Genomic DNA, 55,771 nt, shown 5'->3' on the forward strand with positions numbered 1-55,771 from the left:
TGCCCGGTGCCGGTGACGTCTCCCTCCCGCCCGGCGGCGTGCAGAAGCTTCTGAACAACAACGTCGTCGTGGCGATCGACGGCGACGGCCGCGAGCGCGTGCTCATGGGTCGAGGCATCGGCTTCCAGCTCAAGCACGAGGGCCGCGTCGATCCCGCGAAGGTCGAGAAGACGTTCGTCCTCGAGCAGGGCAGCGACACCGCTCACGCCCAGAAGCTCCTCACCGACGCGCCGTACGCGCTCGTCGAGGCGGTCCTGCACGCCGTCGACCAGGCCGAGCGCGACCTGGGTCGCGACCTGGGGCGCCGGCTACCGCTCGCGGTCATCGACCACATCACCTACGTGATCGAGCGCCTCGACCAGGGCATCCGCATCCCCGGCACCTCCATGCCCGAGCTACGGATCCTCCACCCCGACGAATCACGCGCCGCGGAGCGCATGGCGACTTCGATCGCGGCATCCCTCGACCGTGAGCTCCCGCCCGAAGAGGGCGTGTTCCTGACGATGCACCTGCTCAACGCCACGCGCGACGAGCCCAACGGCACCGCGGCCCTGCTGTTCCGTCGGGTGCAGCACGTCGTGCGCACCGTCGAAACCGGCCTCGGCGTCGCCCTCGACACCGAGAGCCCCGACTACGCGCGGTTCATCCTGCACGTGCGCTTCCTGCTGCAGCGGCTCGTGAACCGCGCGATGCTCGCGAGCGGCGACTCGTCGTTCTTCGAGTTCGCCAAGCACCGTTATCCCCGGGCCTTCGGCATCGCCGAGGCCGTGAAGGCCTACGTGCTCGCGGCGACCGGGTCGACCCTCACCGACGAAGAGGTGCTCTACCTCACGGTGCATGTCGAGCGCCTCGCGACGAGCCTGGGTCGCGCCGACGACAGTGGCGGCCCCGACGCCCCGGTGCTATAGTCACCGTCGCAGGTGTCACACCCTGCCGACGTTTTCCGGATTGTTACCGCGCGAGCGGGCAAGACCTGAATCCACATCGCTGACGAGCGATGAACGGATTCGGGTCTTTTTTATTGCCCGAAACACCCGGCAGCGTCGCCACAGAACATTCGAACAGGCCGCATCGATGCGGCGAAAGGCAGGCGGTTCCGATGGCGGATCACGCGAAGACGGCGGCGGGGGTCCTCGCCGGTGTCGGTGGAGAGAGCAACGTCCAATCCCTCGTGCACTGTGCGACGAGGCTCCGGTTCGTGTTGAAAGACGAGGGCAAGGCGGATGCCGCGGCGATCCGCGCCACGCCCGGCGTCATCACCACGGCCCAGGCGGGCGGTCAGTACCAGGTCGTGATCGGCAACGACGTGCCCGACGTGTACGCCGCGATCCAGTCGCAGACCACGCTCGGCGCCGACACCGAGGGAGGCGAGAGCGGGGCGAAGGGCAACCTCTTCAACCGCTTCATCACGATGATCTCGTCGATCTTTACGCCGATCCTCTGGGCCCTCGCGGGCACGGGTCTGCTGAAGGCGTTCGTCGCCGCGGCCGTCACCTTCGGATGGCTGGATGCCACGGGCACGACCTACACGATCCTCAACGCGTTGTCCGATGCGCTGATCAACTTCCTGCCGCTGGCGCTGGCCATCACCGCAGCCCGCTACTTCAAGGCTTCGGAGTTCACCTCCTTCGCCATCACCGGCGCCTTGGTGTACCCGACGATCACGGCGCTCAACGGTCAGCCCGACATCACCTTCTTCGGCATCCCGGTCACGATGGTCAGCTACGTCTCGAGCGTCATCCCCGTGATCATCATCGTGTGGCTGCAGAGCTACGCCGAGCGCTTCCTGCTCAAGGTCCTGCCCGGCGCCGTGCGTCGCTTCCTGACGCCGATGATCGTCGTGCTCGTCGCCGTGCCGCTCGTCTTCCTCGTGATCGGCCCGATCTCGAGCCTCGTCGGCGGTGGCCTCGCGGCCGGCATCGGCTGGGTCTTCCAGACCCTCCCGTGGCTGGGTGGCGCGATCATGGGCGGTCTGTGGCAGGTCTTCGTGATCTTCGGCCTGCACTGGGGTCTCGTGCCGCTGTTCCAGCTCGAGTACCAGACCACCGGTCAGATCCTGCTCCTCGGCCCCGTGTTCGCCGCCGTGCTCGCCCAGGCGGCCGCCGTCGCCGGCGTGCTGGTGCGCACCCGCAACAAGAACCTGCGCTCGCTCGCCGCTCCGGCCACGCTGTCGGGCTTCCTCGCCGGCATCACCGAGCCCGCGATCTACGGCATCAACCTCCCCCTCAAGCGCCCCTTCGCCTTCGGCGTCGTCGGCGGCGCGCTCGGTGGCGCGCTCATCGCGATGGGCGGCGTGTTCTCGAAGGCGTTCGTCGTGCCCTCCGGTCTGGCTCTTCCTGCCCTGCTCGGCAACGGCAACATGCTCATGCTCGGCATCGGTCTGCTCGTGGCCATCGCCGTCCCGTTCGTGCTGGTCGTGGTGTTCGGTTTCACGGACCCGGTCGACGCCGCCGCCCCCGCCACCCCGGCGGTCGCCACCGACACGGTGGTTCTCAGCCCGGTCGACGGCACCGTCGTGCCCCTCACAGAGGTTCCGGATGCCGCCTTCGCCGACGGCTCGCTCGGCAAGGGCGTCGCGATCCGTCCGACCTCGGGCGCGGTCTACGCGCCCTTCGACGGAACAGTCGTCGCGGCCTTCCCGACCGGTCACGCCGTGGGCCTGCGCGGAGTGGACGGCGTCGAACTGCTCATCCACGTCGGTCTCGACACCGTCAAGCTCGGCGGCGAGCACTTCACGCTCAAGGTGCAGTCCGGCACCGAGGTGAAGGCGGGCGACCTGCTCGTCGAGTTCGACGGCGACGCGATCGAGAAGGCCGGCTACGACCTGATCACCCCGGTCATCGTCACCAACGGCGACCTGTACCCCGACGTCTCCGACGTGGCATCCGGGCCCCTCTCGCACGGCGAGACGCTGTTCCGCGCCATCTCGGTCGACTCCCTCTCCACCGCCCGCTGACTCCCTGGAGGCACAGAACATGACGAACACTCCCTTCCCCGACGGCTTCCTGTGGGGCGGCGCCACCGCCGCCAACCAGATCGAGGGCGCTTACGACGAGGACGGTAAGGGGTACTCGGTGCAGGACGTGATGCCGAAGGGTATCTCGGGTCCGCGCAGCGAGCAGCCGACGCCCGACAACCTCAAGCTCATCGGCATCGACCATTACCACCGCTACGCGGAGGACATCGCGCTCTTCGCCGAGATGGGGTTCGGCGTCTACCGCTTCTCGATCGCGTGGAGCCGCATCTTCCCGAAGGGCGACGAGACCGAGCCCAACGAAGCGGGCCTGGCGTTCTACGACCGGATCCTCGACGAACTCGACAAGCACGGCATCGAGCCGCTCGTGACGATCTCGCACTACGAGACGCCGCTGCACCTGGCCGAGCAGTACGGCGGCTGGACCAACCGTGAGCTCATCGGGTTCTACGAGCGTTACGCGCGCACGCTGTTCGAGCGGTTCGGCGCCCGCGTGAAGTATTGGTTGACCTTCAACGAGATCAACTCCCTGCTGCACGCGCCTTTCATGAGCGGCGGAATCCCGATCCCCGAGGGCGGCGTTCCCGAGCAGCAGCTCTACCAGGCGATGCACCACGAGCTCGTGGCATCCGCCCGTGCCACCCGCATCGCCCGTGAGGTCGCCCCGGACGCGAAGGTCGGCTGCATGGTGCTGTCGATGCCGATCTACCCGCTGACGCCGTCGCCCGACGACGCCGTCGCCGTGATGGCGGCCGACCACGGCAACCTCGTCTACGGCGACGTGCACACCCGCGGCGCCTACCCGGGCTACTTCCTGCGGACGCTCCGCGAGAAGGGTATCGAGCTCGACATCACCGATGAGGACCGCGACGATCTGACCAACACCGTCGACTTCGTCTCGTTCAGCTACTACATGTCGATCGCCGAGACCGCCGACCCCGAGAAGAAGGTCGCCGGCCGCGGAAACCTCATGGGCGGCGTGCCGAACCCCACGCTCCCGGCGAGCGAGTGGGGCTGGCAGATCGACCCCGTGGGCCTGCGCCTGGTGCTGAACCAGTTCTGGGACCGGTGGCAGAAGCCGCTGTTCATCGTCGAGAACGGTCTGGGAGCGCGCGACCAGCTCGTCGAGGTCGACGGCGAGAAGACGGTCGTCGACGACTACCGCATCGCGTACCTCAACGACCACCTGGTGCAGGTCGGCGAGGCGATCGAAGACGGCGTCGAGGTGCTCGGCTACACCTCGTGGGGCTGCATCGACATCGTCAGCGCCAGCACCGCCCAGTTGAGCAAGCGATACGGTTTCATCTACGTCGACCGCAACGACGACGGCACCGGTTCGCTCGATCGCTACCGGAAGAAGTCGTTCGGCTGGTACGCCGACGTCATCCGATCCAACGGCGCGTCCCTCACGCGCTGATCCCCCTCATCGGATCGGCCCCGGGTCCCAGGACCCGGGGCCGATCCCCTTCTGGAGTGCACATGACCCGCATCGCCTTCCTCGACGTCGACGGAACGATCCTCGAGCACGGCTCGGTGATCGCGCCCTCGACGGTGACCGCCGTGCGCACGGCGCGCGAGAACGGACATCTCGTGTGGCTCTGCACCGGTCGCTCCGCCGGAGACATCCACCCCGAGGTGCTGGCCATCGGCTTCGACGGCGCGATCACGAACGGGGGCGCGTACGCGACCCGCGGCGGCGATCCCGGCGAAGACGCCCCCGTCGTCGAACACCCCATGCCCCACGGGGCCGTCGAGGAGCTCGAGCGGTACTTCGAAGCCCACGGCATCCACTACTTCCTCCAGACGCACGGCGGGGTGTACGCGAGCCCCGGGATGGGCCCCGTGATGACGGAGTACCGGCGCGAACGCCACGAGCGTCGCGCGGCAGAGCTCGAGGCGCAGGGCCTTCCGCCCGAACAACCGCTGTGGCGCGAGCCCCGCCCGGTGTCCGAGGTCGACCGCGACGCCGTCGCGAAGGCCGTGTTCGTCAGCCCCTCGATCGACACCGTCGCCCACGCGGCGGCGGAGTTGGGCGAAGACTTCCACGTCATCCCGGGTTCGATCCCCCTTCCCGGCGGCTCGAACGGCGAGATCGGTCAGGCCGGCGTCACCAAGGGCTCCGCGATCACCGCGGTGCTCTCCCAGCTGGGCCTGTCGGCGGCGGATGCCATCGGCATCGGCGACAGCTGGAACGACGTCGAGATGTTCGAGGTCGTCGGCACCCCCGTCGCGATGGGCAACGCCCCCGCGGAGTTGCAGCGCCTCGCCGGTCGGGTGACGACGGCGGTGCTCGACGACGGCGTGCACAACGCGTTCGCGGACCTGGGCCTGATCTGAGTCCGGCTCACCTCCCCGAGATCGCCCCGCCTCCTCCGCCCGCAAGGCTGACTCGCTCCCCCGGCCGCCCTCACGCGCGCAGAAACGCGATCAGCTCACGCAAACACGAGCACAGCGCGTTTCTGCGCGCGAACGGCGTTTATGCGGGGGACGACCCCGCGATCAATCGAGGAAGATGTCCGGGTACAGCGCCGTGTCCGGGGTCCCCGGCACGGCGGCGTACTTGCCGAAGTCGGTGACTCCGGCGCGCTCGAGCACGTCCTCGACGATCAGCGTCTGCCCGGTCACCTCGCGCGACGGAGCGCACAGCACCTCGTACGCGGCGTCCGCGTAGATATCGGGCGTGCGCGAGACGGCCATGAGGCGGTCGCCGCCGATGACGTTCTGCACCGCCGCGGTCGCGATCGTCGTGCGCGGCCACAGCGTGTTCGCGGCGATCCCGTCGCTCGCGAACTCCGACGCCAGGCCGAGGGTCGCCATCGTCATGCCGAACTTCGCGAGGCTGTAGCCCGTGTGCGCGCCGAGCCACTTGGGCGTGACGTTCAGCGGCGGCGACAGCGAGAGGATGTGCGGGTTCTCGGCACCCTTCAGCTGGGGCACCGCGGCCCGGGACAGCAGGAACGTCCCGCGCACGTTGACGTCCTGCATGAGGTCGTACTTCTTGGTCGCGAGGTCCAACGAGCCCGACAGATCGATCACGCTGGCGTTGTTGACGACGATGTCGATCCCGCCGAACTCGCCCACGGTGCGAAGAACCGCCTCGGTGATCGAGGCTTCGTCGCGGACGTCGCCCACGATCGGCAGCGCCTGCCCGCCGGCCGCGCGGATCTCCTCCGCGGCGGTGTGCACGGTGCCGGGGAGCTTCGGGTGCGGGGTGTCGGTCTTGGCAAGCATCGCGATGTTCGCGCCGTCGCGGGCGGCGCGCAGCGCGATGGCGAGGCCGATCCCGCGGCTCCCGCCCGACATGAGGATGGTCTTTCCCGAGAGCGTCACGAGCGTCCTTTCGTGGAGGCGGCGGCGAACGCGGCAACCCGCGCCTGCGCCTCGGGGGTATCGAAGGCGGCGCCGATGGTGGCGGCCTCGTCGTCGAGGTTCTCACCGAACGACCGTCCGGCGCCCACGCGCACCAACCGCGTCGCCTGTCCGAACGCCGCGGTCGCGCCGTCGAGCCAGAAGCGCGCGATCTCCTCGACGCGCGTGCTCAGGGCTCCGGATGCCACGACCTCGGCCACCAGACCCCACTCCCGCGCGTCCGCGGCATCGAGCATGCGGTCCTGCAGCAGCAGCTGCAGCGCGCGACGCTGGCCGATCGCGGCGGGGAGCAGGGTGGACACACCCAGGTCGGGGGTCAGCCCGATGTTGGCGTAGCGGCTGACGAAGCGGGCGTTCTCGCTCGCGACGACGTAGTCGGCGGTCAGCATGAGCCCGAGTCCGCCGCCGGCGACCGCGCCCTGGACGGCGGCGACCATCGGCAGCGGCGCTTCGGCGAAGGTGCGGATGCCGTCGTGGATCGCCCGAGCGGTCTCGGTCACCTCGGCGCCCGACGAACCGGTGGTCGCCATGGCCACCACGTCGCCTCCCGCGCAGAACGCGGGGCCCGTGGCATCCAGGATCACCGCTCCGACGGAGGGGTCGGAGGTGACCTCGTGCGCGACCTCTCGCCAGCGCGCGGCCATGGGGAAGTCCATCGCGTTGAGCGAGGCGGGGCGGTCGAAGGTGACGCGGGCGAGCCCGTCCTCGATGTGGAGCAGGATGCCGTCGGTCATTTCGGTGCCATTCTGATCGCGCCGTCGAGTCGGATGGTCTCGCCGTTGAGGTAGCCGTTGTCGACGATCGCGAGCACGAGGCGCGCGTACTCGTCGGGGGCGCCGAGGCGCGACGGGTAGGGCACCTGCTGCCCGAGGGAGTCCTGCGCCGCCTGCGGCAGGCCCTTGAGCATCGGCGTCTCCATGATGCCGGGGGCGATGGTCACGACCCGGATGCCGTGGCGCGCGAGCTCACGGGCGATGGGGAGCGTCATGGCGTGCACGCCGCCCTTGCTCGCCGAGTACGCGGGCTGACCGATCTGTCCGTCGAAGGCCGCGACGCTCGCGGTGTTCACGATGACGCCGCGGTCGCCGCCCCCGGTCGGTTGGGTCTTCGCCATGACGGCGGACGCCTGCGCGATGACGTTGTAGGTGCCGATGAGGTTGACGCGGATGACGCGCTCGAAGTCCTGCAGAGAAGAAGGGGCACCGTCGCGATCGAGCACCTTGGCCGGTGGGGCGATCCCCGCGCAGTTCACGACGACGCGCAGGGGCCCGGCCTCGGCCGCGAGAACTGCCGCGGCGGCGATCTGCTCGGCGTCGGTCACATCGGCGGCGGCGAAGGACCCGCCCAGCTCCTCGGCGATCGCGGCGCCGTTCGACGACGGCAGGTCGACGACGGTGACACGGGCTCCGGCCTCCGCGAGCCGGCGCGCGGTAGCGAGACCGAGTCCCGAGGCGCCGCCGGTGACGAGGGCGGATGCTCCTGCGATATCCATGCGTTCTCCTTCGAAGCTGAAACCGAGTATCACTTTAGTCGAGACTCAGGACCGCGACGAGCCTCTCTTCCTCCTCGCGGAGCGCCCCTGCTGCGTGCGGATCACCCCGGTGGCGGTGCCGTCCACGAGCAGGATGGTCTGCTCGGGCTCCCACCCGTAGACGTTCCGCAGGCGTGCGCCGAGCGCCGAGACCGCATCGGGCACCATGGTCTCGGTCCCGCGGGGCACGTCGGCGGCGCCGGGATCGAGATCGCGTGCGGCGGAGCGCAGGTCGGCGACGAGCCCCCGCATGCGATCGGGACCATAGGCGGCGGATGCCAGGTTCCAATCGCCCACGACGACCGTCGCCCCCGCCGGACAGTGCGCGGGCTCCGTCTCGACGCGCGGACCGAAACGTACGCGCACCACCGCCGCACCGATCGCGACGACGGCGAGAGCGCCGAGGATCGTCGCGGGGGCGAAAGAGAACGCGTAGCGATACAGCGGCGAGTCCCAGCCGATGACGACGCCCACCATCGCACGCGACAGCGAATAGACGGCGAACAGAGCGGTCGCCAGCGCGATCACGCGAAGGGAGCCGAAGGGCTCGACGCGAGAGTGGGCGGCGACCCAGGCGCACGCGCCGCAGGCGGTGGCGAGGGCGACGGCCTTCACCGCGAGAGAGTTCGGGAGCGGCACCGTGGCGGTCACCACGGCGACGACGAGCACGAGGGCGAGGATCACCGCCGAGATCCTCCGCGCGCGCCGCCCCTCGAGGGCGCTCAGCGCGATGATGAGCAGGGCGGGCGCGAGTATCATCCCCACGTCCCCGAGAACGAGGGTCAGGATGCCACCGCCCGCGCCGTAGATGAAGTACATCGCGCTGGAACCGGCCGCCGTCACCCCCGCGACGGCCGCGAACCGCAAGAAGAGCGTCGTGGGGCCCGGGGTTCCGCAGCGCGGCATGGCGACGAACATCACGGCGCCCGCCACGGCCACACTCACCGCGAGTATCCCGAACGACAATCCCATGGCATCCCCCGTGCTCATTCTGTCGATGTCGGAACCGTTCGTCTCCGGCGCGCATTCCTTTTCGCCAGGATCCGAACGTCCTGCTCCACGCCGTACCGTCCCTCCGCACCGCGTGGTTCCCGCGCACGCCTAGGCTCGACGGGTGAATCTCCCCGGTTTCCGCATCGACAGGGTGGATGTCGACGACCCCCGCGCCGTGGCGCTCCGAGGCGTCTTGGACGCCGACCTCGACGAGCGGTATCGCGACGCCGATGCCGAGGACTCCCCCGAGGTCGCCGCGAAGCGCGCCGAGGCGCTCGCCGTCCACGCCGAGCAGGTCGTCGCCACCCTCTTGGCGATCGACGCGGACGACACCCCGCTCGGGCACGTCATCCTGCGCCGCCTGGGCGACGAATGGGAGCTCAAACGCCTTGTCGTCGTGTCCGCGGGCCGTCGACGCGGCATCGGCTCGGCGCTCACCGCCGAGGTCGTCGACCTGGCCCGACGCGCTGGCGCACGACGCGTCATCCTGCAGAGCGGGCGCATGCAGCCCGAGTCGCTGCGCGTGTACGCCGCCGCGGGGTTCACGCCGATCCCCGTATACGAGCCATATCTCGAGACCATGCCGCGCTCGCTCTGCTTCGAGTACGTCTTCTGAGCCGCCGGCTCCGCGTCGAGAGCCCACGACGCACCGCGTCGTCGCCCACCCTCGCGACGTCATCGGCACCCCGGCGGGGACCTACGTCCCCACCACCCGGAACGCCCCCGACAGCACCGCCGCCGCGAGGGCGACGACGATGAGCGCGACCGAGGCGCCCAGGGCCGCGGCATCCCGAGACGAGAGTGTCGACGGACGCGCCCAGGTCCGTTCGATGTCGGACCCGAACCCGCGGGCTTCCATCGCGGTGGCCAGTTTCGTCCCGCGACGCACGGCGAAGACGAGCAGCACGAACGCCATCGAGAAGAAACGCCGGATCGCCCCGCGGTCGCCCAGGCCCCGGGCGCGGCGGGCGAGGCTCATCGTGCGCCAGTCGTCGACGAACAGCCCGACCGTGCGGGCACCCGCGAGCACCCCCAGCACGAAACGGCTGGGCAACTTCGCCACCTGCGCGAGGGCGTCGGCGAGCTCGGTGGGGTCGGTGCGGGCGAAGAGCAGGATGATCGGCATGGCCAGGGCCACGACGCGCACCAGTACGGCCAGTGACAGGGCGATGGAGTCGTCGCTGACCGTGGCGAAGAGGAAGGTGCCGTAGACGGTTCCGCCCGGCCGGGCGTAGAGCAACATGCTCACCGCGGCGACGGGGGCGAAGACGATCACCGGCACCAGACGTCTCAGGACGGTTCCGTAGGCCACCCCCGTCAGCGGTACGCACAGCAGCTCGAGGATCAGGGCCGTCCCCGCGCTCACCGCGTCGATCGAGACCAGCAGGGGAACCGCGAGCACGAGCACCATCGCGACCTTGGTGACGGGATTCACCCCGTCGAGCCAGGCCGTCCGCGGGCGTTCGACGGCGAGGGCGGTCACGCGGCGTCCCCCAGCCGGATGCGGTGCTGCCCGAGGTGACGAACCACGTCCGCATCGTGCGTGACGGCGACGACCGTGCGCCCGCGCTCGATCTCCCGCTGGAGCAGCGCGACGAGCTCGATCCAACCGCGACGGTCCTGGCCGAAGGTCGGCTCATCGAGAACGAGGACGGCGGGAGAGGCGGCGAGCACCGTGGCCACCGACAGTCGTCTCTTCTGGCCTCCCGACAGCGTGAACGGGTTCGCAAGCGCGAGCGATGCCAGATCGAGACGCTCCAGCAGTTCGTCGACGATGCGGTCGACCTCGGCCGGCGCCTTGCGCAGAGCGCGGGGTCCGACGGCGAGCTCGTCGCGCAGGGTCGAGGCGAGGAACTGGTGCTCGGGCTCCTGGAAGACCGTGCCGATGCGGGTCAGCAGCTCCGTGGACCTCCAGCGAGAGGGGCGGCGACCCCCGCGCGCCGAGAGCTCCTCGGCGGCGACGACCTCGCCCGCGAGTTCGGGGAGGAGCCCCGCGAGGGTCAGGGCGAGGGTGGACTTTCCCCCGCCGTTCGGTCCCGTGATCACGGTTCCGGCACCGCGGGGAAGGGCGAGGTCGAGCCCGGACGCGACGACCGTGTGCCTCTCACGCCCGGTCGACAGCGCGGACGCCCGCAGCACGACATCCGGTGTCGAGGCGGGCTCGAGTACGGGAAGGTCGACCGGGCGCTGCGGCACCCACACCCCCGCCGCGGCGAGCGCGTCGCCGTGCTCGGCGAAGACGCGGTCGGGAGGGCCGTCGGCGAGAACGCCACCACCCGGAGCGAGGACGACGACGCGGGTCATCAGGTCGGCCCAGACGGCCGTGCGGTGCTCGATGAGCACGAGGGTGGTGCCCTCGCGCGCGACGACCCGTTCTATGGCGCGGCGGACTTCGGCGACGCCCTCGGGGTCGAGATTGGCGGTGGGTTCGTCGAGGAGCAGCAGTCCCGGTCGCATCGCCAGCACCCCCGCCAGGGCCAGACGCTGCTTCTGCCCGCCCGACAGCGCCTTCGTGGGGCGGTCGAGGGGGACGGCGAGCCCCACGGATGCCAGGGCCTCCGCCACCCGCGCCGGGATCTCGGTCGCCGGGACGCCAAGGTTCTCGCAGCCGAAAGCGACGTCGTCGCCCACCTTCGACAGCACGATGCCCGCCTCGGGGTCCTGCAGCACGAGGCCGATGCGCCCGCGCTGAGCCTCGGGCGCGCCCCCGTCGACGAGGATCCGGCCGCTGACCTCACCCTCGTCGGCGCCGCCGAGCAGACCCGCCAGCCCCGCGAGCAGGGTCGACTTACCGGCTCCCGAGGCCCCGAGCAGCAGCACACGCTCTCCGGGCTCGATGACGAGATCGACCTCGCGCGTGGCGGGCAGCCTCCGACCGGCGTAGCGCCAGCCCCAGCCCTCGACGTCGACGCGTGCGGGGTCCCGCATCAGACGTCGCGACGCGCTTCCCGGCCCGCGGCGAAGCGGCTGAGCGCCCCGGTGGCGGCGAGGGCGCGAACGAGCAGCCAGCCGACGAGGCCGGCCAGCAGGGCACCCGAGACGGCGAGGGTACCGAGGTAGATGAGGTTGAACTCGAGCGACTTCACGATGTTGGGCGTGAGGAACAGCTCCAGCACCCAGGCCCCGACACCGGCGCCGACACCCGCGAGCATCGCGACGGGCAGCGTGAAACGCACGTAGAGGAAGGCGAGGAAGATCAGCTCGGCACCGAGGCCCTGGGCCAGGCCCGAGAAGATCGTGGTCACGCCCCACACGTTGCCGATGAGCGCCGACACGATCGCCGCGATCAGCTCGACGAGCAGCGCCGCCCCGGGCTTGCGGATGACGAGGCCGCCGATGACGCCGCCGATCAGCCAGATGCCGACGGCGATCCCGCCGAGACCCGGGGTGAGGCCGTCCATCGCGGTGAACCAGAGGCCGCCGACGGTGTTCCAACCCCAGAAGAGCAGGCCGATCGCAACGCCCAGGACGGCGGCGACGACGATGTCGACGACGCGCCACGAGAAGCGGTTCGTCGCGGCGACCGATGAGCGGTTCGCGGGGGCAGACGTGGACGTGTGCATTTCTCTCCTCCCTGCGCCGGCATGATCCGGATCAGGTTCGACGGTCGAAGCGTGGATTCGCTTCCTCTCAGCCCGGCTCACCGGACTCCCGTGGTTGTCGTGATGAGTATAGAGGGGTGTCGCGGGGTAGCGTGGGCGGGTGCACGAGCAGACCCCGGCCTCACGGCGTGCGCTGCGTGCCCAGGACTCCTCGCCTCGCGCGGCGATCTCCGGCGACTTCGGCCCCGCCCTGTCGACGACGGGGGAGCTCGGCCCCGCCCTTGCGCTTCCGGATGCCACGTCCCCGGCCCTGCGGTCGGGGGAGGCGGAGCAGGGTGGCGCGGTGGCGGATGCCGCGGTGAGCGAGCCCCCGGCATCCGAGGTCTCCTCCGGTGAGACTCGCGCCACACCTTTGCCGGTCGCGCTCGGGGCGTTGCTCTGGGTCGATCCCGACGAAGCGGGAGCCCCGCGACCGACCCCGACGTTCGTCGTCTCGGGGGCCACCTCGCGCTCGGTCGACCTGCTCGCGGGTGCGCGTCGGCCGGTGCTGCGCCCCGGAACGATCATCCCCACGCTGCTCTTCGTGCTGATCATCGCCGCCTACGCCGCGACGACGCTGCTCTGGCCGCTGAACGCCGTCATGCCGACGACCCGGGCGGTCGCCGTGCAGCCGATCGCTGCTCCGGCGGCGGTTCCGGCGTGGCCCGCCGAGGGCGAAGCGGCGATCGCGCTCGACGGAATCCCCGACACGCTGTCGTCGTCGGCCAGCGCTCCCGAATCGATCGCGAGCATCACCAAGGTCGTCACGGCACTCGTCGTTCTCGATCGACTGCCGCTCGCCCCGGGAGAACAGGGCAAGAGCTACACCTTCACGCAGGCCGACAGCGCGGACTACTGGCAGTACCGGGCCCGCGGGGAGTCCTCGCTCGACGTTCCCGTCGACGGCAGCCTCACCCAGCTGCAGATGCTGCAGGGCATGCTCATCGCCTCCGCCAACAACTACGCGCAGCGCCTGTCGACAGACCTCTTCGGGACGGATGCCGAGTTCGCGGCCGCCGCGACCCAGTACCTCGCGGAGCGGGGCATCGAGGGCATCACGATCGTGAACCCCACCGGGATCGAGGCCGGCAACACCGCCACCCCGGCCGCGCTCATCGCACTGGCCGAGCGGGCGCTCGCCAATCCCGTGATCGCCGAGATCGTGCGCACCCCGGAGCTGACCCTGCCCGGAGCCGGCACGTTCAAGAACGGCAACGCGCTGCTGGCCGACCCCGGAGTGATCGGGGTGAAGACGGGCACGCTCGATGCGTGGAACCTGCTGGTGGCGAAGGACATCACCGTGGGCACCGCCACCGTGCGCGCGTACGCCGCGGTGCTCGGTCAGCCCGGCCCCGACAGCCGTAATCAGGCGGCACGCGATCTCTTCGCCCGCATCGAGCAGGAGCTGCAGCCGAAGCCCTCGGTGCCGGCCGGCACACTGGTGGGCAAGGCCCAGACGCTGTGGGGTCCCGACATCGATCTCGTGACGGAGTCCGACGCCACGGTCGTGCTGTGGAACGGCGGTGCGGCGCAGACCTCGACGACGTTCACCCTCGGCGACACCACCGAAGCGGGCTCGACCGTCGGAACGCTCACCGCGACCGGACCGGTCGACGCCGACACGGTCGATGTGAAGCTCACCGGCGAGATCGAGCCGCCGAGCCCCTGGTGGCGCCTCACACACCCGCTCGACCTCTTCGGTCTGAACGACTGAGCCATGAGACTCTCCGTGGATGCCACCTCCTCGACGCCGCCGTTCGAGCAGGTGCGGGCGCAGGTCATCGCGCAGATCGAGGCCGGCGAGCTCGTGGCCGGGACGCGGCTGCCGCCGGTGCGAGCGCTCGCGACCGAGCTCGGCCTCGCCGCCAACACGGTGGCGCGCACGTACCGGGAGCTCGAGGAGGCGGGGTACGTCGAAACCCGCGGTCGCGCCGGCACGTTCGTGAAGGGTGCCGATGCGGCATCCGCTCGGGCCGCCGCCGCGGCACGCACGTACGTCGAGGCGGTGCGGCGCCTCGGGGTGTCGGCGGACGACGCGGTCGAGCTCGTACGGGCGGCGCTGCGGGATCGCTGAACGCGACCGATGCGCTGCGGTGCGCCGCCTCGGGGTGACGTCCGAGCGCGCGATCGAGCTCGTGCGGGCGGTGCTGCGCGATCGGCGGGAGCGGCAGACGCGTTGCGGTGCGGCACGTCGGGGTGACGTCCGAGAGGCGATCGACCTCGTGCGGGCAGTGCTGCGTGATCGGTGGGGGCGACAGACGCGCTGCGCTACGGCATCCCGGGGTGACGTCCGAGAAGGCGCTTGAGCTCGTGCGGGCGGTGCTGCGCAATCGGTGGGGGCCACGCGCCGTGGTGCGGCGCTGGCTACGCGGAGCCGACGGTCGCTTTCGTACCCGGTGGCTGAATCCGTCGGAACGGCCAGTCACGCCCCGGTTTCACCCGGGGCGGCTGAGGTCCGCTAGGCCACCGGTCGAGGCGCTCCCGCGAGGTTGATGAGCCTGTCGTGAACACCCGTCGAGGCGGTCGACACCGCGCGCTTCCTCGACCGCCCGGTCCGCTTCGCCGGACCACGCTCCTCCCCAGGCGCGCGCCCCAAGAAGTTATCCCCATCTGGGGTTTTCCACGCACCCGAATGTCGGAGGTCCCCGTTAGCATGCACACATGCGCGATGACACCTCTCCGACGAACCCCGGCAGGCCACGCCTCCTGTCGACCCTCGTCGACGAGGTCCGGCGCGCCAGCGCCGCAGTCGCCCACGCCGAAGCAGCCCGCACCCGCGCCCTCGCCGAAGCCGGTCACCTCGCCCTCGACGTGATGGCAGGCCTCTGCGCGTCTTCCCGCGCCGCAGAGCTCGCCCTGCGCGAGGTGGCATCCGAGATCGCCGCGGCGGAGAACATCTCCGACCGCACCGTGCAGACCCAGATCGGTCGCGCCATGGCCCTCGTCGACGACTACCCCGAAACGTTCTCCGCCTGGGAAGGCGGGGTCCTCACCCGCGCCCACGTGGGGGTGATCCTCGACATCGGCTCCCCTCTCCCGGTCGACGTACGGGCTGAGTTCGATGCGCTCGCGGTCACCACTGCCGAGGGTCTCAGCCCGGGCCGGCTGCGGTCGCGCCTCGCCGTCCTCGCCGAACGACTGCATCCCACCACCCTCACCGAACGCCACCGCCGCGGCCGCGACACCCGTTGCGTGCGCATCACCACCGGGCACGACGGGATGTCGGACCTCGTCGCGACCCTTCCCACGGTCCTGGCGGTCGGTATCTACGACCGACTCACCCACCAGGCCCGCGCCCTGATCGACCACCGCCTCGACGGCCCCGACGCGTCAGCCGATGAGCGCACGACCGCGCAGCTACGGGCCGACATCCTCGCCGACCTGCTCCTCACCGGCTCCCCCGGAGCCGACCCCACCCGCACCGACGACGGCCCCGGCACCCTCGGCGCCATCCGCGCCCGCGTGCAAGTCATCGTGCCCGCGCTGACGATGTTGACGCCCGACCGCGAGAACCACGACCCCGCCGAGCTCATCGGACATGGCCCCATCGACGCCGAAACAGCCCGAACCCTGGCTGATGCCACGAGCGTCCCCTGGGACCGGGTCGTCACTCATCCGATCACCGGGGCGGTCCTGCACACCGATACCTACCAGCGCACCACCGCCCTAGACCGTCACGTCCGGGCCCGCGACCGCCACTGCCGCTGGCCCGGCTGCACCGTCCCCGCCATCCGCTGCGAAGTCGACCACACCCACGACTACGCCCTCGGCGGCCCCACCGACGTCGCCAATCTCGCCCACCTCTGCCAACGCCACCACACCCAGAAGCAGTTCACCCGGTGGACCGTGACACAACATCCCGGCGGGATTCTCCACTGGACCAGCCCGACCGGTCGCACCTACGCCGACGAGCCCCTCCCCTATTCGCCCGCCGTCCGATTCCTCCCCGATGACCCGCCCCCACCCGACCCCGACGATGATGGGATGCCCCCACCTTTCTGACGCGCCATCGCGAGCCCGACGAGCTCAATCTGCGCGCGGGCATGGGATTGCGTGGCCGTTACGCTCGGCCCCATGCCTCTCGCTTTGGTAACCGGAGCAGCGCGAGCTGACAGTATCGCCGCGGGTATCGTGCCCCGGGCTCAGAAACGACGGATGGGACGTCGTAACGAGCGACCTTGTCGACGGCGACTACCCGTGTGATCTCGCAAGCACCTCGGGCCCCACACGTCTCGTCGAGCGCGTGTCGAGTGACCGCGGGCCGATACAGGCGTTGGTGCTGAGCCATGCTCACGACATCGAATCCGGCATTCTCAACACCACTGCCGAGAGTTTCGATCGCCATACCGCAGTGAACGCCCGCGCGTCTCTCCTGATGATCGCCGCGTTCGCCCGACAGGTCGACGCCACCGGTGGCGCGATCGTCGCTTTCACGAGCGATCACACCACCGGCAATCTGCCCTACGGCGCCTCGAAAGGGGCTCTCGATCGGATCGTCATCTCCGCCGCACGCGAACTCGGTCCGCTACGTATCTCCGCGAACGTCGTGAATCCGGGTCCCATAGACACGGGATGGATGGACGGCCCCACCCGCGACCAGCTGCCCGCACACCATCCCCTGGGTCGGCTCGGAACACCCCACGACATCGCGCGTGTCACGGCCTTCCTCCTCTCCGACGAGGGTCGCTGGATCAGCGGTCAGCTGCTGCACGCGGACGGCGGGTTCTCCGCGCGCTATTGACCGCGTCCGGTAGCCCGCTCCCGAGGCTGACCGCGTCGGATAGCCCGCTCCCGAGGCTGACCGCGTCGGATAGCCCGCTCCCGAGGCTGACCGCGTCGGGTAGCCCGCTCCCGAGGCTGACCGCGTCGGGTAGCCCGCTCCCGAGGCGCGGCTTGCACGGCGGAACCGCTGCTCTCTGGGGAGCAGGTCGGGCGAGACCGCAGATACCGGGGTCAAAGCTGACGCCCGGCTAGACCGGGCCCCGCGAGGGCGTCGGCGGTTGTGGATAACCGACTTGCACGTTCCCGCGGATGCGCGATTATAGAGTCGCAAGCGAAACCGGGGGGCGACGCTCTCGCCAGTGGTCGGGCCCCGTTCGTGCCACGCGCGAGAGGAACCTGGACATGGTCGGAATGATCCGAGTCGACGACGGAGTGAGCGACTACCACGTCTCGCGGATCCGACAGGCGAGCGACGACCTGCCCAACGATGCGGCGATCACCGTCGTTCACGGCAACCGCGAAGAGGACGCTCCCGAGGCGTATACGAAGAAGCTAGAGAGCGTCGCTGAGGAGATCGCTGCACGAGTGCAGGAGGTCCGTGAGTTCGCCCTGCGCAATGCCGACGCGCTCGCACAGGCGGTCGTCATGCTTCAAGATCACGACCAAATCAGCGACAGCAAAGCGCGCGAGATGACGGCGTTGATCGACGACATCGCGAGCAGCCCTCCCCCCACATCGTCCGGCTCCGCAACCTCCGCCCCCTCCACACCCCCGACGTCCGCGGATTCATCATCGGATGCGCGTTCGGGGTTCGGCGCGTGACCGGCAACACATTGCCACGCAATCGGTGGGTCCGCGGCGTCACTGCTGTCGCCGTCTCAGCCGCCCTGGCCCTCGCCCCCTCGCTCGCTGCCAGCGCAGCACCCGAGGACAACTGGTGGTACGACGCCTATGGCATGGCGGCCATTCACACCGAAGGGTGGACAGGCGCCGGCGCGAAGATCGCCGTCATCGACGCCAATATCAACCCCAATCTCCCCGTCTTCGAGGGCCGCAACTTGGTCGTCGACCCGCGGCCGTTGTGCGCTGAATCGTCCTCCTCGACGACGACCGATCCGACAGAAGACGCCATCCACGGCACCACCGTCGTTGCGCAGATCATCGGGAACGGCACCGGGCCCGATGGAGTGCGCGGTATTGCACCGGATGCAGCTGTCACGTTCTTCAGCTATGGCACTGAGACTGATTCCGACCAGTGCACCGCCGCCGAGCATGGGGGGCAACTGACCCCGCTGGGGCTGGGAGTGCAACGCGCCATCGACGACGGCGCGGACATCGTCATCAGCTCCATCGCGGGTGGCACATCATCGTCCGACTCCGACGTCATCGCCAACGCCATAGCGAAAGGTGTGATTCTCGTGGGGTCGGGACCAAATCCCAACACGACCTCGGCGACAGGGCTACGCGAGTATCGAGGCGTCATTGTGGCATCGGCCGTAGACGAGCAAGGCCAGCTTCCTTCCACAGACGCGAAGCCGTTCGTCTTCCAGGGGACCACGCTCGTCGCGCCCGGCGAGCACGTCGGGACCGTGGGCAGTGGCCGAGCTGGCTGGGGAACGGGCGGGGTCGCGTCGGGTTCTTCCTTCGCTGCCCCACTTGTCGCGGGCATGCTCGCGCTGGCGAAACAGCGATATACGACCGCCACGCCCGATCAACTGGTGCAGGGGCTTCTGCGAAACACTGGGAACAAAGCTCACGACCTTGTGAACGACGCGGCCAGTGGATTTGGGTACGGGCTCGCGTGGCCCGCACGGCTTCTGGCGACGGACCCCACAACCTACCCGGACGAGAACCTCCTGATCAATGACGGGCGCACGAAGCCAACCGACGAACAGCTTCAGGCAGCTGCCGCGCGCGGGTTCGCTTTCCCCGTAGAAGAGACGCCGACGGCAAACTCGTCGGACCTCCCACAACCTCGTGGTGACGAAGACGCAGCGCAGAGAGCGATGCCGTCCTCATCCGCGCTCCCGACCGTTATCGGGATCGTGGTCGGCATCGTTGTAGCGGCCGGGGCGGTCGTCACGGTCCTGATATCTCGTAAGAACCGTCGAAATGGAGATGCTCATGACCGGTCCGTATGAGCGGGCTCTGACAAACCTGGCCGAAGCTGGAGACCCGTTCGACGTCCCCGCGTCTGTGAACTTGGTCGAAAAGCTAGCCACGCTTCGAGATGCTGTGGCTGCTGCCGCAGATCTTCCCGGCATCGAGGGTGACGCGGCAGGAGCTGCGGAGAAGATGTTCCGCGCCGGCGCGAAGACCATCGGCGAGCAAATGGCGTACCTGGAGGGAACGCTGGCGGACGCCCTGAACCAGGCGAACGGCCTTCGACAGGCGGCGCGCGAGAAGCTCGCAGCTCTTCCGGACGAGGCGCTGTCGCCCGGTCAGGAGTTCGCCGTTCGCGGAGCGGCGGTCGGCACGACCCTGCTCCTCGGACCGATCTCTCTGATCGCGGGCGAGGGCGCTGTGCAGGCCCTCAACGGTTTCCTCGCTCAACGACGCGAGGAGCAAGCGAAGGCCGATTTCACGTCCATCAGCCAGACGATGAACAGCATGGCACCGCCCGCCCCGCCCGTGGCATCCTTCACCGCGGGTCCCCGCGAATTCACCGAGGAGGACCCCCCGTCCGACGCAACTCGAAGCTCGGAAGGGACGGACAGCCGCTGGCAAACCGGCGGTGGAGGCGGAGGTGGACAGAGCATCCCCGTCCCGCGCAACCCCGACCCGGACGAGGGCTACCCACTGCCCACCCCCATCCCGCCCCACCTCATTCCCGAGCCCGGTACATCCCATGATGGTGGTCCCGGTCTCGACCTCAGCCTCGTCCCCCCGCACTACACCCCGCCCACGCCGGACGGCTCGATCTCCGGCATCGGTACCCTGCCCGGACACATCTCGGGCCCCGGCTCGATCGGGGGTTCCTTCCCCGGTGGTGGCATCTCCGGCGGAGGCGCAGGCCTCGGCTCGGGCCTCTCGGCGGGACTGATCGCAGGGGGCGGTGGCGCCGCCGCGCTGAGCCGGTTGAGCTCTGGAAGGGGCGCGAGCACCGCGGCTGCCGGACGCCCGATCAGCGGCAGCGGGGGCCTCCTGGGCAAGAGCGGCGCCTCGACCACCGGTGCCGGACTCGGCGCACGCTCGGGCACCGGCTCCCTGGTCGGCGGTGCCACAGGCGGCACGGGTACGTCCGGAACCGGCGCGAACGCCGCCGCGGCGGGCAGCCGCGGAGCCGGAACCTCGGCCTCCACCGGTGGAGCCGGCGGCACGGCTGCCGGCGGTACGGCCGGCGCCGCCGGCAGCCGAGGCGCCGGGGGCATGGGATCGGGCTCACGCTCCGACCGCCGCGACGAGCGACGCGGTCTCGGCGGCCCCATCGCACCGCGTCTCGAGGACGACGACGAGACCGCACCGCGTTCCGAGAACGCCGCCGCGGGCTCACGCGACGACTGAAGCGCGGCGAACGAACCACGGCATCCGGAGGCTGACGACCTGCTAGCGTGCCAAGCAGTGACACGGGGTGCCCGCCAGGGCTGAGAACACACCCGTCGAACCTGATCTAGTTCGTACTAGCGAAGGGATGTCGCGAATGGTCGTTCGCACGTCGTCGTCTCCATCCACCCCCACCGAAGCGCTGCGCGCGCTCCGCGAGGCCGCGCCGCTCACGCAGTGCATCACCAACGCGGTGGTGACGAACTTCACCGCCAACGCACTCCTGGCTCTCGGCGCCTCGCCCGCGATGTGCGACATCCCCGGAGAGGCCGGGATGTTCGCCGGGATCTCCGGCGGAGTTCTCGTCAACCTCGGGACCCCCACGAGCGAGCAGAGGGATGCCGCCCGAGAGGCCGTCACCGCGGGAACACCCTGGGTCCTCGACCCGGTCGCCGTCGGCGCCCTACCCGTGCGCACTGCCCTCGCACACGAGCTGCTCGGCGCGCACCCGGCGATCATCCGCGGCAACGCCTCCGAGATCCTCGCCCTCGCGGGAGCCGGCGCCGGCGGCCGCGGGGTCGACGCCACCGACTCCGCCGAAGACGCCCTCGACGCCGCACGCTCACTCGCGATCCGCACCGGCGGCACCGTCGCCGTCTCGGCCGAGACCGACCTCATCGTGGATGCCACCCGCACGGCGCGCGTGAGCGGCGGCAGCGCCCTGCTGACGAAGGTCACCGGCGGAGGCTGCGCCCTCGGCGCCGCGATGGCGAGCCTGCTCGCCGTCACCCCCGCGTTCGACGCGGCTTTCACCGCCAGCGTGATCTGGGCCGTGGCGTCGGAGCGGGCGGCATCCCGAACGAGAGGGCCCGGGTCGTTCGCGGTGGCGTTCCTCGACGAGCTCGCCGCGATCGAGCCGGCCGACCTCGACGGACGCGTCCGCGTCGACACCGAGGTCACGCGATGACCGCCGACCTGTCCCTGCACCTCGTCACCGACCACCGCCTGCCGTTCGCGCGCCTGCGCGACATCGTCGACGAGGCCGTCGCCGCGGGCGTGAGCGTAGTGCAACTGCGCGACAAGGTCGCGAGCGGTGGCGAACTGTTCGCCCGCACCCTCGACCTCGCTGACGTCATCGCGGGACGCTGCACGTTCGTCGTCGACGACCGCCTCGACGTCGTCCTCGCCGCGCGCGAGCGCCTGGGCCGACAACCCGGCACCCGGCGAGACAACGCCCGGGTGGACGGCATCCATCTCGGCCAGCGCGACCTGCCCGTCGACGCGGCGCGCGCGCTGCTCGGGCCCGACGCCCTCATCGGATGGACGGCGAACACCCCGGCGCACCTCACCGCGGCCGAGGCGCTGCCCGCGGGCACCGTCGACTACCTCGGCGTCGGCGTCATCCGTGCCACCTCGACGAAACCCGACCACCCGCGACCGCTCGGCATCGACGGGTTCGGCGAGCTCGCGGCATCCGCTCCCCTCCCGTGCGTCGCGATCGGGGGCATCGGCATCGCGGACGTCACGGCCCTGCGTCGGGCCGGTGCCGCGGGAGTCGCCGTCGTCTCGCTGGTGAGCGAGAGCGACGACCCGAGCGCGACCATGCGCGACCTGCGCACCGCGTGGAAGGCCGGGGCATGATCCCCCGTGTCCTCAGCATCGCCGGCACCGATCCGACCGGTGGGGCGGGCGTCCAGGCCGACCTGAAGTCGATCGCCGCCTTCGGCGGGTACGGCATGGCCGCGGTCACCGCCCTGGTCGCGCAGAACACCCTCGGCGTCCGGTCGGTCCACGTACCGCCGACGTCCTTCCTCGACGAGCAGCTCCGCGCGGTCAGCGACGACGTCGAGATCGATGCGGTCAAGATCGGCATGCTCGGCTCGACCGAGGTCATCGCCACCGTCGAGCGCTGGCTCACCGCCGTGCGCCCCCCGATCGTCGTCCTCGACCCGGTCATGGTGGCCACGAGCGGCGACCGGCTGCTCGACTCCGACGCCGAAGACGCCGTGCGCGCGCTCTGCCGTCACGCGGATCTCGTCACCCCCAATCTTCCCGAGCTCGCGGTGCTGGTGCGCGAACCCGTCGCGACGACATGGGAGGCCGCGGTCGCTCAGGCCGAACAGCTCGCCGCCACGGCCGCCACCGCGGTCCTCCTCAAGGGCGGGCACCTGGACGGCCGACAGTGCCCGGATGCCATCGTCGACGCCACCGGTGTGCACGAGGTTGCGGGGCGTCGCGTCGACACCCCGCACACCCACGGCACCGGCTGCTCGCTGTCATCGGCCATGGCGACCCTCGCCGCGCACGGTATGCCCTGGCCCGACGCCCTGACCCGCGCGAAGCGCTGGCTCACCGGCGCCCTCGAACACGCCGAGGCGCTGCACGTCGGCCGGGGCAACGGCCCGATCGACCACCTGCACGAGTTGCGCCCGCACATCGATCTCGGCCAATCGTGGAGCAGCGAGCGGTGGGATGCCACCGCCTCCATCCGCGCAGAGGTCGACGCCTGCGCGTTCGTGCGCGGTCTGGCATCCGGGGATCTCGACCGCGACGCGTTCGCCTGGTACCTCGGGCAGGATCTGCTGTACCTGCGTGAGTACGCCCGCGTGCTCGCCCGCGCGGCGGCTCTGGCTCCTACGGCCGACGAACAGCGGTTCTGGGCGACGGCCTCGGTGTCGTGCCTGGTCGAGGAGGCGGCGCTGCACCAGTCGCACGTCGATCCGGACGGGCTCGAGGCAGCCCCGGCGACCTGGGCCTACACCGACCACCTGCACGCGGCAGCGGCCGCCGGGTCGTACGCGGTGCTGGTGGCCGCGATCCTGCCCTGCTTCGTCCTGTACACCGACATCGGCGTGCGCTGGCGGGGCACATTCGCCGCCGACCATCCCTACGCCGACTGGCTCACGGCCTACGGAGACGAGACGTTCGCCGCGTCATCCGCCGAGGCGGCGCGCATCGCGGATGCCGCCGCACGATCGGCATCCGTTCCCCTCCGGCACGAGATGGCCACGGCATACGACCGATCCATGTCGCTCGAGCTGGCGTTCTTCGAAGCGCCCCTGAAACGCACGTGAGGTGCCGGGGACGCCGCTCATGAGAGGGGTCCCCGACACCTCGGGTGACGGTGGGCGGAGGCCTCAGCCGCTCTTGCGGCGGAACTCCCGCTTGGTGACCGCTCCGTGCGTGCCCTGCACGGCGGAGTGGCCGTCGAGGTGCGCCTGACCCGAACGGTGCTGGCCGTTCTTCTTCTCCAGCGCCTCTTTGAACTTGCGCTTCATGTCGTCGGATGCCGAGGCACCCGAGGTCTCGTCGGTACTCATGACTCCACCCTAGGCAGGTAGCGGCGACCTGTCGCGGATCAGACGTGCCGCACGCGCTGCTGCAACCTGGTGCGGATGTCGAACAGTTCGGTGCCGCCGACCTCGCGACCCCCCATGATCCCCCGACGCAGCAGAGTGGTGAGGGCGCTGCGCGTGACCAGGGCCACGGGCGTTCCGCGCACCTTGCCGAGTTCGGTGATCGCATCGAGCACGGCGTCGTCGGGAAGCACCACCATCGCCCCGCTGAAGCGGACGCCGGCCGCTCGCGCGATCACACGCGCCCGCGACACGAGCTCGGTCACCGGGGAGCCGATGACGTTCGCTCCGGTGATCTCGCCGCGCCGCACGCCCACCGGGCCGCCGAAGTCCTCGCTCAGCAGAGCGTAGAGGCCGCTGGGTCCGAGCACGAGGTGGTCGAGCTTCTGCTCCGGGTCGCGCCCGTCGCGATCGGCGAACACGTCGTGCCACACCGTGTAGCCCATGCCCAGCTCCGAGACGAGGCGAGCGGTCTCTTCTTCGGCGAGCGCGTCGGCGAGGATGTGCCGGATCTCGGGCGGAGCCGAGCGCACGAGTGCCGGGTCGTAGGGGTCGGGGATCTCGACGCCGCGTCCCACCCACTCGCGGATGAGTCCGAGGTAGCGCTCGCGTCGCCACCCGCCGGGCTGGCCGTGCGAGCGTGCGCGCGGACGCGTGTCGCTCGGACGGGAGGGAGCGGATGCCGGCATCCCGCCGCCCCATTCCCCGGGAGCCGTCCCGCGGCCCCGGTCGTAGGCGCTGCGCGCCTCGGGCGTTCCCACGAGTTCCCACGCGCGCTGCACCTGGACGAACAACGCGGCGTCGCCCCCGGTGTCGGGGTGCGTCTCGCGCAGACGCACGCGATACGCGCGGCGCAGACCCTCTTCGTCGATGTCGGCCGCGACGCGGAGCACCTCGTATGCCGAGGACGACATAGGACTGTCGAACACGTGCGTTCATCCGTTCTGCCGCGAGGACGCGGCGCCTCTCAGGCTAACCCGCTGCGGCTGAGTGCGGCCCGGACGGCGAGGTCAGGCCCCCCCGGTCACCACAGCGCGGGCTCGGGCGCGTAGGCGAAGGCCTCGGCGACGCGTTCGGGAGGAAGGTCGTCGAGTCGCGCGGGAGACCACGACGGCGACCGGTCCTTGTCGACGACCTGCGCGCGGATCCCCTCGACGAGGTCGGGCTGCGTGAGCGCGAACCACATGACCAGTCCGTACTCCTGGGCGAGGGCAGCGCGGAGCGAGGGCAGCTCGCGAGCTCGACGCACGGCCTCGAGCGTCACCGCGAGCGCGGTCGGCGCCGACGAGGCCAGCAGCTCGGCCGTCTCGCGCGCTTCGACCTCGGGACGCCGACGAAGGCGGTCCAGGATGCCGAAGACATCGTCGGCCGCGAAGGCGTCGTCGACCCATTCCCGGGCGTCCTCGAGCCGTGAGCGCTCCGGGGTCTCATCGAACAGCAGCACCAGCTCGGTGGGGCTCGACGGATCGGCGCGGTTCTCGAGTGCTTCGTAGAGCGCCTCGAGATGCGCGGTCGGCACCATATGGTCGGCGAAGCCGGCGTACACCGCGTCGGCGGCATCCATCGTTCCGCCGGTGAGAGCGAGGTACTCGCCCAGCCGGCCGGGGGCTCGAGCCAGCAACCACGATCCGCCCACGTCGGGAGTGAACCCGATGCGTGTCTCGGGCATGGCGAGCTTCGAGCGCTCGGTCACGATGCGGATGGCCGCGTGACCGGCCAGGCCTATGCCGCCGCCCATGCAGACGCCGTCGGCGATCGCGACCACGGGCTTGCGCGAGATCGCGATCCGATGGTCGAGCGCGTACTCCTCGCGGAAGAAGGCGTGCACCTCGTCGACGCGGCCCGCCGTCACCATCTCGTGGAGCGCCCGTACGTCCCCACCGGCGCAGAATCCACGATCGCCGGCTCCGTCGAGCAGGATCACGTCGACGTCGGTGTCCTGCTCCCAGCGGTCGAGCGTGAGGTTCAGGGCGCGGATCATCTCGAGGTCGAGGGCGTTGATCGCCCTCGGGCGGTTCAGCGTCAGATGACCGAGGCCACCGCGACCCCCGACCAGGACACTGTCGGCAGCGGTGTCGCCCGCGCTGACGTCTTCGGTTCGCTGTGCGTGCACGGTGCCACGTTACACAGCCGGTCCGCCGCGCCCTCGGCTGTGGATAACTGTGTTTTCGCCCCCGGATCGGGGAAGATAGGAAGAACGCACGCAGAACGAAAGGTGCCGTATGCCCGACGGACAGGTGCTGGAGCTCGCCGGGCTCACCAAACGCTTCGGCTCGATCTCCGCCGTCGACGATCTCTCCGCCCGCATCGAACCCGGGCAGGTCACCGGCTTCCTCGGTCCCAACGGCGCCGGCAAGACCACCTCGCTGCGCATGCTGTTGGGGCTGGTGCGCCCCACCTCGGGCACCGCGACGATCGGCGGCAAGCATTTCAGCGAGCTGTCGTCGCCGTTGCAGACCGTCGGAGCCGCCCTCGAGGCCTCGAGTTTCCACCCCGGCCGTTCCGCCGCGAACCACCTCAAGGTGTACGCCCGCGCCGCCGGGCTGCCGGCCGCCCGCATCGACGAGGTGCTCGGCCTGGTCGGTCTCGCCGACGTCGCGGGCCGACGGGTCGGCGGCTTCTCTCTCGGCATGCGCCAGCGCCTCGGGCTCGCGACGGCACTCCTCGGCGACCCGGGCGTCGTCGTCCTCGACGAACCCTCGAACGGCCTCGACCCCGAGGGCATCCGCTGGATGCGCTCCCTGCTGCGCCACCTGGCCGAAGAGGGGCGCACCGTCCTCATCTCCTCGCACCTGCTGGCCGAAGTCCAGCAGACGGTCGACGCGCTGCTGATCATCTCGCGCGGCCGTCTGGTGTTCCAGGGCGGCATCGAAGACCTCGCCGACCCCGACGAGTACGCCACCGTCGTCGACTCCCCCGACCGAGCGGCTCTATCGCGCGTGCTCGATGAGCGCGGCATCGGGTACCAGCTGCTGCGCAACGGCTTCACGATCCGCCACCACGACCCGGTCGAGATCGGCGGCCTGGCCGCCGGCGCGGGCATCGCCCTGTCGAACCTGCAGAGCAAGGGCGCGAGCCTCGAAGACATCTTCCTCGAGCTCGTCAGCGGGGTGCGTGTGCACGAGAGCGCGGGTGCGGTCCCCGCAACCGAATCGATCCCGGATGCCGCGACCCCGGCGCCCGCGACGGGTCTCGACGCCTTCCCCGCACCGACCGGCGCACCCGCCCCCGCGGTGAGCCACGACGATCTCTCTTCCGAGGCACCGGCCCCGCACGACGACGCGCGTCCCTCCACCGCCCTCGTCACCGTTATCGCCCCGCCGCGCACGCTGCGCACCGCGGCCGAGACGCCCCTGACGCCTGAGGCCGGTCCGCGCCAGTCCTACGCCGTGGCCTCCACCGGTGTGATCGACATCGTCGCGCCCACACCTTCCGGCGACCGGCCCGAGAGCCCGTCCGAGAAGACGCCCGCCGACCAGGAGGTGCAGCGATGAGCCTCGTCGCCGCCACGCGTTCCGAGTACACCAAGCAGTTCAGCACCGCCGGCTGGTGGGTGCTGGGCATCGTGCTCGTCGCCTACGTCGGCTTCACCGCCGCCGCCCTCGCCTTCGTCTTCGGAGGGCTCGCTTCGGGCGAGCTCACCGGAGCGAGTGGCCCCCTGATGTCGAGCGCCGGCGTTCCGCCTCTCGTCTACAGCTCGGCCACCGCGGTCGGCTACGTCTTCCCGCTGCTCATCGGCACGCTCATGGTCACCACCGAGTTCCGCCACAAGACGCTGACCCCGACATTCCTGTCGACCCCGCGCCGCGGCGTCGTCCTCGTCGGCAAATTCGTCATCGGCATCGTGGTCGGGCTGCTCTACGGCATCCTGGGCTCGATCGCCTCCGTCGCCGCCGGCGCGGGCGTGCTGAGCGTCTTCGGTATCGACGCCCAGCTCGGCTCCTCCGACACGTGGGTGCTGATAGGGCGCATGCTGCTGGCGTTCGCGCTCTGGGCCCTGATCGGCATCGGCGTGGGCACGGTCGTGCGCAATCAGGTCGCCGCGATCGTCATCGTGCTGGCCGTGACACTGTTCATCGAGCCGATCGTGCGCACCATCGGCGGGCTCGTCGAGGGCTTCGGCGATGTGGTCAAGTGGTTCCCGAGCGCCGCGAGCGACGCCCTGGTGGGGCAGACGATCTTCGGCACCATGGGCACGGGCAACAACAGCGCTCTCGAGTGGTGGGTCGGTGGTCTCGTTCTGCTGGGGTACGCGGTCGTCTTCCTCGTCATCGGTTTCTTCACGACCTGGCGCCGCGACATCGACTGAGCGGGGCGCACCCGCGACGAGTGCGCTCATCGTCCCCGCATTTGGTCGGCTGCTCCGGGGTCAGTGAGAATCAACCGTGCTCGATGGACCGGTGATCGCCGAGTGGCTCCCCGTTTCGGTGGCCGCCCTCGTGCTGCTGTTGATCGCCGCGGGAGTCGCCGGCTGGGTCGATGCGGTGGTCGGCGGGGGCGGACTCATCCAGCTCCCCGCGCTCGTGATCGCCGTTCCGAAAGACGTCGCGACCCCGTTCATCCTCGGCACCAACAAGCTGTCCTCGTTCTTCGGAACGCTCTCGGCGAGCTGGGTGTACCTGCGCAAGATCAGGGTGCAGCTCGTCCTGTTGATCCCCCTCGTGGCGGGGGCGTATGCGGGTTCCACCGCCGGCGCCGCGCTCTCGCGGTTCGTCCCCCGCGAGGTGCTAACCCCGATCGTCCTCGTGGCCGTGATCGCGGTCGCGCTGTACACCCTGCTCAAGCCCCGGATGGGCCTGCACCACGAACCGCGGCACGACAAGGCGGTGGCCATCGCCTGGCGGGCGGCGGCGATCGGTCTCGCGGTGGGGTTCTACGACGGCATCCTGGGGCCGGGAACGGGCTCGTTCTTCGTCATCCTCATCGTGAGCGTCTTGGGCTACGGCTTCCTGCAGGCGAGCGTCAACGCGAAGATCGCGAACCTCACCACGAACCTCGCCGCCCTCGCGGTGTACGGCGTCCACGGCGAGATCCTGCTGGTGCTGGGGCTCGCGATGGCCGCGATGAACGTCACCGGCGGCTTCATCGGCGCTCACATGGCGACCCGGCGGGGCAGCGGTTTCGTGCGGGTCGTGTTCCTCGTCACGCTGTCGATCCTCATCGTCAAGCTCGCGTGGGACACCGTCGTGCAGTTCACGTCGTAGCCCCGGCTCGCGGGAGCGGCGTCTCAGGCGTCGCGGTATCCGTTGAGTGTCCAAAACACCCGGACGTTTTGAAAATCCGTCCGGGTGTTCTGGACACTCAACGTGCGGAGGGGGGCGCGGGCGCCGGCGGGTGCCGGCCCGGAGCACCGGTGCCGGCCCGCGCGCCGTCAGCGCACGATGTCGGCGACGTTCTCCGGCTCGGATGCCACGTCGAGACGCAACGCCTTCAGCAGCGCGACCCCGTGCTTGGTCGTCAGCACCAGGCGCTCAAACTCGTCATGACCGGAGAGGTCGATGACCACGCTGGGCTTGCGACCCCGGATGATGACGAAGTCGTTCCCACCGGCCGACTTCCAGGTGCCCGCGCCGACCGCGACGGGCAGGTTGATCCCGGGGTTCGGGACACCGCGGATCCAGGTCCACGCGTCGTCGGTGAGCTGCACCCGTTCGATGTGCTCACGGGGGACGACGATGTTGCTCTTGCGGAAAGACATCGCACGCTCGGTCGGCGAGAGCACGACCTCGAGCTGCGTCGAGTCGAGCAGCAGGGTCACCATGCCTTCCATCCTGCCAGCGTCCGGCAGCCCCCACCCCTCCCTCACCTCACAGGAGCGCAACGATCACCCGGTGCGCGTCAAGGCGGCCCGTATGTCGGAGGTGCGGGATAGCCTGGACGAATGAGCACGGGCAGCGCTGCGCCGCGAGTCGCACCGGCCCGAGGCGCTTCGATCGACGACCTTCTGGCGGCGATCTCGTCGGGTCACCGCCCCGACGTCGATGAGACCGAGGCGCTGCTGGGCGCCCCGCTCCCTGCGCTCTTGCGCGTCGCCTCGGCCCTGCGCGACGAGGGTCTCGACCGCGCCGGGCGCCACCGCGTCATCACGTACTCGCGCAAGGTGTTCGTCCCGCTCACCACGCTGTGCCGCGACCGGTGCCACTACTGCGTCTTCGTCGACACCCCCGGTCAGCTGAGCCTGCTGCGCAAGCCGGCGTACATGAGCCCCGAGCAGGTGCTCTCCGTCGTGCGCCAGGGTCAGGCTCTCGGCTGCAAAGAGGCGCTCCTCACCCTCGGCGACCGCCCGGAAGAGCGCTGGCCCGAAGCCCGCGCCTGGCTGGACGATCACGGTTTCGCCTCGACCATCGACTACGTCGCGCACATCGCCCGACTCATCACCGCCGAGACCGGCATGATCGTGCACGCCAACCCCGGCGTCATGCACCCTGACGAGCTCGCTGCCCTCCGCGCCGTGTCGCCGTCCATGGGCATGATGCTCGAGACCACCTCGCGACGCCTGTACGAGGAGCCCGGGCAGGTGCACTTCGGCTCGCCCGACAAAGACCCGGCGCTGCGCCTGAAGGTCATCGACGACGCCGGGGCCGCCGGCATCCCGTTCACCACGGGCATTCTCGTCGGGATCGGCGAGACCGTGCGCGACCGCGCCGAGTCGCTCGTCGCCCTGCGCGAGATCGACGACCGGCACGGTCACGTGCAAGAGGTCATCGTGCAGAACTTCCGCGCCAAGCCCCGCACCGCCATGCAGGGCGCTCCGGATGCCGACATGCACGACTACCTGGCCGCGGTGGCCGTCGCGCGTCTCGTGTTCGGCGCCGACATGCGCATCCAGGTCCCGCCAAACCTCTCCGACCCGCGCGAACTGGGGCTGCTGATCGAGGCCGGCATCGACGACTGGGGCGGGGTCTCGCCCCTCACCGCCGACCACGTCAACCCCGAGCGACCGTGGCCGCAGATCGACGACCTCGCCGCCCAGACCGCGACCCGCGGCTTTTACCTGCGCGAGCGTCTCACCGCACACCCCGAGTACGTCACGGATGCCGCTCGCTGGATCGACCCGGCGCTGCACGAGCCGGTTCTGGCGTTGGCCGATGCCACGGGGCTCGCGGCCGACGTGATCCCGCGGGGCACCGATGCCCGCGAGACGGGCACGGACGACGTCTCTATGGAAGAAGATCATGCAGCGGGAGGATCCCTACGCGCCGAAGCCTCCTCCCGTGGCGAATCCTCTTCCGCTCGCGGGGGCGCCCCCGGCCACGACCCCGGGGTGAAGCGGCTGGCCGAGCGGGCGGCATCCCGAGCCTCCGATCTCGACGACGACGACTGGGTACGACTCCTGCGCGCGGAAGGCGCTGAGCTCGACGAGCTCACCGCGGCCGCCGACGACGCCCGCCGGTACACCGTCGGCGAACCCGTGACCCTGGTGCAGAACCGCAACCTCACCTCGACGGGGTTCCGGCGCGCCGGCCGCACGGGCAGCGGCGAGTTCGATCTCCAGGACGCAGCGGACATCACTGCCGACGCCGCGGCCCTCGGGGCCACCGAGATCTGCATCCAGGGCTCGCTCGTGCCCGCCGAGGATCCCGCCGCCTACCTGGACCTCGTGCGCACGGTGAAGCGCGCAGCTCCCGGCATCCACGTCCACGCCTATCGCCCCGCCGATGTCCGCGACCTGGCCGAGCGCGGGGGTCTCGGTCTCGACGGTGCCCTCGCAGCGATGCACGAGGCCGGGGTCGACACCGTTCCGGGTACGGGCGTGAAGGTCCTCAGCGAGCGTGTGCGCGCCCTCGTCGCACCGCGCGATCTCGAGATCGACAGATGGATCGAGGGGATCACCGCGGCTCATCGGTCGGGGTTCCGCTCGACATCGGTGTTGTTCTACGGGCACGTCGAAACCGCCCAGGAGCGCATCGCGCATCTGCGGCGCCTGCGCGAGATCCAGGCCGAGACCGGCGGGTTCGCCGAGTTCGTACCGATTCCCCTGCCCGGCGGCGACGTGGCGCTCGTCGAGGGCCGCAGCCCGGTCGACGAGCATCGTGCGATGGTCGCCGTGTCGCGCCTCGCGCTGTCGGGGAGCATCTCGCACGTGCAGATCCCGTGGACCCGCGTCGGTCGCGAGACGGCGGCCGCGCTGCTGCGCTCCGGCGGAGACGACCTGGGCGGAACGCTCTACGACGGACGCGTCCTGCCCGACACCGGTATCGAGCACGGGCTCGAGCTGCCGGTCTCCGCAGCCGGGCGCATCGCGCGAAGCCTCATGCGTCCCTTCCGACTGCGGACGACGGACTACCGGGTGGCGGTGCCGCTGCCCGACCCGTCCGCCCCGTACATCGAAACGAGCGGGGGCACCCGCTACGCCCTCCCCGCCGACGGGCCGCGCGCGTGAGGATCCTCGACGCCGCGATCGTCGGGGCAGGGTTCGCCGGCCTCGCCATGGCCGGTGCCCTCCGCCGCACCGGGCGCGACGACTTCGTCGTGCTCGAACGCGCCGACGACGTGGGCGGCACCTGGCGCGACAACACCTACCCGGGTGTCGCCTGCGACGTGCCGGCGCACCTGTACAGCCTCGCCGCCCACCCGAACGCGCGATGGTCTCGCACCTTCGCCCCCGGCGGAGAGATCCAGGACTACCTGCGCGGCGTCGCCGAAAGCGAAGCCCTGGGCGATCGACTGCGTCTTCGCACCCCGATGCTCGGAGCGCGGTGGGATGCCGAGGACGCAGTGTGGCGCATCGACACCGGCGGCGAGCCGCTCGTCGCCCGTGCCCTCGTCCTCGCGTGCGGTCGGCTGACCGAACCGAACGTCCCCGCCATCGCCGGGCTCGAGTCGTTCCCCGGGCCGCTGTTCCATTCGGCTCGCTGGGACCACGACGCCGACCTCACGGGAATGCGCGTCGCGGTGGTGGGGACCGGGGCGAGCGCCGTGCAGCTCGTGCCCGAACTCGCCCGCACCGCCGCCCACGTCACGCTGTTCCAGCGCACGCCCGCCTGGATCATGCCCCGGGGCGGCGGAGACATCCCCTCCGCTGAGCGCGATCGGCTCGCCGAAAATCCCGGAGCCCTCGCGCGCCTACGGGCTGAGCTCTACGCCGAGGGCGAGCAGCGCTTCGCCTCGCGTTCGGGCGACGCCGCGGCATCCGCCACCGCCCGTGATGCCGCCGTCACACACCTGCACGCGCAGGTCGCCGACCCTGCGCTGCGCGCGGCGCTCACCCCCGACTACGCCTTCGGCTGCAAGCGCGTGCTGCTCTCGGACGCGTTCTACCCGGCCGTCGCCTCGGAGGCCGTGACCCTCGAGCCGACGGCCCTCTCGCGCGTCGACGGCTCCACGCTCATCGCCGCCGGCGGAGAGACCCACGAAGCCGACGTGCTCGTGCTCGCCACCGGATTCGCCGCCGCCCAGCAGCCCTACGCCGATCTCGTCCACGGCGACGAGACGACCCTCGCCGAGCACTGGTCGGAGGGCATGACCTCGTTCGGCTCCACCGTGGTCGCGGGCTTCCCGAACCTCTTCGTCCTCAACGGCCCCAATGCCAGCCTCGGGCACAATTCCGCCGTGCTCATGGCCGAGGAGCAGGCCGCCTACGTGGTGCGCGCTCTCGCCGAGCGCGACCGCCGCCCCGACCGGGTGCTGCGCGTCCGCCCCGAGGCCGAGGCGGATTACACAGACGAGATCGCCGCCGCCGCGGCATCCACTCCCTGGATGACCGGCGGATGCCGCAACTGGTACGTCGACGAGCGTTCGGGACGGCTGACCCTGCTGTGGCCGGGCACCGTCCAGGCGTTCCGCGAGCGCCTCACCGGCGCCGACGGGTCGGAGTTCGAACCCGCGCACAGCCCCGTGCGCAGCTGACACATAAGAGGAGCCACCCATGAGCATTCCCCTCAGATTCGGTTACAAGGCCTCGAGCGAGCAGTTCGGGCCGAACGAGCTACTCGACTTCGGGGTGCTCGCCGAGAAGATGGGCTTCGACTCCGTCTTCCTCTCCGATCACCTGCAGCCGTGGATGCACGACGGCGGTCACGCCCCCAACGCCCTCCCCTGGCTCGGTGCCCTCGGTGCGCGCACCGAGCGCGTCATCATCGGAACGTCGGTGCTGACCCCGACCTTCCGCTACCACCCGGGCGTCATCGCGCAGGTGTTCGCGACCCTCGGCGTGATGTACCCCGGCCGCGTCGTGCTCGGCGTCGGTACGGGCGAGGCCCTCAACGAGGTCACGCTCGGTCTCGAGTGGCCCGAGCCGCCCGAGCGCTTCCAGCGGCTCAAAGAGGCGATCGCGATCATCAACGAGCTGTGGGCCGGCGAACGCGTCACCTACGAGGGCACCTACTACTCGGTCAAGGACGCCACGATCTACGACCGCCCCGAGCAGAAGGTGCCGATCTACATCGGAGCCTCGGGCCCCGCCGCCACGCGCCTGGCCGGTCGCATCGCCGAGGGATACATCACCACGAGCGGCAAGGATCCCGAGCTCTACACCGACAAGCTCCTCCCCGCCCTCGACGACGGCCTCGCCAAGGCGGGCCGCACGCGCGACGACGTCGACACCCTCATGGAGGTGAAGGTGTCGTACCACCCCGACCACGACACCGCGATGGAGAAGACGCGCTTCTGGGCGCCGCTCGCCCTCACCGCCGAAGAGAAGATGAGCGTCCACGACCCCATCGAGATGCAGCGCCTGGCGAACGAGCTGCCGATCGAGCGCGCGGCGTCGCGCTTCATCGTCTCGACCGACCCCGATGAGCACGTCGAGCGCATCGCGCAGTACGTCGACCTGGGTTTCCGCCACCTCGTGTTCCACGACCCCGGACACGACCAGGAGGAGTTCCTGCGCATGTACGGCGAGGAGATCCTCCCTCGCCTGCGCAAGCGGTTCAGCTGAGGCGGGCGGCGGGGCGGGCCGTGCATCTTTTGCGGCACCCCGCTACCCCCGCGCGGAAATGTCGGGGGTTCGGCACACAATGGAGGCAATGAGCACCCCCGACACCTCCGGCTGGACGATCGTCGTCCCGGTCAAACCCGCCGCGGTCGGCAAGACGCGTCTCACCGACGTCGGTACCGACCGCGAGGCCCTCGCGCGCGCCATCGCGCTCGACACCATCACCGCCGCAGCCGCCGCCGACCTGGTGTCACGCGTCATCGTCGTCACCGACGACGAGGGCGTCCGCGCCGAGTTCCGCCGCTCGCGCACCGTCGAAGTCGTACCCGAGGGCGACACCCGCGGTCTCGACGCAGCCATTGCTCTGGGAGCAGCCGTCGCGGGTGTCGGTTCGCCCCGCGCCGCCCTGCTCGGCGACGTCCCCGCCCTGCGGCCCGCCGATCTCGACGCCGCGCTCGAGCGCGCAGCATCCGTCGAACGAGGTCTGGTCACGGATGCCGAGGGCACGGGCTCCACGCTCATCACTGCACGCGCCGGGGCGGTGTGGGTCTCGGCCTTCGGTCCCGACTCCGCCGCACGCCACCGCCTGCTCGGCTGCACCGACCTGAGCGTCGCGCGCGACTCGACGCTGCACCGCGACGTCGACACCGCCGCGCAGCTCTCCGAGGCCGTGGCGCTGGGCGTGGGGCCGCGGACGGCGGCGGTCTTGGCGGCGGCAGCGGCCTGAGCGGGCTGGGTGTCCGAGCGTTCGACCGCATTCCCGAAATCCGACGAGCGAATCGAGAACCTTTTCCGCGAATCGGACAATACCCAGTGTGAGCACCCACGACGGCGACATCATCGTGCGGTCCCTGACACACGGGGCCGTCTTCGCCGATCTCTATGACCGGCACCAGCGCGTGGTGCACCGTTACGTCGGCAGACGCCTCGGCGTAGCCTTCGCCGAAGACGTGACGTCCGAGACGTTCCTCGTCGCCTTCGCGCGTCGGGCCTCGTTCACCGGTGGCCTCGACGCGCGCCCGTGGCTCCTCGGTATCGCCACCGTCCTGATGCAGAAGCACTCGCGCCTCGAGGCCCGGGCCTGGCGAGGAATGCTCGCGGCCGACATCGCACGAGTGCACGTCGACGACATCGAGACCGCCGAGGAGCGGATGGATGCCGACGGACTCGCCCCGCACCTCGGCACCGCGCTCGCCGACCTGTCACGCGGCGACCGTGACGTGCTGCTGCTCCATACGTTCGGAGACCTCGATTATGCGGGGATCGCCGAAGCCCTCGACATTCCCCTGGGAACGGTCCGCTCACGTCTGAGCCGCGCGCGGCGAAAGGTCCGCGCTGCGATCACCCCGCACATCACCCCGGCTCCGAGCCGAGAAAGAGAGCACCACCGTGGATGAGATCTCGCTGCTGAACCGCGTCCGGGCCGACGTTCCCGAGCGGAGTCCTGACGACGTGATCCGCGGCCGCGCCGCGCTGTTACGCGCAATCGACGCGCCCGCCGTTTCCCCCGCTCGCCGTCATCCACGCCAGCGGTGGATCTGGGTCGGTTCGGCTGTCGCGGCAACCTGCGCCCTCACCGGGGTGCTCGTGTTCGGCGGCGCCCTCGGCGCCCCGGTCGGCGCGGACCCCGCCGCGGCGGCGGTACTGGGCTCAGCGGCCGCGGCGGCACGCAGCGTGACGGACCCCGTCGTCGGTCCGGGACAGTACCTCGAGGTGCGCACCGACGCTCTGTACGCCGCCATGGGCACCACCGAGGCGGATGCCGAGGAGGCCCGCCGCGAGAACGACGGCAACCTCCGGGACGGCGACCTGACGACATTTCTCGAACGCGATCTGCGAGCCCTCTGGGTGCCGGCCGACCGATCAGCTGACTGGATCGAGGTTCGGTGCGCGCGTGAGCCCGTGCAGACGTTCGGCCCTCGCTCGGAGACGTTCGCCGCTGAGGCAGGGGGCCTCGAACACGACGCACGTCAAGCGTTCCCGGGAGGAAAGACCGAGAGCGGCTACTCCGTCGTCACCCTCGATGCCGACACCGCCGCCGCGCTCCCCCGCGACCCACGGCAACTGCTTCAGAAGATCTATCAGGACAACGGGGCTGCCGGACCGTCGCGCGATGGAGAGGCCCTGGTGTGGATCGCCGATCGCCTCCGCTCGGGAACAGTTTCGGCCGAACTGCGCTCGGTCTTCTACGACACCGCAGCACTCATCCCCGGCGTCACGATCACCGAGCAGCAGGCCACGCTGAACGGCCGGACCGGCACCGCGATTGGCCGCGACGAGACCGAGGGCGGCTTCCGCCAGGACATCATCATCGATCCCGAGACCGGGGCGTTCATCGGCGAACGGCAGGTTCTCCTGCATCCGGTCGCCGACTTGCCAGCGGGGACGGCCACCGGCTCCAGCTCCGTGACCACGACGGTCGTGGACGCGGCGCCCGAGGGTACGAGCCTGTGCGAGGGGTGAGGGGATTGGGGCCCGCAGACCTGCTGCTTCCGCCCACGCTCAGTGTGACCGTCGCGTTTCAGACCCCCAGTGCCGCCTCGGCGATCGCGGCCGAGGTCGTCTCGTCTCGCATCCACAACGGGGCGACCACCGCGCGGATCCCGGCGGCCTCGACGTCCGCGGCCGCAGCCGCATCCTCCTCTGCGAGCAGCCACGCATCGAGCACGCCGCCCGCCGACCGCGCGCCGTAGTGGCGGGCGACGGCCGCGGCGGAGGTCTCGACCCCGATCGCCGTCAGGCACACGTCGGCCATGCCGCGCACGACCCGCCCGCCGATGATCGGCGAGACGCCGACGACTTTCGCGGACGTCTCCCGGACGGCATCCTGAATCCCGGGAACCGCCAGGATCGGCCCGATCGACACGACGGGATTCGACGGCGCGATGAGGACGACATCGGCCCCCGCGATCGCCTCGGCGACGCCCGGGGCGGGCACGGCATCCGCGATCCCGGGGTTCTCGAAGGCGCGGGGCGTGAGTTGGGCGCGGTGGCGCGTCCACCACTCCTGGAAGTGCATCCGCCCGCCGTCCTCGAGCAGCACGTGGGTGTCGACCTCGCTGTCGGTCATGGGGAGCATCCGGATGCCGAGCGGCCACCGTTCCGCCATGCGCGCGAGCACCTGGGTCGGGGTGTGTCCGTCACGAAGCCACCCGGTGCGGGCCAGGTGGGTGCCGAGGTCGAGGTCGCCGAGCGTGAACCACGGCCAGCCCGCGCCCCACGCCTGGAGTTCTTCGTTGACACGTTCGGTGTCGCCCGCGCGACCCCAGCCGCGCTCGGTGTCGTTCACCCCCGCGAGGGCGTAGGTGATCGAGTCGACGTCGGGCTGCAACCGCACGCCCGAGAGCCACAGGTCGTCGCCCGTGTTGACGACGACGGTGGCCTCGGGAGCGTTCAGCCGGCGAAGGGCGGCGCGGACGCCGAGGGTGAACTTCGACCCCCCGACTCCACCGGCGAGCACGACGACACGGGGCTGGGGAGGACGCATTGGTTCAGTCTTTCACCCGCGGGGCGGATGAGATTATTCACATGTTGCTGCTCGCTCATGAGGTGAACGACTACGCTCGCGGGGGTGACAGACCTCTTCTCTTCGCGTGAAGCCGAGGCGGCCATCGCCCGGATCGAGCAGCAGGTGGCCGAAGCGCAGGTTCGGGCAGCCCAGGCGCAGCAGGTGCAGGCCGACATCGACGCCGTCCGCGCGTCGGCGACGTCGCCGCGTCGGGAGATCACCGTGACCGTGGATGCCGCGGGTCGACTGGCCGGCATCCGCCTCGCCGACGCGGCGTACGACCTGCGCACCGACGCGTTGGAGCAGTTGATCGTGGAGACGGCCGGGCGGGCCCAACGTCTCGCCGGCGAGCAGGCGTTGGAGATCTCGCGCGCCGCCTTCGGTGCGGACTCGCCGATCGTCGAGCGGCTCGCGGGAGAGATCGATCGCGAGCCGCCGTCCGCACCGCCCGCCGGATTCCGGGTCTGAGTCCGATGGCCGATCGCATCGCCATCGACGCCGAGCTGATCAGCTCGCACGCGTCTCGGCTGGGTGCCGTGGCATCCGATATCTCCGTCGCCCGCGACGCGGGTTCCTCGGGCGGGCTGAACGCGGAAGCCTTCGGCGTTCTGTGCTCGTTCCTCGTTCCACCCGCCACGATGGTCGCGGACGCCGCACGGTCGATGATCGGCGCCGCCGAAGACATGGTGCGACGCTCGGCGACCGAGATTGTGGGAGTGGGAAGCGACATGGAGGCTTACGAGCAGAAGGTGCTCGAGACCGTCCGGGCACTGGAGGCGGGCCTGTGAGCAACGCCCTGATCGCCGGCCCCGTCGACACCGCGACGCCGTTCAGCGGGGCGGGTCTGCTCGATTCCGGGACTCAACTCGTCGCGGCGATCGAGTCAGGCAACTGGGTCGAGGGCGGGCTTGCAGCGTTCGGAGCGGTGGCCGACACCGTCGCCGCCGTGATGGACCCTCTCGGCTCGCTGATCGCCGCGGGCCTGGGCTGGCTGATCGATCACTTCGAGCCCATCAAGGGCTGGTTCAACGACCTGACCGGCGACGCCGGAGCGGTCGCCGGTTTCGCGCAGACATGGACCAACGTCCAGAACCAGCTCGATGCCTCCGCCGACTACCTCGAGCGCGTCATCACCGACCTCGACGACATGGCCGGCGAGGCGATCGAGGCATATCGCCGGTTCCAGACCGACGCTGCCGCCCACATCCGCGCCTCCGCGTCATGGGCCGGAGCCATGTCGACCGGCCTGCAGATCGCGTCGACCATCGTGCAGGTCGTTCACGACCTCGTGCGCGACATCCTGTCGCAGCTCGTGGGCTCGGCGATCTCGTGGGCCACACAGGCCGTGGTCACCGTCGGCATCGCCACCCCCTGGATCATCGCGCAGGTGTCGTCGCGCGTAGCGAGCTGGACCGCGAAGATCAGCTCGAAGCTCACCGGTCTGCTGCGCTCGTGCGGCAAGCTCGGGGACCTTCTGACCGAGCTTCGGGCTCTCATGAGCAAGGGAGCCGGACTGCTCGGAAGCGTGCCACGGCGCGCACCCCGCGGGGACGGCCCTCGCGTGGACGCGTCTGCGCGCACACCCCGACCCGACTCACAGAATGCGGCGCCCGGCGTTTTCGCGGACGCGCCCGGTGGGGCAGCTCTTTCCGCGTCAGAGCTGGACAATCTCAGCAAGGCGGGGTTTCATTCCACGATCTTCGGCCCGGAGGTGGCCGACTTCTATTTGGCGCCAAATCCTCACCTTGGACGCCAGGGGGGACTCGTCTGGGCAATGCCAATCGAAGACGCGGCCAAGATCCACACGCTAGACGATGCCGCCCGAGAAACCGGTCGAGCTCCGATGGCCGCTGCGGCGGCCCGAGATGGAACGGACCTCTACGCGTTGCACTTTCCAGTTGATCCAGCAGAGCTTCGACGACCTACGGTTGCGGATTCTGGGGGCCATCCCCACTTCTACGAAGATCCCCTCAATCCAGATCCGACGTACGGACACACTGCGGTTAGGGAGGGCGGGGTCGTTCGCGTGAACGAGACGCGAGAGACTATCTTGGACGGAGGCAAACCTGTTCGGCCCGGGGCAGTGTTGACTCAACTACTAGGCGGCGATTGGGTCGTCGTGAAGAGGATCCCGTGAGCGGTCAACTTGGTTGCCAGATCTGTTTAACCCATTCTGGGAAGCCGTATCAACCCAGGTTTGTCCTAGCCACTTCGCCGTCGGATCTTTTATACAGATGCGATTTCTGCGCAACATGGTGGATAGGCACACAGCGGTACCAAAACCCGGTGACACCAAGCGACGCTCGAGAAGCATTCCCGGAGGCTTTTGAAAATGACCGATAATCCTCGAAACGTGCTTGAGATCGCCCTGGTACGAGGGCGCGAGAATCTCTTGAACATGCAAACGATCCTTTGGGTTTTCGCCTCGAGCACCATTTACGTTCCGAGCGGCACCGAACCAGGTGAAAACATGACGAACTTCCAGCCCGTTCTTTTCGAGCGCGACGGTACGCAAATGGTGGCCTGCTATTCAGAGCTCGATCGGGGTAGCGGGATTCAAGATCTCGCCCCGTACATGGTGACGATGACTGGACTGAAACTCCTCACCGGCGTCCCAAGCGATCAGGGCATCGTCCTCAACGCGGGCTCCACGATCGGTTTCGATATCGCACCGAAGGGAATCTCGGCGATCCGCAATGAGATTGGCCTATGACGGGCGTGAGTGCGCGCTAGTAAGGCGCCCGACGCCCGCGAGACAAACGTGCCGCCGATCCGGCCTGACGGCAGCGGAAGGTCACCCGCACCCTAGCCCGACCTACTGTATAGCCGTCACGAACGTGGCCTAGATGGAACGGCGATCTATCTCGACGAGCAGACGTCGATGCGCAATCTTTGGAAGCAAAGACGCGAGATGACATTCGAAGAACTCTGCGGCATTCTCCGCGACGAATTCGGCTCGGCCCCCGTGTCCAGCCCGGATCACCCGCACGTCGGCGACGGGGACCCCGTCCTAGGCACCCTCGTCCTTCTGATTGAGAGCTCGGCCGGGTTTGCGGTCGGGACGCAGGAGCGCGGACAGTGGACCGAACTCGCGCGATTCGATTCGGAATCGGACGCGTGCGCCTTCGTCCTGGATGCGATTCGGAAAAGCCGCCGACCGGGTGCGCCTCTGTGCGCAGCGGAAAGAGCCGAATCCGAACGGATCAACCGCGATGCGAACGAAGCTTTGCGGCACTCACTCGGCCTGTAACCCCCGGCCGGCGCACGATTCCGAGGACGCTGTGGACCAGCCTCATGAGCTCAGCGAAGGACGCACCATGACCTCCCTCGACACCGCCCTCACCGCCTACATCTGGGCCGACGGCTCCGCCGTCCCCGGCCGGCATCCCGAATCCGTCCCCGACCGAGCCCTCCGCGACCGTGTCGAGGGCCTGATCGAGCGAATGGATGCCGTGACCCCCGGCGCCGACGCCACGGATCTCGCCGCGTGGGCCGACCGCACCGTCCGCGCGATAGCGAGCCAGTACGGCGACGTCGGCGAGGCCGGCATCCGGGCCCTCTCGGCCCTGCTCAGCTGGACCTGGCGCTGATCAGACCTGTCCGCGCGGGCACGGCTGCCACGTCGCGCGCCGACGCCGCGGGGCCATGGAGGTGGGCCACCACGACGCGAGCCGCGACAGCAGCGACGAGAAGGCGGTGGGCTGAGTGCGTGCGGGGAGCATGACTCCAGCCTCGCGACCGGGCCTGTCCCGCGCATCATCGCAAAGGACGAAACGCATCCCCCTCGGGGATGATCCCTACTGCGCGAGCAGCGTCGGATCCAGCGCCTCCGCGGCCGCCTTCGCCGCCACCGGCAGCGCCTCGAGCACACGTTCGAGCGCGACCTCGTCGTGCGCCGCCGTGAGGAACCACGCCTCGAACACGCTCGGGGGCAGCGAGACACCGGCATCCAGCATCGCGTGGAAGAACGGGGCGTAGCGGTACGACTGCTGCGTGAGCGCCGTGGCGTAGTCGAGGGGCACCTCGGGCAGGAACGCGACGCCGAAGAGCGAACCCGCGCGCGGCACGGCGTGCACGACGCCCTCGGCCGTCAGCGCGGCATCCAGCGCCTCCGACACCTGAGCGGCCGCGGCGTCGACCGCCGCATAGACCTCGGGCGTCGCGAGGCGGAGCGTCGCGAGGCCTGCAGCCACCGACAGCGGGTTCCCCGACAGCGTTCCCGCCTGGTACACCGGGCCCAGGGGCGCCAGATGGTCCATGATCTCGGCGCGACCGGCGAGAGCGGCCAGAGGCATGCCGCCGCCGATGACCTTGCCGTACGTGAGGATGTCGGGCAGATAGCGCTCGCCCTCCGACGCCTGCAGGCCCCAGAATCCGGCGGGGTGCACGCGGAAACCGGTGAGCACCTCGTCCATGATCAGCAGGGCGCCGTGGCTGTGCGCGATGTCGGCGAGGGCGGCGTTGAAGCCCGGGAGCGGCGGAACGACTCCCATGTTGGCCGAGGCGGCCTCGACGATGATCGCGGCGATGTTCTCGCCGTGCACCGCGAACACCTCGCGCACGGCGTCGAGATCGTTGTACGGCAGCACGAGCGTCTGCGCGGCGATCGGAGCGGGGACACCCGCCGAACCGGGCAGCGCGAGCGTGGCGACGCCCGAGCCCGCCGCAGCCAACAGCCCGTCGGAGTGCCCGTGGTAGTGCCCGGCGAACTTGATCAGCAGGTCGCGACCGGTGACACCGCGCGCCAAGCGGATGGCGGTCATCGTCGCCTCGGTGCCGGTCGAGACCAGGCGCACCTTCTCGATCGGCTTCAGATCGCCCACCTGCACGCGCTGTGCGACGAGATCGGCGAGCTCGACCTCGGCCCCCGTCGGGGCGCCGAAGGACAGACCACGGGATGCCGCGGACTGCACCGCCCCGACCACCTCGGGGTGCGCATGGCCGAGCAGAGCCGGGCCCCACGACGCGACGAGGTCGACGTACTCGCGACCCGCGGCATCCGTGACCCGCGGGCCGGAGGCCGACTGGACGAACCGCGGCGTGCCACCCACGGAACCGTACGCGCGCACGGGCGAGTTCACGCCCCCCGGGATGACGTCCTTCGCACGGGCGAACCACTGGTCGTTGAGATCGGTCATGGCATCCATTCTTCCGGGCAGCACGGGGAAAGGGGTCGGATCCGGGCGCTTCACGGCCACCCGACGACCCCGCAAGACAGGGCTCAGAGCTCGGCGCGCAGCCAGCGGGCGGCCTCGACGGCCCAGTACGTCAGGATCGCGTCGGCACCGGCACGGCGGATGCCGAGCAGGCTCTCCATGATCGCGCCCCGGCGATCGATCCAGCCGTGGGCGGCGGCGGCCTCGACCATCGCGTACTCGCCCGACACCTGGTACGCCCACACGGGGACGTCGACCGAGGCCTTCACGTCGGCGAGCACGTCGAGGTACGGCAGGGCCGGCTTGACCATGACGACGTCGGCGCCCTCTTCGACGTCGAGCAGCGCTTCGCGCACGCCCTCGCGGCCGTTGCCGGGGTCGAGCTGGTACGAGCGGCGGTCGCCCTTCAGCTGAGAGTCGACGGCCTCGCGGAAGGGGCCGTAGAAGGCGCCCGCGTACTTCGCCGAGTAGGCCAGGATCAGCGTGTCGGTGAAGCCCTCGGCATCCAGAGCCTCGCGCACCGCACCGACCTGGCCGTCCATCATTCCCGACAGGCCCAGCATGGCCGAGCCCGCGCGCGCCTGCGCCAGACCCATCGCCGTGTAGCGCTCGAGAGTGGCGTCGTTGTCGACGGCGCCGTCTTCGCGCAGCACGCCGCAGTGACCGTGGTCGGTGAACTCGTCGAGACACAGGTCGGTCTGCACGACCACCGCGTCGCCGACCTCGGCCACCACGGCCTCGGTGGCGAGATTCAGGATGCCGTTCGGGTCGTCGGCCCCGGAGCCCACGGCGTCGCGCGTCTCGGGCACGCCGAAGAGCATGACCCCGCCGATGCGCTGCTCGGCCGCCTCGGCGACCGCACGGCGGAGCGAGTCCATCGAATGCTGCACGATGCCCGGCATCGAACCGATCGGGCTCGGCTCGGTGATTCCCTCGCGCACGAACATCGGCAGCACGAGCTGCGAGGGCACGAGGTGCGTTTCTCGAGCGAGACGACGGACGGCGGGGGTGCGGCGCAGACGCCGCGGGCGGTGCTCGGGAAAGCTCATGGGGTCGATTCGTCGGTGTTCAGAGGAAAGCGGGCGACGGCGTCGATGAGGGAGTCGACCGTCTGGGTCTCGGCCACGACGTCGACGCTGAGTCCGGCGCGCTTGGCGTCTTTGGCGGTGCGCGGACCGATCGCGGCGATGACGGTGGATGCCGGAACCTCGGGGAACTGCTCGACGACCTGCTCGGCGACCGAGCCACTGGTGACGAGGATCGCGTTGATGCGCCCCGATTGCACGTCGCCGGCAATCTTCTCGGTGACCGGGACCCCGACCGTGCGATAGGCGACGACACTGCGGACATCGTGCCCGGCCTCGATGAGCAGGCGCGTGAGCACGGGCTTGGCGATCTCGCTTCGGAGGGTGAGGACCTTCCGCGGCTCGGTCTCGAGCTCGATCATCTGCTCGGCCATGCCCTGGGCCGAGTTGTCGCGCTCGGGGACGAGATCGACGTGATAGCCGACGGCCTGCATCGCGGCCGCGGTGGTCTCACCGACGACCGCGACCTTCGTCTCGGCGGGGATGACCGCCTTGTAGGCGTACAGCACGTCGACGGTGGTGGCGCTCGTGAGCGTCAGCCAGTCGAAGGCGCCGGCGGCGAGATCGGCGAGGGCCTCGTCGAGGGTCGCCTGATCGTTCGTGGGTGCGAAGTTGATCAGCGGCGCGATGACGGGCACGGCGCCGAGCTGTCGAAGGCTCGCGGCGACGCCGTCGCCCCAGGGGCCCCCTCGGGGAACGAGGACGCGTCGACCGGCAAGCGGTTTCGGCACGCTGCCCGTCGTGGGGTTCGGCGTGTGCTGGTGGCCTTCGTTCATGTGGTCGACTCTCGTGGTACCAGGTCGGCCGCCCCGCGTTCGAGCAACCGACGCGCGGCTTCTCGGCCCGCTCGCGTCGCTTGCGCGATCGGTCCCCCGTCGTCGGCAGCATCAGCTCCATTGCCACTGCCCGTAGTGTCCCCACCATACCCCGGGTCGAGACGCACCGTCCGGTCTACGCCGATCCTTTGTGTCCCATCGAGCGCGTAGACGATCGCGCGCAGACGCAGGTCGCCCTCGGCAAGCGAGGCGTGCGTGCCCACGGGTGCGCTGCACCCGGCGTCGAGCGCCGAGAGGACCGTGCGCTCGGCCGTGATGGCCACGCGGGTGAGTTCGTCGTCCAACCGGGCGAGTGCGGCGTAGATCTCGGGATCGATGTCGTCGCGGGTCTCGACGGCGAGCGAGCCCTGTCCCGGAGCGGTCGGCCACTCCGACAGACCGAGCTCTTCGGCGAGAAGGCCACCGAGGTCGCCGCCGAGCCGCGAGATGCCCGCGGCCGCGAGGATCACGGCATCCAGCTCTCCATCGCGCACCCGCGCGAGACGCGAGTCGACGTTGCCGCGGATGTCGTGGATGTCGACTCCCGGGTTGTGGCGCAGCGCCTGGGCAATACGACGGGGCGAGCCGGTGCCCACACGCGCACCGGCGGCGAGAGCGCCCAGCGGGGTGCCGTCGCGGGTGACGACCACGTCGCGCGCATCTGCCCGCGCGGGCGTCGCCGCGATGACCAGACCGTCGGGCTGCTGGGTCGGCAGGTCTTTGAGCGAGTGCACGAGGAAGTCGCAGCGATCCGCGGCGAGCGCCTCTCGCAGACCGTTCGCGAACACCCCGCGTCCGCCCAGCTGCGACAGCGAGGCGCGGTTGACGTCGCCCTCCGAGACGATCGGCACCAGCTCGACGGGACGACCGGATACCGCTGACACGGCATCGGCGACCATCTGCGACTGGGTCATCGCCAGGTTGCTGCGGCGAGTGCCGAGACGCAGGGGCGCGGTCACTGAAGGATCTCGGGGATCTCGTCGAGAGTGACCAGCCGACCGGTGTAGAACGGCACCTCCTCGCGCACGTGGCGACGGGCCTCGGTGTAGCGGAGGTCGCGCATCATGTCGACGAGGTCGGTGAGCACGTCGGCCTCCATGGGCAGGAGCCACTCGTAGTCGCCGAGGGCGAACGACGCCACGGTGTTGGCGAGGACGCCCTTGTACGCCGAGCCCTTCTTGCCGTGCTCGATGAGCATCTCGCGGCGCTCGGCCTCGGGCAGGAGGTACCACTCGTAGCTGCGTACGAAGGGGTACAGGCACAGCCACTGCTGCGCCTGGATACCGCGGAGGAAGCCGGGCACGTGCGAGCGGTTGAACTCCGCGTCGCGGTGCACGCCCATCGCGTTCCAGGTGGGGAGAAGGTTCTTGAGCAGGTCGGTGCGGCGGAGGCGCCGCAGGTCGCGCTGAAGGGCCTGCGGGTCTTCGCCGTACAACCAGACCATGAGGTCGGCGTCGGCGCGCAGGCCGCTCACGTCGTAGAAACCGCGCACGGTGACGCCGTCGGCCTCGATGAGCGAGACGAGATCGGCCAGTTCGGTCGCGTCGGTGGCGGTGACCGCGTTTTCGGGATCGCGGCGGAAAACCGCCCACAACGTGTACACAGAGGAGGAGCTGTCGTCGGACATACTCCCAGTCTCGTCCGGTCGGGGCGGCGGTCCAAACCGGTTGACTCGCCGACGAACCACCGCCACGTGCGCAAGCCGCTTCCCCGTTGGTACTGTGCGACGACGGCGTCGGGGTACGCCCTTCGAGAGGCCTGCCGATGTGGTTGTACGACCTCCCCATGTATCTGGGGCTGCCGCTGTTCATCGTCCTTGTCGTGGGAGGTTCGTGCGCGATCCTGCTGGCCCTGCGGAGGTGGGTACGCCGGGCAGCACCGCGCGGTGAGGAGTGGGACCGCGTGCTCAGCTACGCGGTAGGCGTCTACGGCGTCTTCTACGGCGTGACCCTCGCGCTCATCGCCACGGCGGCCTACGGCAACTTCACCGAGGTCGACGGCGTCGTGCTCGAGGAGTCGTCGTCGCTCGCCTCGCTGTACCGCACCGCGGCGCTGCTCCCCGACCCGCAAGGCGACGAATTGCAGGCCCAGATCACCCAGTACGCCCGCAACGTCATCGACCTGGACTGGCCCCGACAGCGGCGTCTGGAGATTCCCGCCGAGACGGATGCCAATGTCTCGGCCATGCAGCGGGCGATCGGCGCCGTGCAGCCGACGACGGCCGCCGAGACCCTCTACGTGCAGCAGTCCCTCGATCAGTTCCAGCTGCTGGTGGAGAACCGCCGCGACCGCATCGCGCTCACCCACCTCGCGCTGCCGAGTGTGCTGTGGATCGTGCTGGGCGTAGGTGCGGTGCTCAACGCGATCTTCCTCGGCCTGATCGAGGTGCGAAACCTCCGGGTGCACCTGCTGATGTCCAGCATGCTCGCGCTGTTCGTGGCCCTGTTGCTGTACGCGATCGCCGGATTCGACCACGCCTACGCGGGCCCGATCGCCGTGACACCCGAGTACTTCGAAGATCTGTTGAAGGGGCTCTTCGCGAACGAACCGTAGGCGGGGCCGTGCGTCGGGTAACCGGTGGGTTGCCGGGGTCACGGCATCCGGTCGTGAACCGTCCCGCGGAGACCACGGCCGACACACCGCGGGACCGCCCCTCGTACCGGCGCGTCGCGGACGAAGTCCGCAGGACGGCCGGGCCCGGGTAGCCCCTGGGTTGCCGGGGTCACGGCATCCGGTCGTGAACCGTCCCGCGGAGACCACGGCCGACACACCGCGGGACCGCCCCTCGTACCGGCACGTCGCGGACGAAGTCCGCAGGACGGCCGGGCTCGGGTAGCCCCTGGGTTGCCGGGGTCACGGCATCCGGTCGTGAACCATCCCGCGGAGACCACGGCCGACACACCGCGGGACCGCCCCTCGTACCGGCGCGTCGCGGACGAAGTCCGCAGGACGGCCACGCCCGGGCCCCCGGAATCACGAAGCGGCCCGCCCTCCCGGAGGGAGACGGGCCGCTTCGGACGATCTCAGCGCGTGTAGGCGCGGACGATGCCCCAGACGGCCAGGCCGACCAGAGCGGCGACGCCCGCGACGGCGGCGGCCGCGGCACCGGGGTTCTGCTGAGCCTTCTCGCGAACCTCCTGCACCTTGCGCTCGACGGCCTCGCTCGCGCGACGCGGGGCGTTGGCCTTGACCTCGATGGCCGCGAGGGCGGCTTTGAGCTCGGCGCGGGCCGACTGCACCGGGTCGGTGATGCCGAGGGGCACCGCGGTACGCGGAACGGGGACGGGACGATCAATACTCATCGCGGGCCTCCTTCACGATTCGGACGTCTTCGGCGATGGCCTTGCCGGGGTTCTCGCGCTTCGAGAGCTTCTTGAAGCGCAGGTAGCCCAGAAGGGCGAGGATCGCGGTGACGACGATCATCACGCCGAAGACGACGAGCGCCGACAGCCAGACGGGCCACCACGACGACAGCCCCGCGATCACGAACGCGAAGAAGACCGGAACGGCCCAGAAGACGACGATCAGGGCGCCGACGAACCATCCGGCGCCGATCCCGGCGTCTTTCGCCGTGCGCTGCGCCCACGCCTTCGCGCCGTTGATCTCGGCGACGACGAGGTTACGCACCAACTCGGGGATGTCGCCGATGAGGGTGAACAGACTGTCGTCGGAACGATCGCGGAATCCGCGCGGAGTGGTCATGCGTCAGCTCCCGGACGAGGTGGAGCCGCTCTTGGCCGCCTGCGCGCGCGTGGTGGCCGCCTTCTCCGCCTGCTTGGCGTCGTCGACGGAATCCTCGACGACATCGGCCACTTCGTGGGCCGACTGCTTCGCGGCGCGTCCCGCGCGCTCGGCGCGCTCCTGCACGGTGCCGGAACCGGACGCCGCGCCGGTGACCGACTTCGCGCCCTTCCACACCACGCCGGGGACGGACTTGAGAGCGGAGACGCCGAACGCCTTCACCTTCTCGACCTGTCCTTGGACGACGGGCTGGTCCCAGACCTTGCCGGCCTGAGTCTTGATCTGCTCGTACCGGTCGCGGCCTGCGCGTGCACCGAGCACGTAGCCCGCCACGAGTCCGACGACGAGTGCTGCTTTGCCCCTCATGGGGTCTCCTCACGCTCGATCCAGTGCTGGTCGAATCTCACAGTAGTCACGTATGCCGCGATCGGCATCCACCCTTGACAGGCGGCGCGGCATGGTCGAGTGGCGATCGCGTCAGGTGGACCAGAGCGCGTCGCTGCGCACGCGGTCGGCCTCGTCGCGGGCATCGGGGATGACCTGGGCGAGGCCCGTACCCGAGATCCACGCACCGGTGGCCCCCAGTCCGGGCACCGCGCGCACGGCGCCCCGCGCGGCAGCGGTCTCGGCCGCCCGTCCGATGGTCGCGGCGGGCTGCGACTGCACGTAGCGCACCCGATGGGCATCGCGCAGAGCGGATGCCGACAACTCGACGCCGAGCATCGCCGAGGCCTCCGACAGTGCCAGGGCTGCGGCCGCTTCGTCGTCGAGGGCCGCGGTCGCGGGCTCTTCGCCCTGTGCTCCGAACGAGACGCGCACGACGTGGATGCCGGGCTCAGCGGCATCCCGAACCCAATCCCACTTCGCCGTGGAGTGCGTGAGCGCTTTGGCGACGTGGCTTCCGGGAACGGTGAGGACGCCCGTTCCGCGCGGAGCCGGGTCGAGCGCGGGGGCATGGACGACCAGGGTGACCACCTCGACGACGGGGGCGACCGGGTCGCCCACCTCGAGGCCTGGAACGACGGGCGCCAGCAGTTCGCGCGCGGGCCCCTCGGGAAGGGCGACGATCACGGCCCGGGCCGCCAGCGGCTCGTCGTCGGCGGAGGTCGCGACCGTCCAGCCGTCGTCGGTCTTGGTCAGCGCACGGGCGGAGACCCCGGTGCGCAGCTCGACGCCGTTCTCGCGCAGGCCCGCGACGAGAGCGTCGACCAGGCGGGACATGCCTCCCGCGATCCCCTCGACAGCGCCACCCGGGGCGGCGGGTTTCGCGACACCGCCCGACACGATGGGGACGTCGGAAGCCGGAGCATCGGCGGGCCGCGCGGCGGCACGGCTCGCACGGAGATCGGCGACCGCGCCCGTGAGCGACCCGGTCCGCGTCAGTGCAGCGTTCAGTCCCGGGGCCGCCAGGTCGATGTCGATGTCGTCGGGGCGGGCCGAATAGACCCCGCTCGTGACCGGCGCGACCAGGCGGTCGAGCACGCGGGCACCCAAGCGCGATCGCACGAGCTTGCCGAGGCTGTGCGCGTGACCGATCGTCAGCGGGGGACGGAGCCGATCCAGGTACGCGCGCCACGAACCCGACCAGCCGATGACGCGTCGCACGTCGGGGGCGAAGGGGTTGTCCGGGATGCCGAGCACCCCGCCCTTCGGAAGCGGGGCCGCCCCGACTCCCGGCACACCGGCGACCCACGCGCCCGCGGGATTGGGCGAAACGATGTCGTCGGACAGGTCGAGCTCGTCGAGGAGCTTTCGCACGATGCCGCCGCGTGTCGCGAAGCTCTCGGCGCCGACGTCCAGCGTCATCCCGCCGACCTCGGCGGTGCGCAGGACCCCGCCGAAGACCTCGGAGGCCTCGAGGACGGTGACCTGCAGGCCGACCTTCGCGCACTCGCGCGCTGCGACGAGACCCGAGACGCCACCGCCGACGACGATGATCCGTGTCTCGTGGGCGTGCCGGACGAGGCGATCGAGGGGCTCGCTCACGCGTCTTCGCCGTGTGCGCGGGCGACGATGCGGGTCAGCACCTCGGGGTCGGTGTCGGGCGGCACGCCGTGACCGAGGTTGAGGATGTGCGCGCGCGCCGCACGACCGCGGGCGAGGACGTCGTCGACATGGGCGGCGAGCACCGGCCACGGAGCCCCCAGCAACGCCGGGTCGAGATTGCCCTGCAGCGTGACGTCGGGGCCCACGATGGCTGCCGCCTCATCGAGCGGCATCCGCCAGTCGACACCCACCGCGTCGGCGAGACCGCCCAGGCGCATGTCGTCGAGGAAGGCACCGGTGCCGACGCCGAAGTGGATGCGGGGCACCTCGATGCCCTCGAGTGCCGCACGCGAGTGCGGGGCGATGAACTCCCGGAAGGTGGCGGGCGACAGCGACCCCGCCCACGAGTCGAAGAGCTGCACGGCCTGCGCGCCGCCGGCGATCTGCGCGTCGAGGAAGGAGCGCGAGACCTTCGACAGCCAGCCGGCCAGGCGGTGCCACGACTCGGGGTCGGCGTGCATCATGCCGCGGGCGCGCAGGTGTTCCTTGCTCGGCCCACCCTCGACGAGGTACGCAGCGAGGGTGAAGGGAGCACCGGCGAAGCCGATGAGAGGAACCGCGTCGTCGAGTTCGGCGGTCACGCGGCGGGCGGCTTCGCGGACCGGCTCGGCCGCGGCGGCGACCTCGTCGGGGTCGATCGCGGTGATCCGCGCCACGTCGTCGGCGGTGCGCACGGGGTCGGCGAACACTGGACCGCGACCCGGCTCGATCACGACGTCGATGCCGGCCAGACGCAGGGGCACGACGATGTCGCTGAAGAAGATGGCCGCGTCGACGTTGTGACGGCGGATGGGCTGGAGGGTGATCTCCGCCGCGAGGTCGGGGGTCAGACACGCGTCGAGCATGCGGGTTCCCACGCGGAGCTCCCGGTATTCGGGCAGCGAGCGCCCCGCCTGACGCATGAACCACACCGGCTGCCGCTCGGGACGGTCGCCACGGAGGGCACGGAGCAGGGGCGCGTCGAGGGAGGCCATGGCATCCATCCTTCCACCCGCGCCTGGACAACACGGGGGATGCCTTGACGTCGAGAGGCCGCCCGGAATACCCCGAGGAACGCGGGCGTAGAATATCTTCGTGCTGCTGTGCGTCAGCGCGAGTCACAAGACCGCGTCCTTCGATCTCCTCGAGCGGCTCAGCGTACCCGCGACACCCGTCGCTCCCTTGATCGCCGAGCACGACGAGTGCGTCCAGGGCGCCGTCGTCGTCGCGACCTGCAACCGCTTCGAGGCGTACGTCGACATGGACGAGCCCGTCACCGCGGCGGTCGCCCTCGGCATCGAGGCGACTCTCGCGGCGATCGAGTCCGCGACCGGCGTTCCGGCCAGCGAGCTCGAGGGCTCCTACACCGTCCTCGGTGGCAGCGATGTGGCCGAGCATCTGTTCTCGGTGGCATCCGGGCTCGAATCCGTCGTCGTCGGCGAGGGCGAGATCGCCGGTCAGGTGCGACGCGCTCTCAACGAATCGCGTCAGCTCGGCACCACCTCCGCCGAACTCGAGCGCCTGTTCCAGCGGGCGTCCGAAGCCCAGCGCGGTGTGAAGAACTCCACCGCGATCGGCCGTGCCGGACGCTCCCTGGTACGCCTGGGCCTCGAACTCGCCGACAGTCGCATCGCCGACTGGTCGACCCAGCGGGTGCTGCTCGTGGGCACCGGCGCGTACGCGGCTGCCACCGTCGCCGCCCTGCGCGATCAGGGCGCCGAAGACATCTCGGTGTACTCGCCTTCCGGCCGGGCCGCGAAGTTCTCGATCAAGCACGGCCTGCGGGCGGTCTCGGCAGAGACCTTCCCGAGCGCGGTCGCCCACGCCGACCTCGTGATCACCTGCACCACCAGCGAGAACCACGTACTGAGCGCCGCCACTTTCGCCGCGGGTCGGGGGGCCTACGCGACCGCCGTCGACGGCGCCGCGGGCGTGTGCCCCGTCGATCACACGGCGCGCCGCCTCGTCATCGACCTCGGCCTCCCCCGCAACGTCGACCCCGATGTCGCCACCGTCCCGGGCGTCGACCTGCTCGACCTCGAGACGATCCGCCTGCACGCCCCACTCGAAGAGCTTCAGGCGACCGACGCGGCACGCGATCTCGTGCGCGACGCGGCCCGCCGCTTCGCCTCGGTCGGCGAGCGCAAGAACATCACCCCCGCCGTCGTGGCCCTGCGCGCGCACGTCTTCGGCGTGCTCGACGCCGAGGTCGCCCGCGTGCGCGCCCGCGGCGACGAGGGCGGTCAGACCGAGCAGGCGCTTCGTCACCTCGTCGGCGTGCTGCTGCACACCCCGACCACCCGGGCGCACGAACTCGCTGAGACCGGCCGCGCCGACGAGTACATCGACGCTCTTTCGGCGCTGTTCGGCATCGAGGTCGCCGACCCCGCGGCCGCCGAGCGTCGCGACATCGCCGACGCGGGCTGAGGGCCCTCCCGCCCCTCATCGCGCCGCGGTCCTCGGTGCGGGGAGCGGGTGTCCGCGCCGGCTGCGGCGGAGCCGGATCCCTCGTCGAAACGCGCGCGTCGGGCAGGATGGATGCCGTGAGCACACCGGCATCCGAGGTCTATGTCGTCGCGGGAGAACGTCGGCGCGGGAATGCTCCGCGGTGGGCGGCGACGCTCGTGTTGGGGCTGCTGCAGATCGAGGAAGACGCGCCGTCCGTGTCGGAGACGGTGATCCGCCGGGCCGACGGGTCACTCGTGAAGCGGCTGAAACCGGGCAGCGTCTCGCACTTCGAGAAACAGATCTCCGAGGTCACCGCCGACCTCGCTTCGATGGATGCCGTGCCCTTCGCGCGGAAATGGATCGCCGAGCCCGACGCAGCCGCGGCGGGCGACGAAACGGCATCCGGCTGACGTAGCGGTGGCGACCTGACGCCGACTCGGGAGCGAGATGCGCTCTCGCCCGCCCGCGTCGAGACGCGCGAGAATGAGCATATGAGCCTGCGCATCACCGACGACCCCGCCGCCGACGAACTGCTGTCGAGTAACCCGCTCGCTCTGCTGATCGGCATGCTGCTCGACCAGCAGGTTACTTAACCATGATGCGCAGACGTTTGCGACGCTACCAAGCAAGCGCAGACATCGCCGATAAAATGGGACGCAGGTGGGGAACTCAGTAAAGCCACCCGAGCGACCAGCTCGCTGAGGGCGCGATGGCAGGTTCGGGATAAGACCGACGCCACGATCGCATAGAGACTTACACCCCTCGGAACTAGGCGCGGCGATTAGCCGAGTGCTTGCCACTGCCCCGGCCCTCATTGTCGAACAGCGTCAGCAGCTCGGCCGGATCCTCGGAAGCGTCCGGTGAGGGGCGCGTACGCGCAGTTGCGGCGGCCGCCTCCGGCGCGCGGATTTCTCCCCGCCCTCCCGGGCAGCGCGCTCGCATCAAAGCGCAGGAACTGCGGCTGGCCAAGCCTTGCGTCTGGAAGTACTGACCTCGACCGTTATTGCTTCGCTCGATGGCGGCGCCGCCGATACCAGGGCGGTTTTTGTCTAGCGGTATTGGTCCGGCCAGGTGGTCGAGACTGGTGAACACAGGGCCCCGGTGCGGAGAACGCGGACTTTCCGCACGCGAGTCTCCCGCACGTCCCGGTTCGAGCCGGGTACGAGCAGCCGACGCTGGAGCTATCGATCAGACCCGGGCCGTGCCGTCTTCGTTGGCGGCTACGGAGCACGCCTCGCCGGGCAGCGTCGCGAGAAGCTCGAGTGGGCTTGAGACCAGCGAGCTCCCTGTCACCGACCCGCTGCTCGGGGCCGCCTCCCCGCCAGCCGCCCCGAGAGGTGGTGGATCACTCAATGAGCAAGTGAAACTCCTTGTCGCGACCTTTTCAGCGCACCCTTGGCTGAGCGGGCCGATCACGGTCCTCCCGTCGATTCAAGGTCCGGCGGATTGCGTCTCGCGGCCAACTGCCGAAGCGGCCCCCCGCGGGCCGGCCGCTTCCCTAGAGGCGCGATGGAAACTCGCGATGATGGCGATCATCTCTTCGAGCTCGAACGATGTGATGCGTGGAGCGACAACAGCATCGGCAGAACCTGCCAGGCTGCTATTGAAAAACAGCCCGTCACCGAGGACTTCGACGATACGTGCGAGAGGCGCATCTGCGAGCACGTCTTCAAGAGTTTGACGCCACTCTCGTACGACTCGATCCAGCGCGGGACGTGCGCGGGGGTGCTTACCGGACTGATCTAGACGGGTTACGGCCGTCAGGGCGAGATCTAGAGGAGTACCCGTCGCGATCGCGTCACGGAGAAAATACGCTATTGGGCCCTCCTTCGCCGTACGAATACGATCACAGTGATCTCTGTTGAGGTCGTCGAGGCTCTCAATGAGTGCCTCGACGAGTGCATCGCGCGTGGGGAAGTAGTAGAAGAGTCCGCCCTTTGACACGCCAGCGCGAGCCGCAGTGGTCGTGATCGTGGCTGAGCGTTCGCCCGATTCGACCACGATGTCACGGAACGCTTGCAGGATCGCGTCCCGCGTCCTTAAGTCACTGGGCATGAGCTAATCGTAGTCTCTGTTCGTCCACATACGGGACGTCCGGTACAGTACCG

At 70.1% G+C, this 55,771-nt stretch carries 56 protein-coding genes, 2 pseudogenes and 2 riboswitches (1 of these 60 running past the window's edge); of the genes and pseudogenes, 34 read left to right on the forward strand and 24 right to left on the reverse strand.

Annotated elements, in window-relative coordinates:
- The 4 genes from QE454_RS04690 to QE454_RS04705 all read left to right on the forward strand — a co-directional run.
- Positions 1-908 carry the 3' portion of a PRD domain-containing protein gene (locus QE454_RS04690; RefSeq protein ID WP_307457571.1) on the forward strand. 1 nt of this gene lie to the left of the window's left edge, so the window shows 908 of its 909 coding nt (coding positions 2-909); its start codon straddles the left edge of the window (only 2 of its three bases are visible, at positions 1-2); the stop codon is at positions 906-908.
- Between the two features lie 191 nt (positions 909-1,099).
- Positions 1,100-2,956: a beta-glucoside-specific PTS transporter subunit IIABC gene (locus tag QE454_RS04695; protein ID WP_307457568.1), complete on the forward strand. Its 1,857-nt coding sequence runs from the start codon at positions 1,100-1,102 to the stop codon at positions 2,954-2,956.
- Positions 2,957-2,975: 19 nt separating this feature from the next.
- Positions 2,976-4,391: a glycoside hydrolase family 1 protein gene (locus QE454_RS04700; RefSeq protein WP_307457565.1), complete on the forward strand. Its 1,416-nt coding sequence runs from the start codon at positions 2,976-2,978 to the stop codon at positions 4,389-4,391.
- Between the two features lie 62 nt (positions 4,392-4,453).
- Positions 4,454-5,311 carry a Cof-type HAD-IIB family hydrolase gene (locus QE454_RS04705; RefSeq protein ID WP_307457562.1) on the forward strand — a complete coding sequence of 286 codons (858 nt, stop codon included), beginning with the start codon at positions 4,454-4,456 and terminating at the stop codon, positions 5,309-5,311.
- Between the two features lie 162 nt (positions 5,312-5,473).
- Here the strand turns inward: QE454_RS04705 and QE454_RS04710 are convergent, their stop codons facing one another.
- The 4 genes from QE454_RS04710 to QE454_RS04725 are packed head-to-tail and all read right to left on the reverse strand — an operon-like array spanning position 5,474 to position 8,864.
- Positions 5,474-6,304, reverse strand: a complete 831-nt coding sequence (locus QE454_RS04710) for an NAD(P)-dependent oxidoreductase (protein WP_307457560.1) — start codon at positions 6,302-6,304, stop codon at positions 5,474-5,476.
- A complete protein-coding gene (locus tag QE454_RS04715; protein ID WP_307457557.1) occupies positions 6,301-7,077 on the reverse strand; it encodes an enoyl-CoA hydratase/isomerase family protein in 777 nt (258 codons plus the stop codon). The genes QE454_RS04710 and QE454_RS04715 overlap by 4 nt, the downstream gene beginning before the upstream one ends.
- Positions 7,074-7,835 carry an SDR family NAD(P)-dependent oxidoreductase gene (locus QE454_RS04720; protein WP_307457553.1) on the reverse strand — a complete coding sequence of 254 codons (762 nt, stop codon included), beginning with the start codon at positions 7,833-7,835 and terminating at the stop codon, positions 7,074-7,076. Before QE454_RS04720 ends, QE454_RS04715 begins: the two co-directional genes overlap by 4 nt.
- Before the next feature lie 45 nt (positions 7,836-7,880).
- Positions 7,881-8,864 carry a hypothetical protein gene (locus QE454_RS04725; RefSeq protein WP_309668540.1) on the reverse strand — a complete coding sequence of 328 codons (984 nt, stop codon included), beginning with the start codon at positions 8,862-8,864 and terminating at the stop codon, positions 7,881-7,883.
- A 124-nt stretch (positions 8,865-8,988) separates the two neighbouring features.
- Here QE454_RS04725 and QE454_RS04730 point away from each other — a divergent pair, with 124 nt between their 5' ends.
- Complete coding sequence (locus tag QE454_RS04730; RefSeq protein ID WP_307457547.1) at positions 8,989-9,483, forward strand: GNAT family N-acetyltransferase; 495 nt, start codon at positions 8,989-8,991, stop codon at positions 9,481-9,483.
- 81 nt (positions 9,484-9,564) lie between these two features.
- Here the strand turns inward: QE454_RS04730 and QE454_RS04735 are convergent, their stop codons facing one another.
- The 3 genes from QE454_RS04735 to QE454_RS04745 form a co-directional block, all read right to left on the reverse strand.
- Complete coding sequence (locus QE454_RS04735; RefSeq protein WP_307457544.1) at positions 9,565-10,350, reverse strand: energy-coupling factor transporter transmembrane protein EcfT; 786 nt, start codon at positions 10,348-10,350, stop codon at positions 9,565-9,567.
- Positions 10,347-11,795, reverse strand: a complete 1,449-nt coding sequence (locus QE454_RS04740; protein WP_309668541.1) for an ABC transporter ATP-binding protein — start codon at positions 11,793-11,795, stop codon at positions 10,347-10,349. The genes QE454_RS04735 and QE454_RS04740 overlap by 4 nt, the downstream gene beginning before the upstream one ends.
- Positions 11,795-12,430, reverse strand: coding sequence for an ECF transporter S component (locus QE454_RS04745; protein ID WP_210075963.1), 636 nt, complete (start codon positions 12,428-12,430; stop codon positions 11,795-11,797). The genes QE454_RS04740 and QE454_RS04745 overlap by 1 nt, the downstream gene beginning before the upstream one ends.
- Positions 12,422-12,532: riboswitch (TPP riboswitch) on the reverse strand. It overlaps the preceding gene by 9 nt.
- Positions 12,533-12,569: 37 nt before the next feature.
- On the opposite strand from QE454_RS04745, the gene QE454_RS04750 reads away from it, so the two are divergent.
- From QE454_RS04750 to thiD, 10 genes and pseudogenes are all read left to right on the forward strand, one after another.
- Positions 12,570-14,162: a D-alanyl-D-alanine carboxypeptidase family protein gene (locus QE454_RS04750; RefSeq protein WP_307457540.1), complete on the forward strand. Its 1,593-nt coding sequence runs from the start codon at positions 12,570-12,572 to the stop codon at positions 14,160-14,162.
- A gap of 3 nt (positions 14,163-14,165) precedes the next feature.
- Positions 14,166-14,522, forward strand: a complete 357-nt coding sequence (locus tag QE454_RS04755; protein WP_307457537.1) for a GntR family transcriptional regulator — start codon at positions 14,166-14,168, stop codon at positions 14,520-14,522.
- A 587-nt stretch (positions 14,523-15,109) separates the two neighbouring features.
- Positions 15,110-16,450: an HNH endonuclease signature motif containing protein gene (locus QE454_RS04760; protein ID WP_307457534.1), complete on the forward strand. Its 1,341-nt coding sequence runs from the start codon at positions 15,110-15,112 to the stop codon at positions 16,448-16,450.
- Between the two features lie 72 nt (positions 16,451-16,522).
- A pseudogene (locus QE454_RS04765) lies at positions 16,523-17,189 on the forward strand (SDR family oxidoreductase).
- A gap of 383 nt (positions 17,190-17,572) precedes the next feature.
- Positions 17,573-17,992, forward strand: a complete 420-nt coding sequence (locus tag QE454_RS04770; RefSeq protein WP_210075954.1) for a hypothetical protein — start codon at positions 17,573-17,575, stop codon at positions 17,990-17,992.
- Complete coding sequence (locus QE454_RS04775; protein ID WP_210075951.1) at positions 17,989-19,311, forward strand: S8 family serine peptidase; 1,323 nt, start codon at positions 17,989-17,991, stop codon at positions 19,309-19,311. The genes QE454_RS04770 and QE454_RS04775 overlap by 4 nt, the downstream gene beginning before the upstream one ends.
- A gap of 94 nt (positions 19,312-19,405) precedes the next feature.
- Positions 19,406-20,674 (forward strand): hypothetical protein, encoded by a 1,269-nt coding sequence (locus QE454_RS04780; protein WP_210075949.1) that lies wholly within the window; start codon positions 19,406-19,408, stop codon positions 20,672-20,674.
- A gap of 53 nt (positions 20,675-20,727) precedes the next feature.
- Positions 20,728-20,819, forward strand: a riboswitch (TPP riboswitch).
- On the forward strand, positions 20,811-21,620 hold the full coding sequence (gene thiM, locus QE454_RS04785; protein ID WP_307457525.1) for a hydroxyethylthiazole kinase: 810 nt from the start codon (positions 20,811-20,813) through the stop codon (positions 21,618-21,620). (Overlaps the previous riboswitch by 9 nt.)
- A complete protein-coding gene (locus tag QE454_RS04790; RefSeq protein ID WP_307457523.1) occupies positions 21,617-22,294 on the forward strand; it encodes a thiamine phosphate synthase in 678 nt (225 codons plus the stop codon). The genes thiM and QE454_RS04790 overlap by 4 nt, the downstream gene beginning before the upstream one ends.
- Positions 22,291-23,727 (forward strand): bifunctional hydroxymethylpyrimidine kinase/phosphomethylpyrimidine kinase, encoded by a 1,437-nt coding sequence (gene thiD, locus QE454_RS04795; RefSeq protein ID WP_307457520.1) that lies wholly within the window; start codon positions 22,291-22,293, stop codon positions 23,725-23,727. Before QE454_RS04790 ends, thiD begins: the two co-directional genes overlap by 4 nt.
- A gap of 63 nt (positions 23,728-23,790) precedes the next feature.
- Here thiD and QE454_RS04800 read toward each other — a convergent pair whose 3' ends face one another.
- The 3 genes from QE454_RS04800 to QE454_RS04810 all read right to left on the reverse strand — a co-directional run bounded on the left by QE454_RS04800 (position 23,791) and on the right by QE454_RS04810 (position 26,122).
- Positions 23,791-23,973: a DUF5302 domain-containing protein gene (locus tag QE454_RS04800; protein ID WP_210075941.1), complete on the reverse strand. Its 183-nt coding sequence runs from the start codon at positions 23,971-23,973 to the stop codon at positions 23,791-23,793.
- A 38-nt stretch (positions 23,974-24,011) separates the two neighbouring features.
- Positions 24,012-24,938 (reverse strand): DnaJ domain-containing protein, encoded by a 927-nt coding sequence (locus tag QE454_RS04805; protein WP_307457516.1) that lies wholly within the window; start codon positions 24,936-24,938, stop codon positions 24,012-24,014.
- Positions 24,939-25,033: 95 nt separating this feature from the next.
- Entirely contained in the window at positions 25,034-26,122 is a 1,089-nt protein-coding gene (locus tag QE454_RS04810; protein WP_267788468.1) for an enoyl-CoA hydratase/isomerase family protein, read from the reverse strand.
- 109 nt (positions 26,123-26,231) lie between these two features.
- Between QE454_RS04810 and QE454_RS04815 the strand changes: the two genes are divergently transcribed.
- The 3 genes from QE454_RS04815 (at position 26,232) to QE454_RS04825 (ending at position 29,213) form a co-directional block, all read left to right on the forward strand.
- A complete protein-coding gene (locus QE454_RS04815; RefSeq protein WP_307457509.1) occupies positions 26,232-27,503 on the forward strand; it encodes an ABC transporter ATP-binding protein in 1,272 nt (423 codons plus the stop codon).
- The gene (locus tag QE454_RS04820) at positions 27,500-28,318 is read left to right on the forward strand and encodes an ABC transporter permease subunit (RefSeq protein WP_307457507.1); all 819 of its coding nucleotides are present in this window, start codon (positions 27,500-27,502) and stop codon (positions 28,316-28,318) included. The genes QE454_RS04815 and QE454_RS04820 overlap by 4 nt, the downstream gene beginning before the upstream one ends.
- Before the next feature lie 76 nt (positions 28,319-28,394).
- Entirely contained in the window at positions 28,395-29,213 is an 819-nt protein-coding gene (locus QE454_RS04825) for a TSUP family transporter (RefSeq protein WP_307457505.1), read from the forward strand.
- A gap of 167 nt (positions 29,214-29,380) precedes the next feature.
- Here the strand turns inward: QE454_RS04825 and QE454_RS04830 are convergent, their stop codons facing one another.
- A complete protein-coding gene (locus QE454_RS04830) occupies positions 29,381-29,770 on the reverse strand; it encodes a hypothetical protein (protein WP_103208103.1) in 390 nt (129 codons plus the stop codon).
- A gap of 120 nt (positions 29,771-29,890) precedes the next feature.
- Between QE454_RS04830 and cofG the strand changes: the two genes are divergently transcribed.
- The 6 genes from cofG (at position 29,891) to QE454_RS04860 (ending at position 37,348) form a co-directional block, all read left to right on the forward strand.
- Entirely contained in the window at positions 29,891-32,392 is a 2,502-nt protein-coding gene (gene cofG / locus QE454_RS04835) for a 7,8-didemethyl-8-hydroxy-5-deazariboflavin synthase CofG (RefSeq protein ID WP_307457502.1), read from the forward strand.
- The gene (locus QE454_RS04840; protein WP_307457498.1) at positions 32,389-33,858 is read left to right on the forward strand and encodes an NAD(P)/FAD-dependent oxidoreductase; all 1,470 of its coding nucleotides are present in this window, start codon (positions 32,389-32,391) and stop codon (positions 33,856-33,858) included. The genes cofG and QE454_RS04840 overlap by 4 nt, the downstream gene beginning before the upstream one ends.
- Before the next feature lie 19 nt (positions 33,859-33,877).
- Complete coding sequence (gene fgd / locus QE454_RS04845; protein WP_307313625.1) at positions 33,878-34,888, forward strand: glucose-6-phosphate dehydrogenase (coenzyme-F420); 1,011 nt, start codon at positions 33,878-33,880, stop codon at positions 34,886-34,888.
- An 88-nt stretch (positions 34,889-34,976) separates the two neighbouring features.
- The gene (gene cofC, locus QE454_RS04850; protein WP_210075923.1) at positions 34,977-35,612 is read left to right on the forward strand and encodes a 2-phospho-L-lactate guanylyltransferase; all 636 of its coding nucleotides are present in this window, start codon (positions 34,977-34,979) and stop codon (positions 35,610-35,612) included.
- An 88-nt stretch (positions 35,613-35,700) separates the two neighbouring features.
- Entirely contained in the window at positions 35,701-36,282 is a 582-nt protein-coding gene (locus QE454_RS04855) for an RNA polymerase sigma factor (protein WP_267788479.1), read from the forward strand.
- Positions 36,275-37,348 carry a CU044_5270 family protein gene (locus tag QE454_RS04860; RefSeq protein WP_210075921.1) on the forward strand — a complete coding sequence of 358 codons (1,074 nt, stop codon included), beginning with the start codon at positions 36,275-36,277 and terminating at the stop codon, positions 37,346-37,348. The genes QE454_RS04855 and QE454_RS04860 overlap by 8 nt, the downstream gene beginning before the upstream one ends.
- A gap of 58 nt (positions 37,349-37,406) precedes the next feature.
- Here the strand turns inward: QE454_RS04860 and cofD are convergent, their stop codons facing one another.
- A complete protein-coding gene (gene cofD, locus QE454_RS04865; protein WP_210075919.1) occupies positions 37,407-38,372 on the reverse strand; it encodes a 2-phospho-L-lactate transferase in 966 nt (321 codons plus the stop codon).
- A gap of 84 nt (positions 38,373-38,456) precedes the next feature.
- Between cofD and QE454_RS04870 the strand changes: the two genes are divergently transcribed.
- From QE454_RS04870 to QE454_RS04895, 6 genes are all read left to right on the forward strand, one after another.
- Positions 38,457-38,861, forward strand: coding sequence for a YbaB/EbfC family nucleoid-associated protein (locus QE454_RS04870; RefSeq protein ID WP_210075917.1), 405 nt, complete (start codon positions 38,457-38,459; stop codon positions 38,859-38,861).
- A gap of 5 nt (positions 38,862-38,866) precedes the next feature.
- Positions 38,867-39,181 carry a hypothetical protein gene (locus tag QE454_RS04875; protein WP_141378276.1) on the forward strand — a complete coding sequence of 105 codons (315 nt, stop codon included), beginning with the start codon at positions 38,867-38,869 and terminating at the stop codon, positions 39,179-39,181.
- 137 nt (positions 39,182-39,318) lie between these two features.
- Positions 39,319-40,530, forward strand: a complete 1,212-nt coding sequence (locus QE454_RS04880; protein ID WP_210075915.1) for a hypothetical protein — start codon at positions 39,319-39,321, stop codon at positions 40,528-40,530.
- Between the two features lie 195 nt (positions 40,531-40,725).
- Entirely contained in the window at positions 40,726-41,106 is a 381-nt protein-coding gene (locus QE454_RS04885) for an SseB family protein (RefSeq protein WP_210075913.1), read from the forward strand.
- Positions 41,107-41,304: 198 nt separating this feature from the next.
- Positions 41,305-41,643 carry a hypothetical protein gene (locus QE454_RS04890; RefSeq protein ID WP_210075911.1) on the forward strand — a complete coding sequence of 113 codons (339 nt, stop codon included), beginning with the start codon at positions 41,305-41,307 and terminating at the stop codon, positions 41,641-41,643.
- A gap of 67 nt (positions 41,644-41,710) precedes the next feature.
- Complete coding sequence (locus QE454_RS04895) at positions 41,711-41,983, forward strand: hypothetical protein (protein ID WP_210075910.1); 273 nt, start codon at positions 41,711-41,713, stop codon at positions 41,981-41,983.
- On the opposite strand, the gene QE454_RS04900 is transcribed toward QE454_RS04895, so the two are convergent.
- The 6 genes from QE454_RS04900 to hemQ form a co-directional block, all read right to left on the reverse strand.
- Positions 41,984-42,115 (reverse strand): hypothetical protein, encoded by a 132-nt coding sequence (locus QE454_RS04900; protein ID WP_267788495.1) that lies wholly within the window; start codon positions 42,113-42,115, stop codon positions 41,984-41,986. It abuts the gene before it with no gap.
- Positions 42,116-42,190: 75 nt separating this feature from the next.
- Positions 42,191-43,531, reverse strand: a complete 1,341-nt coding sequence (gene hemL, locus QE454_RS04905; RefSeq protein ID WP_307457487.1) for a glutamate-1-semialdehyde 2,1-aminomutase — start codon at positions 43,529-43,531, stop codon at positions 42,191-42,193.
- Positions 43,532-43,614: 83 nt separating this feature from the next.
- Positions 43,615-44,598 carry a porphobilinogen synthase gene (hemB, locus tag QE454_RS04910; protein ID WP_210075906.1) on the reverse strand — a complete coding sequence of 328 codons (984 nt, stop codon included), beginning with the start codon at positions 44,596-44,598 and terminating at the stop codon, positions 43,615-43,617.
- The gene (locus QE454_RS04915) at positions 44,595-45,410 is read right to left on the reverse strand and encodes a uroporphyrinogen-III synthase (RefSeq protein ID WP_309668542.1); all 816 of its coding nucleotides are present in this window, start codon (positions 45,408-45,410) and stop codon (positions 44,595-44,597) included. The genes hemB and QE454_RS04915 overlap by 4 nt, the downstream gene beginning before the upstream one ends.
- Positions 45,407-46,408 (reverse strand): hydroxymethylbilane synthase, encoded by a 1,002-nt coding sequence (gene hemC, locus QE454_RS04920; protein WP_210075902.1) that lies wholly within the window; start codon positions 46,406-46,408, stop codon positions 45,407-45,409. Before hemC ends, QE454_RS04915 begins: the two co-directional genes overlap by 4 nt.
- A complete protein-coding gene (hemQ, locus tag QE454_RS04925; RefSeq protein WP_210075900.1) occupies positions 46,405-47,076 on the reverse strand; it encodes a hydrogen peroxide-dependent heme synthase in 672 nt (223 codons plus the stop codon). The genes hemC and hemQ overlap by 4 nt, the downstream gene beginning before the upstream one ends.
- Positions 47,077-47,213: 137 nt before the next feature.
- On the opposite strand from hemQ, the gene QE454_RS04930 reads away from it, so the two are divergent.
- Positions 47,214-48,002, forward strand: a complete 789-nt coding sequence (locus QE454_RS04930) for a DUF4239 domain-containing protein (RefSeq protein ID WP_307457481.1) — start codon at positions 47,214-47,216, stop codon at positions 48,000-48,002.
- Between the two features lie 470 nt (positions 48,003-48,472).
- Here QE454_RS04930 and QE454_RS04935 read toward each other — a convergent pair whose 3' ends face one another.
- The 5 genes from QE454_RS04935 to hemE form a co-directional block, all read right to left on the reverse strand.
- Entirely contained in the window at positions 48,473-48,751 is a 279-nt protein-coding gene (locus tag QE454_RS04935) for a hypothetical protein (protein ID WP_307313658.1), read from the reverse strand.
- The gene (locus tag QE454_RS04940) at positions 48,741-49,151 is read right to left on the reverse strand and encodes a phage holin family protein (RefSeq protein WP_210075893.1); all 411 of its coding nucleotides are present in this window, start codon (positions 49,149-49,151) and stop codon (positions 48,741-48,743) included. The genes QE454_RS04935 and QE454_RS04940 overlap by 11 nt, the downstream gene beginning before the upstream one ends.
- Before the next feature lie 3 nt (positions 49,152-49,154).
- Positions 49,155-49,556 carry a hypothetical protein gene (locus tag QE454_RS04945; RefSeq protein WP_181906402.1) on the reverse strand — a complete coding sequence of 134 codons (402 nt, stop codon included), beginning with the start codon at positions 49,554-49,556 and terminating at the stop codon, positions 49,155-49,157.
- Positions 49,557-49,667: 111 nt separating this feature from the next.
- On the reverse strand, positions 49,668-51,176 hold the full coding sequence (locus QE454_RS04950) for an NAD(P)/FAD-dependent oxidoreductase (RefSeq protein WP_210075891.1): 1,509 nt from the start codon (positions 51,174-51,176) through the stop codon (positions 49,668-49,670).
- A complete protein-coding gene (gene hemE / locus QE454_RS04955) occupies positions 51,173-52,210 on the reverse strand; it encodes a uroporphyrinogen decarboxylase (protein ID WP_307457473.1) in 1,038 nt (345 codons plus the stop codon). Before hemE ends, QE454_RS04950 begins: the two co-directional genes overlap by 4 nt.
- Positions 52,211-52,310: 100 nt before the next feature.
- Between hemE and QE454_RS04960 the strand changes: the two genes are divergently transcribed.
- The 3 genes and pseudogenes from QE454_RS04960 to QE454_RS04970 form a co-directional block, all read left to right on the forward strand.
- Positions 52,311-53,642, forward strand: coding sequence for a glutamyl-tRNA reductase (locus tag QE454_RS04960; RefSeq protein WP_210075887.1), 1,332 nt, complete (start codon positions 52,311-52,313; stop codon positions 53,640-53,642).
- 116 nt (positions 53,643-53,758) lie between these two features.
- Positions 53,759-54,073 (forward strand): hypothetical protein, encoded by a 315-nt coding sequence (locus tag QE454_RS04965; protein ID WP_307457468.1) that lies wholly within the window; start codon positions 53,759-53,761, stop codon positions 54,071-54,073.
- Between the two features lie 81 nt (positions 54,074-54,154).
- A pseudogene (locus tag QE454_RS04970) lies at positions 54,155-54,250 on the forward strand (Fe-S cluster assembly protein HesB); the annotation flags it as partial.
- An 844-nt stretch (positions 54,251-55,094) separates the two neighbouring features.
- Here the strand turns inward: QE454_RS04970 and QE454_RS04975 are convergent.
- Positions 55,095-55,718, reverse strand: a complete 624-nt coding sequence (locus tag QE454_RS04975; protein WP_307457464.1) for a TetR/AcrR family transcriptional regulator — start codon at positions 55,716-55,718, stop codon at positions 55,095-55,097.
- Positions 55,719-55,771: the final 53 nt, after the last annotated feature.

It is taken from the genome of Microbacterium sp. SORGH_AS_0454 (genome assembly GCF_031453395.1).
Taxonomy (GTDB): Bacteria; Actinomycetota; Actinomycetes; order Actinomycetales; family Microbacteriaceae; genus Microbacterium.

Bases quoted from the DNA above. Each gene is read 5' to 3' on its own strand.
- QE454_RS04695 (WP_307457568.1), top strand. From the start codon at position 1,100: ATGGCGGATCACGCGAAGACGGCGGCGGGGGTCCTCGCCGGTGTCGGT.
- QE454_RS04700 (WP_307457565.1), top strand. From the start codon at position 2,976: ATGACGAACACTCCCTTCCCCGACGGCTTCCTGTGGGGCGGCGCCACC.
- QE454_RS04705 (WP_307457562.1), top strand. From the start codon at position 4,454: ATGACCCGCATCGCCTTCCTCGACGTCGACGGAACGATCCTCGAGCAC.
- QE454_RS04715 (WP_307457557.1), bottom strand. From the start codon at position 7,077: ATGACCGACGGCATCCTGCTCCACATCGAGGACGGGCTCGCCCGCGTC.
- QE454_RS04720 (WP_307457553.1), bottom strand. From the start codon at position 7,835: ATGGATATCGCAGGAGCATCCGCCCTCGTCACCGGCGGCGCCTCGGGA.
- QE454_RS04725 (WP_309668540.1), bottom strand. From the start codon at position 8,864: ATGAGCACGGGGGATGCCATGGGATTGTCGTTCGGGATACTCGCGGTG.
- QE454_RS04740 (WP_309668541.1), bottom strand. From the start codon at position 11,795: ATGCGGGACCCCGCACGCGTCGACGTCGAGGGCTGGGGCTGGCGCTAC.
- QE454_RS04745 (WP_210075963.1), bottom strand. From the start codon at position 12,430: ATGCACACGTCCACGTCTGCCCCCGCGAACCGCTCATCGGTCGCCGCG.
- QE454_RS04755 (WP_307457537.1), top strand. From the start codon at position 14,166: ATGAGACTCTCCGTGGATGCCACCTCCTCGACGCCGCCGTTCGAGCAG.
- QE454_RS04760 (WP_307457534.1), top strand. From the start codon at position 15,110: ATGCGCGATGACACCTCTCCGACGAACCCCGGCAGGCCACGCCTCCTG.
- QE454_RS04770 (WP_210075954.1), top strand. From the start codon at position 17,573: ATGGTCGGAATGATCCGAGTCGACGACGGAGTGAGCGACTACCACGTC.
- thiM (WP_307457525.1), top strand. From the start codon at position 20,811: ATGGTCGTTCGCACGTCGTCGTCTCCATCCACCCCCACCGAAGCGCTG.
- QE454_RS04790 (WP_307457523.1), top strand. From the start codon at position 21,617: ATGACCGCCGACCTGTCCCTGCACCTCGTCACCGACCACCGCCTGCCG.
- thiD (WP_307457520.1), top strand. From the start codon at position 22,291: ATGATCCCCCGTGTCCTCAGCATCGCCGGCACCGATCCGACCGGTGGG.
- QE454_RS04800 (WP_210075941.1), bottom strand. From the start codon at position 23,973: ATGAGTACCGACGAGACCTCGGGTGCCTCGGCATCCGACGACATGAAG.
- QE454_RS04815 (WP_307457509.1), top strand. From the start codon at position 26,232: ATGCCCGACGGACAGGTGCTGGAGCTCGCCGGGCTCACCAAACGCTTC.
- QE454_RS04820 (WP_307457507.1), top strand. From the start codon at position 27,500: ATGAGCCTCGTCGCCGCCACGCGTTCCGAGTACACCAAGCAGTTCAGC.
- QE454_RS04830 (WP_103208103.1), bottom strand. From the start codon at position 29,770: ATGGTGACCCTGCTGCTCGACTCGACGCAGCTCGAGGTCGTGCTCTCG.
- cofG (WP_307457502.1), top strand. From the start codon at position 29,891: ATGAGCACGGGCAGCGCTGCGCCGCGAGTCGCACCGGCCCGAGGCGCT.
- fgd (WP_307313625.1), top strand. From the start codon at position 33,878: ATGAGCATTCCCCTCAGATTCGGTTACAAGGCCTCGAGCGAGCAGTTC.
- cofC (WP_210075923.1), top strand. From the start codon at position 34,977: ATGAGCACCCCCGACACCTCCGGCTGGACGATCGTCGTCCCGGTCAAA.
- cofD (WP_210075919.1), bottom strand. From the start codon at position 38,372: ATGCGTCCTCCCCAGCCCCGTGTCGTCGTGCTCGCCGGTGGAGTCGGG.
- QE454_RS04875 (WP_141378276.1), top strand. From the start codon at position 38,867: ATGGCCGATCGCATCGCCATCGACGCCGAGCTGATCAGCTCGCACGCG.
- QE454_RS04885 (WP_210075913.1), top strand. From the start codon at position 40,726: ATGACCGATAATCCTCGAAACGTGCTTGAGATCGCCCTGGTACGAGGG.
- QE454_RS04890 (WP_210075911.1), top strand. From the start codon at position 41,305: ATGACATTCGAAGAACTCTGCGGCATTCTCCGCGACGAATTCGGCTCG.
- QE454_RS04895 (WP_210075910.1), top strand. From the start codon at position 41,711: ATGACCTCCCTCGACACCGCCCTCACCGCCTACATCTGGGCCGACGGC.
- QE454_RS04900 (WP_267788495.1), bottom strand. From the start codon at position 42,115: ATGCTCCCCGCACGCACTCAGCCCACCGCCTTCTCGTCGCTGCTGTCG.
- hemL (WP_307457487.1), bottom strand. From the start codon at position 43,531: ATGACCGATCTCAACGACCAGTGGTTCGCCCGTGCGAAGGACGTCATC.
- hemB (WP_210075906.1), bottom strand. From the start codon at position 44,598: ATGAGCTTTCCCGAGCACCGCCCGCGGCGTCTGCGCCGCACCCCCGCC.
- QE454_RS04915 (WP_309668542.1), bottom strand. From the start codon at position 45,410: ATGAACGAAGGCCACCAGCACACGCCGAACCCCACGACGGGCAGCGTG.
- hemQ (WP_210075900.1), bottom strand. From the start codon at position 47,076: ATGTCCGACGACAGCTCCTCCTCTGTGTACACGTTGTGGGCGGTTTTC.
- QE454_RS04930 (WP_307457481.1), top strand. From the start codon at position 47,214: ATGTGGTTGTACGACCTCCCCATGTATCTGGGGCTGCCGCTGTTCATC.
- QE454_RS04935 (WP_307313658.1), bottom strand. From the start codon at position 48,751: ATGAGTATTGATCGTCCCGTCCCCGTTCCGCGTACCGCGGTGCCCCTC.
- QE454_RS04940 (WP_210075893.1), bottom strand. From the start codon at position 49,151: ATGACCACTCCGCGCGGATTCCGCGATCGTTCCGACGACAGTCTGTTC.
- QE454_RS04945 (WP_181906402.1), bottom strand. From the start codon at position 49,556: ATGAGGGGCAAAGCAGCACTCGTCGTCGGACTCGTGGCGGGCTACGTG.
- hemE (WP_307457473.1), bottom strand. From the start codon at position 52,210: ATGGCCTCCCTCGACGCGCCCCTGCTCCGTGCCCTCCGTGGCGACCGT.
- QE454_RS04975 (WP_307457464.1), bottom strand. From the start codon at position 55,718: ATGCCCAGTGACTTAAGGACGCGGGACGCGATCCTGCAAGCGTTCCGT.